Annotated in this window: 57 protein-coding genes and 1 tRNA gene (2 of these 58 cut by a window edge); 33 read left to right on the top strand and 25 right to left on the bottom strand. The window is 71.2% G+C overall.

Annotation, left to right across the window (positions count from 1 at the left end; genetic code table 11):
• The 3 genes from EBO15_RS45060 to EBO15_RS01020 form a co-directional block, all read left to right on the top strand.
• On the top strand, positions 1-165 hold the 3' portion of the coding sequence (locus EBO15_RS45060; RefSeq protein ID WP_122192341.1) for a DUF5318 family protein. 54 nt of this gene lie to the left of the window's left edge; 165 of the gene's 219 nt are visible here — the last part of the coding sequence; the start codon falls outside the window, past its left edge; the stop codon is at positions 163-165.
• A gap of 612 nt (positions 166-777) precedes the next feature.
• Complete coding sequence (locus EBO15_RS01030) at positions 778-3,249, top strand: transglycosylase domain-containing protein (protein WP_122192340.1); 2,472 nt, start codon at positions 778-780, stop codon at positions 3,247-3,249.
• 564 nt (positions 3,250-3,813) lie between these two features.
• Positions 3,814-6,438, top strand: a complete 2,625-nt coding sequence (locus EBO15_RS01020) for a transglycosylase domain-containing protein (protein WP_158628091.1) — start codon at positions 3,814-3,816, stop codon at positions 6,436-6,438.
• Positions 6,439-6,576: 138 nt separating this feature from the next.
• Here EBO15_RS01020 and EBO15_RS01015 read toward each other — a convergent pair whose 3' ends face one another.
• Positions 6,577-8,439, bottom strand: a complete 1,863-nt coding sequence (locus EBO15_RS01015; protein WP_122192338.1) for a serine/threonine protein kinase — start codon at positions 8,437-8,439, stop codon at positions 6,577-6,579.
• 167 nt (positions 8,440-8,606) lie between these two features.
• Between EBO15_RS01015 and EBO15_RS01010 the strand changes: the two genes are divergently transcribed.
• The 5 genes from EBO15_RS01010 to EBO15_RS00990 all read left to right on the top strand — a co-directional run bounded on the left by EBO15_RS01010 (position 8,607) and on the right by EBO15_RS00990 (position 12,697).
• Positions 8,607-9,893 carry a hypothetical protein gene (locus EBO15_RS01010; RefSeq protein WP_122192337.1) on the top strand — a complete coding sequence of 429 codons (1,287 nt, stop codon included), beginning with the start codon at positions 8,607-8,609 and terminating at the stop codon, positions 9,891-9,893.
• A gap of 107 nt (positions 9,894-10,000) precedes the next feature.
• A complete protein-coding gene (locus EBO15_RS01005) occupies positions 10,001-10,441 on the top strand; it encodes a hypothetical protein (RefSeq protein ID WP_147481335.1) in 441 nt (146 codons plus the stop codon).
• A 219-nt stretch (positions 10,442-10,660) separates the two neighbouring features.
• The gene (locus EBO15_RS01000; RefSeq protein ID WP_122192335.1) at positions 10,661-11,584 is read left to right on the top strand and encodes a D-alanyl-D-alanine carboxypeptidase family protein; all 924 of its coding nucleotides are present in this window, start codon (positions 10,661-10,663) and stop codon (positions 11,582-11,584) included.
• 131 nt (positions 11,585-11,715) lie between these two features.
• Positions 11,716-12,189: a ribonuclease domain-containing protein gene (locus tag EBO15_RS45690; protein ID WP_122192334.1), complete on the top strand. Its 474-nt coding sequence runs from the start codon at positions 11,716-11,718 to the stop codon at positions 12,187-12,189.
• 40 nt (positions 12,190-12,229) lie between these two features.
• Entirely contained in the window at positions 12,230-12,697 is a 468-nt protein-coding gene (locus tag EBO15_RS00990) for a barstar family protein (RefSeq protein ID WP_122192333.1), read from the top strand.
• A 12-nt stretch (positions 12,698-12,709) separates the two neighbouring features.
• On the opposite strand, the gene EBO15_RS00985 is transcribed toward EBO15_RS00990, so the two are convergent.
• From EBO15_RS00985 to EBO15_RS00975, 3 genes are all read right to left on the bottom strand, one after another.
• Positions 12,710-13,111 carry a DUF4190 domain-containing protein gene (locus EBO15_RS00985; RefSeq protein ID WP_122192332.1) on the bottom strand — a complete coding sequence of 134 codons (402 nt, stop codon included), beginning with the start codon at positions 13,109-13,111 and terminating at the stop codon, positions 12,710-12,712.
• Between the two features lie 281 nt (positions 13,112-13,392).
• Complete coding sequence (locus EBO15_RS00980) at positions 13,393-14,166, bottom strand: deoxyribonuclease IV (RefSeq protein WP_122192331.1); 774 nt, start codon at positions 14,164-14,166, stop codon at positions 13,393-13,395.
• A gap of 138 nt (positions 14,167-14,304) precedes the next feature.
• Positions 14,305-14,628, bottom strand: coding sequence for a hypothetical protein (locus tag EBO15_RS00975; protein ID WP_199744258.1), 324 nt, complete (start codon positions 14,626-14,628; stop codon positions 14,305-14,307).
• Positions 14,629-14,846: 218 nt separating this feature from the next.
• Between EBO15_RS00975 and EBO15_RS45050 the strand changes: the two genes are divergently transcribed.
• The 6 genes from EBO15_RS45050 (at position 14,847) to EBO15_RS00945 (ending at position 18,123) form a co-directional block, all read left to right on the top strand.
• Positions 14,847-15,017 carry a hypothetical protein gene (locus tag EBO15_RS45050; protein ID WP_199744257.1) on the top strand — a complete coding sequence of 57 codons (171 nt, stop codon included), beginning with the start codon at positions 14,847-14,849 and terminating at the stop codon, positions 15,015-15,017.
• 291 nt (positions 15,018-15,308) lie between these two features.
• On the top strand, positions 15,309-15,599 hold the full coding sequence (gene rpsF / locus EBO15_RS00965; RefSeq protein WP_122192329.1) for a 30S ribosomal protein S6: 291 nt from the start codon (positions 15,309-15,311) through the stop codon (positions 15,597-15,599).
• Between the two features lie 41 nt (positions 15,600-15,640).
• Positions 15,641-16,195, top strand: coding sequence for a single-stranded DNA-binding protein (locus EBO15_RS00960; RefSeq protein ID WP_122192328.1), 555 nt, complete (start codon positions 15,641-15,643; stop codon positions 16,193-16,195).
• A gap of 57 nt (positions 16,196-16,252) precedes the next feature.
• Positions 16,253-16,489 carry a 30S ribosomal protein S18 gene (gene rpsR / locus EBO15_RS00955; protein ID WP_026403973.1) on the top strand — a complete coding sequence of 79 codons (237 nt, stop codon included), beginning with the start codon at positions 16,253-16,255 and terminating at the stop codon, positions 16,487-16,489.
• Between the two features lie 19 nt (positions 16,490-16,508).
• On the top strand, positions 16,509-16,955 hold the full coding sequence (rplI, locus tag EBO15_RS00950; RefSeq protein ID WP_122192327.1) for a 50S ribosomal protein L9: 447 nt from the start codon (positions 16,509-16,511) through the stop codon (positions 16,953-16,955).
• Between the two features lie 256 nt (positions 16,956-17,211).
• Positions 17,212-18,123, top strand: a complete 912-nt coding sequence (locus EBO15_RS00945) for a peptidoglycan recognition protein family protein (RefSeq protein WP_233615843.1) — start codon at positions 17,212-17,214, stop codon at positions 18,121-18,123.
• Positions 18,124-18,230: 107 nt separating this feature from the next.
• Here EBO15_RS00945 and EBO15_RS00940 read toward each other — a convergent pair whose 3' ends face one another.
• Positions 18,231-18,650 carry a MarR family winged helix-turn-helix transcriptional regulator gene (locus EBO15_RS00940; protein ID WP_122192326.1) on the bottom strand — a complete coding sequence of 140 codons (420 nt, stop codon included), beginning with the start codon at positions 18,648-18,650 and terminating at the stop codon, positions 18,231-18,233.
• Positions 18,651-18,719: 69 nt separating this feature from the next.
• On the opposite strand from EBO15_RS00940, the gene EBO15_RS00935 reads away from it, so the two are divergent.
• Positions 18,720-19,136, top strand: a complete 417-nt coding sequence (locus EBO15_RS00935; protein ID WP_122192325.1) for a PaaI family thioesterase — start codon at positions 18,720-18,722, stop codon at positions 19,134-19,136.
• A gap of 6 nt (positions 19,137-19,142) precedes the next feature.
• On the opposite strand, the gene EBO15_RS00930 is transcribed toward EBO15_RS00935, so the two are convergent.
• Positions 19,143-19,337 carry a hypothetical protein gene (locus EBO15_RS00930; protein WP_122192324.1) on the bottom strand — a complete coding sequence of 65 codons (195 nt, stop codon included), beginning with the start codon at positions 19,335-19,337 and terminating at the stop codon, positions 19,143-19,145.
• A 70-nt stretch (positions 19,338-19,407) separates the two neighbouring features.
• A complete protein-coding gene (locus EBO15_RS00925) occupies positions 19,408-20,748 on the bottom strand; it encodes an MATE family efflux transporter (RefSeq protein WP_122192323.1) in 1,341 nt (446 codons plus the stop codon).
• A gap of 337 nt (positions 20,749-21,085) precedes the next feature.
• On the opposite strand from EBO15_RS00925, the gene dnaB reads away from it, so the two are divergent.
• Both dnaB and EBO15_RS00915 read left to right on the top strand, forming a co-directional pair.
• Positions 21,086-22,849 (top strand): replicative DNA helicase, encoded by a 1,764-nt coding sequence (dnaB, locus tag EBO15_RS00920; RefSeq protein WP_122192322.1) that lies wholly within the window; start codon positions 21,086-21,088, stop codon positions 22,847-22,849.
• 176 nt (positions 22,850-23,025) lie between these two features.
• Positions 23,026-23,463 carry a hypothetical protein gene (locus tag EBO15_RS00915; RefSeq protein WP_122192378.1) on the top strand — a complete coding sequence of 146 codons (438 nt, stop codon included), beginning with the start codon at positions 23,026-23,028 and terminating at the stop codon, positions 23,461-23,463.
• A gap of 254 nt (positions 23,464-23,717) precedes the next feature.
• Here the strand turns inward: EBO15_RS00915 and EBO15_RS00910 are convergent, their stop codons facing one another.
• Complete coding sequence (locus EBO15_RS00910) at positions 23,718-24,086, bottom strand: nuclear transport factor 2 family protein (protein ID WP_122192377.1); 369 nt, start codon at positions 24,084-24,086, stop codon at positions 23,718-23,720.
• Positions 24,087-24,223: 137 nt separating this feature from the next.
• On the opposite strand from EBO15_RS00910, the gene EBO15_RS00905 reads away from it, so the two are divergent.
• From EBO15_RS00905 to EBO15_RS00895, 3 genes are all read left to right on the top strand, one after another.
• Positions 24,224-25,279 carry a DMT family transporter gene (locus EBO15_RS00905; RefSeq protein ID WP_147481334.1) on the top strand — a complete coding sequence of 352 codons (1,056 nt, stop codon included), beginning with the start codon at positions 24,224-24,226 and terminating at the stop codon, positions 25,277-25,279.
• Positions 25,280-25,395: 116 nt separating this feature from the next.
• A complete protein-coding gene (locus EBO15_RS00900) occupies positions 25,396-26,865 on the top strand; it encodes an AlkA N-terminal domain-containing protein (protein WP_122192320.1) in 1,470 nt (489 codons plus the stop codon).
• A 52-nt stretch (positions 26,866-26,917) separates the two neighbouring features.
• The gene (locus tag EBO15_RS00895; RefSeq protein WP_122192319.1) at positions 26,918-27,430 is read left to right on the top strand and encodes a methylated-DNA--[protein]-cysteine S-methyltransferase; all 513 of its coding nucleotides are present in this window, start codon (positions 26,918-26,920) and stop codon (positions 27,428-27,430) included.
• Between the two features lie 10 nt (positions 27,431-27,440).
• Here the strand turns inward: EBO15_RS00895 and EBO15_RS00890 are convergent, their stop codons facing one another.
• The gene (locus EBO15_RS00890; protein WP_122192318.1) at positions 27,441-28,037 is read right to left on the bottom strand and encodes a DUF3995 domain-containing protein; all 597 of its coding nucleotides are present in this window, start codon (positions 28,035-28,037) and stop codon (positions 27,441-27,443) included.
• A 138-nt stretch (positions 28,038-28,175) separates the two neighbouring features.
• Here EBO15_RS00890 and dnaN point away from each other — a divergent pair, with 138 nt between their 5' ends.
• A complete protein-coding gene (dnaN, locus tag EBO15_RS00885; protein ID WP_122192317.1) occupies positions 28,176-29,324 on the top strand; it encodes a DNA polymerase III subunit beta in 1,149 nt (382 codons plus the stop codon).
• 27 nt (positions 29,325-29,351) lie between these two features.
• Here dnaN and EBO15_RS00880 read toward each other — a convergent pair whose 3' ends face one another.
• Positions 29,352-30,152 (bottom strand): beta propeller repeat protein, encoded by an 801-nt coding sequence (locus EBO15_RS00880; RefSeq protein WP_122192316.1) that lies wholly within the window; start codon positions 30,150-30,152, stop codon positions 29,352-29,354.
• A gap of 163 nt (positions 30,153-30,315) precedes the next feature.
• On the opposite strand from EBO15_RS00880, the gene EBO15_RS00875 reads away from it, so the two are divergent.
• The gene (locus EBO15_RS00875; protein ID WP_122192315.1) at positions 30,316-30,549 is read left to right on the top strand and encodes a hypothetical protein; all 234 of its coding nucleotides are present in this window, start codon (positions 30,316-30,318) and stop codon (positions 30,547-30,549) included.
• 116 nt (positions 30,550-30,665) lie between these two features.
• Here EBO15_RS00875 and EBO15_RS00870 read toward each other — a convergent pair whose 3' ends face one another.
• Positions 30,666-31,229 carry an XRE family transcriptional regulator gene (locus tag EBO15_RS00870; RefSeq protein WP_122192314.1) on the bottom strand — a complete coding sequence of 188 codons (564 nt, stop codon included), beginning with the start codon at positions 31,227-31,229 and terminating at the stop codon, positions 30,666-30,668.
• Positions 31,230-31,278: 49 nt separating this feature from the next.
• On the opposite strand from EBO15_RS00870, the gene EBO15_RS00865 reads away from it, so the two are divergent.
• Genes EBO15_RS00865 through EBO15_RS00850 form a run of 4 tightly spaced genes read left to right on the top strand, consistent with a single transcriptional unit; the run spans position 31,279 to position 34,047 of the window.
• Positions 31,279-31,959: a B3/B4 domain-containing protein gene (locus EBO15_RS00865; protein WP_233615842.1), complete on the top strand. Its 681-nt coding sequence runs from the start codon at positions 31,279-31,281 to the stop codon at positions 31,957-31,959.
• Positions 31,959-32,822: an EamA family transporter gene (locus tag EBO15_RS00860; protein ID WP_122192313.1), complete on the top strand. Its 864-nt coding sequence runs from the start codon at positions 31,959-31,961 to the stop codon at positions 32,820-32,822. Before EBO15_RS00865 ends, EBO15_RS00860 begins: the two co-directional genes overlap by 1 nt.
• A 51-nt stretch (positions 32,823-32,873) precedes the next feature.
• Positions 32,874-33,512 (top strand): class I SAM-dependent methyltransferase, encoded by a 639-nt coding sequence (locus EBO15_RS00855; RefSeq protein WP_233615841.1) that lies wholly within the window; start codon positions 32,874-32,876, stop codon positions 33,510-33,512.
• Between the two features lie 31 nt (positions 33,513-33,543).
• Positions 33,544-34,047, top strand: coding sequence for a hypothetical protein (locus EBO15_RS00850; RefSeq protein WP_122192311.1), 504 nt, complete (start codon positions 33,544-33,546; stop codon positions 34,045-34,047).
• A gap of 17 nt (positions 34,048-34,064) precedes the next feature.
• On the opposite strand, the gene EBO15_RS00845 is transcribed toward EBO15_RS00850, so the two are convergent.
• From EBO15_RS00845 to EBO15_RS00815, 7 genes are all read right to left on the bottom strand, one after another.
• Positions 34,065-34,598, bottom strand: a complete 534-nt coding sequence (locus tag EBO15_RS00845; protein WP_122192310.1) for a GNAT family N-acetyltransferase — start codon at positions 34,596-34,598, stop codon at positions 34,065-34,067.
• 13 nt (positions 34,599-34,611) lie between these two features.
• A complete protein-coding gene (locus EBO15_RS00840) occupies positions 34,612-35,961 on the bottom strand; it encodes a cytochrome P450 (RefSeq protein WP_147481333.1) in 1,350 nt (449 codons plus the stop codon).
• Between the two features lie 525 nt (positions 35,962-36,486).
• Positions 36,487-36,574 (bottom strand) — tRNA-Ser (locus tag EBO15_RS00835).
• Positions 36,575-36,584: 10 nt separating this feature from the next.
• Positions 36,585-37,022: a tRNA adenosine(34) deaminase TadA gene (tadA, locus tag EBO15_RS00830; protein WP_122192375.1), complete on the bottom strand. Its 438-nt coding sequence runs from the start codon at positions 37,020-37,022 to the stop codon at positions 36,585-36,587.
• A 79-nt stretch (positions 37,023-37,101) separates the two neighbouring features.
• Positions 37,102-37,539: a tRNA adenosine deaminase-associated protein gene (locus EBO15_RS00825; RefSeq protein WP_122192308.1), complete on the bottom strand. Its 438-nt coding sequence runs from the start codon at positions 37,537-37,539 to the stop codon at positions 37,102-37,104.
• A gap of 66 nt (positions 37,540-37,605) precedes the next feature.
• A complete protein-coding gene (locus tag EBO15_RS00820) occupies positions 37,606-38,091 on the bottom strand; it encodes a tRNA adenosine deaminase-associated protein (protein WP_122192374.1) in 486 nt (161 codons plus the stop codon).
• A 272-nt stretch (positions 38,092-38,363) separates the two neighbouring features.
• Positions 38,364-38,771 (bottom strand): hypothetical protein, encoded by a 408-nt coding sequence (locus EBO15_RS00815; protein ID WP_122192307.1) that lies wholly within the window; start codon positions 38,769-38,771, stop codon positions 38,364-38,366.
• 1,040 nt (positions 38,772-39,811) lie between these two features.
• Between EBO15_RS00815 and upp the strand changes: the two genes are divergently transcribed.
• The 7 genes from upp to EBO15_RS00785 all read left to right on the top strand — a co-directional run bounded on the left by upp (position 39,812) and on the right by EBO15_RS00785 (position 47,520).
• Positions 39,812-40,450, top strand: coding sequence for a uracil phosphoribosyltransferase (gene upp / locus EBO15_RS00810; RefSeq protein WP_026412343.1), 639 nt, complete (start codon positions 39,812-39,814; stop codon positions 40,448-40,450).
• 1,207 nt (positions 40,451-41,657) lie between these two features.
• The gene (locus EBO15_RS00805) at positions 41,658-41,915 is read left to right on the top strand and encodes a hypothetical protein (protein WP_122192306.1); all 258 of its coding nucleotides are present in this window, start codon (positions 41,658-41,660) and stop codon (positions 41,913-41,915) included.
• Positions 41,916-42,085: 170 nt separating this feature from the next.
• Positions 42,086-42,244 carry a hypothetical protein gene (locus tag EBO15_RS43975; protein ID WP_158628090.1) on the top strand — a complete coding sequence of 53 codons (159 nt, stop codon included), beginning with the start codon at positions 42,086-42,088 and terminating at the stop codon, positions 42,242-42,244.
• A gap of 8 nt (positions 42,245-42,252) precedes the next feature.
• Complete coding sequence (locus tag EBO15_RS00800; RefSeq protein ID WP_026412341.1) at positions 42,253-42,780, top strand: PH domain-containing protein; 528 nt, start codon at positions 42,253-42,255, stop codon at positions 42,778-42,780.
• A 345-nt stretch (positions 42,781-43,125) separates the two neighbouring features.
• Positions 43,126-44,562, top strand: a complete 1,437-nt coding sequence (locus tag EBO15_RS00795) for a helix-turn-helix domain-containing protein (RefSeq protein WP_122192305.1) — start codon at positions 43,126-43,128, stop codon at positions 44,560-44,562.
• A gap of 426 nt (positions 44,563-44,988) precedes the next feature.
• Positions 44,989-45,705: a FadR/GntR family transcriptional regulator gene (locus EBO15_RS00790; RefSeq protein ID WP_122192304.1), complete on the top strand. Its 717-nt coding sequence runs from the start codon at positions 44,989-44,991 to the stop codon at positions 45,703-45,705.
• Between the two features lie 510 nt (positions 45,706-46,215).
• Positions 46,216-47,520, top strand: coding sequence for a CynX/NimT family MFS transporter (locus EBO15_RS00785; RefSeq protein WP_122192303.1), 1,305 nt, complete (start codon positions 46,216-46,218; stop codon positions 47,518-47,520).
• A gap of 13 nt (positions 47,521-47,533) precedes the next feature.
• Here EBO15_RS00785 and EBO15_RS00780 read toward each other — a convergent pair whose 3' ends face one another.
• The 7 genes from EBO15_RS00780 to EBO15_RS00750 form a co-directional block, all read right to left on the bottom strand.
• Positions 47,534-47,914, bottom strand: a complete 381-nt coding sequence (locus EBO15_RS00780; protein ID WP_122192302.1) for a hypothetical protein — start codon at positions 47,912-47,914, stop codon at positions 47,534-47,536.
• Between the two features lie 250 nt (positions 47,915-48,164).
• Complete coding sequence (locus EBO15_RS00775; protein WP_122192301.1) at positions 48,165-48,482, bottom strand: type II toxin-antitoxin system VapB family antitoxin; 318 nt, start codon at positions 48,480-48,482, stop codon at positions 48,165-48,167.
• A gap of 220 nt (positions 48,483-48,702) precedes the next feature.
• Complete coding sequence (gene ypfJ / locus EBO15_RS00770; RefSeq protein ID WP_122192300.1) at positions 48,703-49,587, bottom strand: KPN_02809 family neutral zinc metallopeptidase; 885 nt, start codon at positions 49,585-49,587, stop codon at positions 48,703-48,705.
• Between the two features lie 144 nt (positions 49,588-49,731).
• Positions 49,732-50,397, bottom strand: a complete 666-nt coding sequence (locus tag EBO15_RS00765; RefSeq protein ID WP_122192299.1) for a GntR family transcriptional regulator — start codon at positions 50,395-50,397, stop codon at positions 49,732-49,734.
• A gap of 104 nt (positions 50,398-50,501) precedes the next feature.
• Positions 50,502-51,773, bottom strand: a complete 1,272-nt coding sequence (locus EBO15_RS00760; RefSeq protein ID WP_122192298.1) for an MFS transporter — start codon at positions 51,771-51,773, stop codon at positions 50,502-50,504.
• Between the two features lie 184 nt (positions 51,774-51,957).
• Positions 51,958-52,314 carry an EF-hand domain-containing protein gene (locus EBO15_RS00755; RefSeq protein WP_122192297.1) on the bottom strand — a complete coding sequence of 119 codons (357 nt, stop codon included), beginning with the start codon at positions 52,312-52,314 and terminating at the stop codon, positions 51,958-51,960.
• Positions 52,315-52,400: 86 nt separating this feature from the next.
• Positions 52,401-54,726: the 3' portion of a WD40 repeat domain-containing protein gene (locus EBO15_RS00750; protein ID WP_147481332.1), read on the bottom strand. The gene runs 320 nt beyond the window's last position; 2,326 of the gene's 2,646 nt are visible here — the last part of the coding sequence; its start codon lies off the right edge, out of view; the stop codon is at positions 52,401-52,403.

Here is a 54,726-nt window from a genome sequence, read left to right as displayed (position 1 = left end):
GGACGCCTTGACGGGCGGGTCGCCGCCCCCGCCGAGCCGGCCGAGATGGCGCGCCGGTACGGCGAGTTCCGGGTCTATGTGGTCGAGGTGTGCCAGAGTTGCGCCTGGAACCACCTGTCACGTTCCTACGTCCTCGGCCACGGGGATCCGCCGCCCGGACGATGAGCCCGTCCGTCCGCCGGGAACCTCCGCCGGACCTGCTCGTTCACCGCCTCCGGCCCGCGTGCGCGCCGCCGCGGACCGCGCCAGGGTCTCGCCCGCACCCGGCACGGGCCTCTCCCGTTCACCGGACGGCCCAGTACTCTTCCGACACCACACCTGTCGTAGTCCCCTGCCGAACGAGGTCACGTGAGCACTCCAGGCCAGCCCCGACCGGAACCCGGTCCGCTGCGGCCCGGCGGACGGCACGTCCCCGCGCCCGGCGGCAATCCGGACGCGTCGGCGAACAACCCCTCGACTCCCGGCCGCGACGCCTTCGGCGCGTTCGGCGGCCCCGGCGACAGCCCGCCTCCGGGCGGCTCGAGCCCTCCGGCCGGCCCGCCCGCCTTCGGCGGCGCGGGCGCCCCGGGCGGCCCGCAGGGGCCCGGAATTCCGAACGGCCCTGGCGGCCCTGGAAGTCCGAGCGGTCCAGGTGGACCCGGCGGGCCGAGTGGTTTCGGGATGCCCGGCCCCGGCCCCGGCCCCGGCCCCGGCCCCGGCGGTCCGGCGGGCCCTGGTGGCCCTGGTGGCCCTGGTGGTCCGGGGGGTGCTCCTCGTGGGTTGCCGGGTGAAGGGGCCGTGCCGGGCGTCTTCCACTTCGGGTACGGCGAGCCGGAAGGTCCGCGCGGGCCCGGAGGCCCTGGTGGTCCTGGCGGTCCCCGGGGGCCCGGCGGTCCTGGCGGCCCGGGTGGCGGGGGCCGGCGGCGGAAGCCGCAGGGGAACGGTCCGCGGCGCTGGTACGACCATCTGCGGTCCCGGTCGACGGGATGGCGGCGGTTCCTGCCGTCCTGGAAGCTGGTCGTCGGGTCCGGGCTGCTCGTCACGGCGGGCCTCGGCACGATGATCGGCATCGCGTACGCGCAGACGCCCGTCCCGGACGAGGGGAACGCGGACGCGACGAAGACCGCCGCGATCTTCTACTACGACGACGGCAAGACCGAGATCGGCCGGATCGGCAAGAACCGCATCACGGTCCCGATCAGCAAGGTGCCGATGGACGTCCGCTACGCGGTCGTCGCGGCCGAGAACCGGTCGTTCTACAGCGACAGCGGCTTCTCGGTCTCGGGCATCAGCCGCGCCGTGTGGACGAACGTGTCCGGCGGCGACACGCAGGGCGGCTCGACGATCACCCAGCAGCTCGCGAAGAACTACTACCTGAACGACAAGCGGACGATGAGCCGCAAGTTCCAGGAGCTGTTCATCTCGCTGAAGCTGGAGGACAAGCTCGGCAGCAAGGACAAGATCCTCGAGCTGTACCTCAACACGATCTACTTCGGCCGCAACTCCTACGGCATCGAGGCCGCGTCCAACACCTACTTCGGCAAGCACGTCAACGAGCTCAAGCCGGACCAGGGCGCGCTGCTCGCCGCGATCATCCAGCAGCCGGGCAAGTTCGACCCGCGCAGCGGCAACAAGCAGTGGCAGGCCGAGACCAAGGCGCGCTACCTGTACGTCCTGGACGGCATGCACAAGATGCATCACCTGTCCGACCAGCAGTTCGCGCAGTACAGCAAGCAGATGCCGCTCACGAAGGAGATCGGCGGGCCGTCCACGTTCGGCGGGCAGCGCGGGTACGTCATCAAGCGCGCGCTGAAGGAGCTGGACCGGCAGGGCATCGATGAGAAGACGGTCATCGAGAAGGGCCTGCGGATCACCACGACCTTCGACCAGGCGAAGATGACCGCCGCGCGGAAGGCCGTCGAGACGACCGTCCCGGGCGTCGACCCGGGCAAGCTGCTGAAGAAGCACATCCGGCTCGGGCTGGCGTCGGTCGACACGTCGAACGGCGAGGTCCAGGCCATCTACGGTGGCCCGAGCTACCTGAAGGACTCCTACGACAACGTCTGGATGGGCAGCGCGCAGGCCGGTTCGGCGATGAAGCCGTACGTCCTGGCGGCCGCGCTCGAGAAGGGCTACGGCCTGAAGAGCCTGGTCGAGGGACGTTCCGGACGGGGCTTCGACGGCCAGGGCAACTCGGTCGCGGGCGGCGCGGCGAACGACGTGACGCAGGGCGGACTGCCGAACTCCCACAGCGCCAAGGGCGGGATCACCCTCATCCAGGCGATGAAGGAGTCGACGAACACCGCGTTCGCCCAGCTGGCGCTGAAGACCGGCCCGTCGCAGATCGTCTCGATGGCCGAACAACTCGGCGTGAGTTCCGACATGGTCGGGAGCTACAAGGGCCAGTACGGCATCGCGCTGGGCATCAACAACATCCGGCCGATCGAGCAGGCGTCCGGGTACGCGGTGTTCGCGAACGGTGGCACCTGGTACCAGCCGCACGTGATCCGCAAGGTCGGCACGTCGGACGGCAAGGTCTTCAAGAAGCTGGACTGGGAGGTCAAGCGGGCCGCGCTGTCCAAGCCGATCACGCAGGACGTCACCTACGCGCTCCAGGGGCCGGTGAAGCCGGGCGGCACCGCGCCGTCGGCGGCACTGTCGGACCGTCCGGTGGCCGGTAAGACCGGTACGACCGACAAGAACATCGCGACGTGGTTCGTGGGGTACGTCCCGCAGATCTCGACGGCCGTGACGATGTACAACAACGACCGGAAGACGCTGGTCGTGCCGGGCATCGGCGAGGTCGTCGGCGGCAGCGTCCCGGCGAAGATCTGGCACGCCTACATGGCCGAGGCCACCAAGGGCCTGTCGGTGGAGCAGTTCCCGCCGCCCGCGTGGGTCGGCACCCCGCAGAAGTGGGTGGACGTCTACAAGGAGAAGAAGAAGGACAAGCGTCCAAAGTGGTGTGACAACAACCCGTGGGCGCAGTACGACCCGCGCTGCAAGGGCGGCGACGGCAACGGGGACGGCAATGGCAACGGGAACGGGAACGGCAAGCAGCCGTGCCAGTCGCCCTTCCCGGACGGCAACTGCGACCCGAACAAGCCGCCGTCCAACCCGCCGCCGAACTGGTGGTGCTCGATGCACGCCGGCGACCCACGCTGCAACGGCCACAAGAAGGGGCGGGGCGGTAACAACGGGCCTGCCTGGCCGTACTCCGTGACGGACGGTCCGAGGCTGCTGGTGACGCCACCGCGGGCGCGACCATGACCCCGGACTTGACCGGCTGACGATGAGCCCGGCCCGACACCCCGTCGGGCCGGGCTCGCGTCTTGTCGAGGGGTGCTGAGGCCCGTCATCGACCCTGGGTGTCCGTGACGGCACTCAGTGCAATCTCTCTCTTTCAATGACAAAACTGTAAAACCACTGCTGAAGTGGGATTTTTCGTGTCGTTCTCGCGTTGATCCGGCGTCCGGGACCGCCAGGGCCGCCCCCAGCGCCCCGTGGTGAGCAGTACTCTCGGACGACGCACAGCCGTACCCCCACCAATGAGGTCGTGTGAGTTACCGAAGCCAATACGGACCGGAAAACGGAGAGGGCCCGCCCCAGGGGCAGGGCCCCAACCGCCCCGGCGGTAGCGCCATGCCCCCCGGCCGGGGTACACCGAACGGTGACCCCGGCGCCCCCGCTCGCGGCCGCAGACCGGCCCGCGTCGGAGGCCGGGGCGCGCCGTCCCGCCAAGGGGGTGGAGGGCAGGCCGGCGGCCGCCGCGCCGCACCGCCTCAGAACGCACCACACCGCGCCGCCCCCGGCGGACCCGGCGTCGGCAGTCCCATGGGGCCGGGAGGCCCCGGACGTCCCGGTGGCGGCGGAGGCCGCGGCCCCGGTGGCGGTGGTCCTGGAGGCCCCGGCGGTCCCGGTGGTCCCAGAGGCCCTGGCGGTCCGGGCGGCCCCGGCGGACCTGGTGGTCCCGGTGGCCCGGGCGGCCCCGGAGACTTCTGGGGCGCGGAGGAGCGCGAGGACAAGCGCGGACGGCGCGGAGACGGCCGCCGCGGTAAGAAGGGCAAGCCGCGCAAGGAGGGCTGGCGCCGTTTCGCCCCCTCCTGGAAGATCGTCGCCGGTGTCACCGCGCTCGGCGTGCTGGCCTTCTCGACGCTGATCGTCGTCGGCTACATGCTCACCGACGTGCCCACGGACGCCCAGAAGGGCGTGAACGACCAGGGCATGTCGATCATGTACGCGAACGGCACGACCCCGATCGCCCGGGTCGGCACGCACCGGCAGAGCGTCTCGATCAAGGACATCCCGCCGGTCGCCCAGAAGGCGGTGCTCGCCGCCGAGGACCGCAACTTCTACAGCGAGACCTGGGGCGTCTCGCCCAAGGGCCTCGCCCGCGCCGTCTACAAGACGGCTAGCGGCGGCGACGTCCAGGGCGGTTCGACCATCACCCAGCAGCTCGCCCGGAACTACTACCAGGGCCTGAGCCGGGACAAGACGATGAGCCGGAAGGTGAAGGAGATCTTCATCTCCATCAAGCTCCGGCGGAAGATCGACCCGAACCAGATCCTGGAGATGTACCTGAACACGGTCCCGTTCGGGCGCAACGCCTACGGGATCCAGGCCGCGTCGCAGGCGTACTTCCACAAGGACGTCAAGAAGATCGACTACCAGCAGGCCGCGATGCTCGCCGCGATGATCCAGCGGCCGAGCTTCTTCGCCACGCAGGGCAAGACGATCAACCACACGCTGCTGGTCGAGCGCTGGCACTACGTCCTCAAGGGCATGACCAAGATGGGCGTCATCACCGCCGACCAGAACAGCAAGGCCGTGTTCCCCAAGACGACCAACGCGTGGAGCGACGTCAAGGGCAACGCCCAGGCCATCTACATCCAGCAGCGGGTCGACGCCGAGCTGAAGGGGTTCGGGCTCGACCCGAACTGGGCCAAGGACGGCGGGCGGATCACCACGACGCTCGAACCGAAGTGGATGGGGTACGCGGCGTCCGCGATGAAGGAAGCGGGCGTCAAGGCGTGGCCGAAGAGCGTCTACAGCGGGCTCATCGCCGTCGACCCGGCCAACGGTGAGATCAAGGCGTTCTACGGCGGCGACAAGAAGCACAACGGGGACTACGACACCGTCTTCAACCCCAGCGCCCAGGCCGGTTCGTCCTTCAAGCCGTACGTGCTGGCGACCGCGCTCAAGGCGGGCTTCAGTATCAAGTCCACGATCGACGGCCACTCGCCGCAGTGCTTCGACGGCGAAGGCGAGAACATCCCCGGCGCGACCGACCGGACGACCTGCATCAACAAGGGCGGATACCCCGTCCAGAACGACGCGGGCGACGGTCCGATGGGCACCATCGACCTGGTGAAGGCCACCGAGAAGTCGGTCAACACCGCCTACGTCAAGCTGGGCATCAAGCTGCACACCAGCGAGGTGGCGAAGACGGCCGAGGAGTTCGGCGTCCCGGACTCCTCCCTCAAGCCGCACGCGCTGGCGGGCGGCGGGTACAAGGCCGGTATCGCCCTCGGTATCGCCGACGTCCCCGCGGTCAACCAGGCGGCCGGCTACGCGGCCTTCGCCAACGGCGGCATGAAGGTCACCCCGCACCTGATCCAGCGGATCCAGCGCTACAACGCCACGAAGAAGGCGTGGGAGGACGTCAAGCTTCCCTCGGACAAGCTGAAGCCCAAGCGGATCCTGGACTCCGATCTCGCCGCCCAGGCCGACACCGCCATGCAGGCCGTGGTGCGCAGCGGTACCGCGACGGGAGCCCGCCTCGACGACGGACGGCAGGTGGCCGGCAAGACCGGTACCACCGAGCAGAACGTCGCCGCCTGGTTCGTCGGCTACATCCCGCAGCTGTCCGCGGCCGTGACGATGTTCGACAAGAACCACAAGACGATCCAGAACATCCCCGGCTTCCAGGGCAACAGCGTCTACGGTGGCACGATCCCCGCGAAGATCTGGAAGTCCTTCATGGAGAAGGTCATCCACGGGGAGAACATCCCGTCGAAGGACTTCCCGACCCCGACCTACTCGGGCACCCAGCCCAAGGCGTGGGACACGCCGACGCCGACGGACAGCCCGACCGACACGCCGACCGACACCCCGTCCTGCCCGCCCGGCCAGACTCCGGGCCCGGGCAAGGGGCGCAAGGCGTGCAAGCCGACCGGCCCGACCAGCCCGGTCACGACGCCGCCGACGACCAACACACCGCCACCGGGCAACCTTCCTCCCTGCATGGACAGGAATGGGGGGAAGCCGCTCTGCGACCCGAACAAGCCGCCGAACGGCCCAGGCATCCCGCAGCCGAAATGGTGGTGTGACAAGCACCCGGACAACGCGGACTGTGACACCACGGGCCCCGGGAACGGCGGCGGTGGCGGCGGCGGAGGGGGCGGAGGCAACAACGGCCTTTCGCCGCAGTACGCGGGAACGCCCCGCGAGTTCGACTAGAACCCGGCCGCCAGACCGTCGCGGGGTCGTCGTCCAGGAATGGGCGGCGGCCCCGCGCCCTTTGTGCCGACGAACAAGGCGCGCCCTCCCGAGCGGGAGCGGCGCGCCTTGTTCGCGCCCAGGGCTATTCGTGCGAGGTCACTGGAAGATGGTCCGCCAGGCGGTGCAGCGGCTGTAGGTGATCTGCGGGTAGGCGCCGCTCGTGTCGACGTTGCTCGCCAGGCACGTGCGGACGCGGAACATGCCGGTGCACTTGGACCCGAAGCTCGACGTGTGCGTCTCGCCCGGCTTGGCGAACTCGACGCCGTAGTCGCATTGAGGCCCGCCGTTGGAATGCTGGTGCTCGAAGACGGCCCAGCCCGTGGACGCGGACATGCGCAGGACCAGCGTCCCGACGAACCGCCCGCCCCTGGTGTCCCAGTTGCCGGAGGCGCTGATGCCGGGCGCGGCGGACGGAGCCGACCAGCTACCGGTGGTCTTCGGGGTCTTGTTCCCGTCCGGGGACGGCGACTTGCTGGGGCTGGGTGACTTGGACGGCGACTCGCTCGGGCTGCCGCCCTTCTTCGCCACCGCGGGAGTGCTGGCCCGCTTCGGGGACTTCGCCGGTGTCGTCGGCGAGGACGGCCCGGACCTGCCGGTCGCGGCGACGGGAGCGGAGGAGTGGCCGTCCGGCCAGAACGCGTACGCGGCCGTCCCGGCGACGATGAGTCCGGCCGCGACGCCCGCGGCGGCCCCGGCCATCGGATTGACGCGACGCTTGGGCGAGGGGGCGGGCGCGGGCGCGGGTGCGGGTGCGCCCGGCATCGTCTGCGGGGGCGAGAGCGGGCCCGCCGCCCCCATGCCGTGGGCCGCCGCCACGTGGGCGGGCGGCTGCGTCGCGGGAGAGTGCGCGGCGGCGGGATGCCCGGAGGAGGGGCCCTGACCTGGGAATCCAGGATGCCCAGGCACATGCGCGGCCGTCGCCGCGGGACTCCCGGGACCACCCGTGGGCACCATCGGGGCACCCTGCGCTGCACTCGGGGAGCCCTGAGCTGTGCCCGGGGAGCTCTGCGTCGCCGCCGGGGAGTTCCGCCTCGCGTCCGTGCGGGCGTTCTGGTCGCCGGACTGGAGGGGGCTCGCGGCGAGGTCGGCGCCCAGGCCGAGGATCTGGGACGCCGTGGGCTGCTGCGGGACGGTCCCGGAGGCGCGTCCGGTGAGCAGGCGCAGCAGGAGCTGGTCGGCGGCCGGACGGTGGGACGGGTCCTTGTCGAGACAGGCGGTGATCAGCGGCAGGAGGCGTTCGGGGACGCCGTCCAGCGCGGGCGGCTCGTGCAGGATGCGGTGGGTCGTCATGGCGTCCGCGCCGAACGGCGGACTACCGGTGGCGACGAAGACCAGGGTGGCGGCCCAGGCGAACACGTCGACGGCGCCGGTCGGGGACGTGCTGCTGATCTGCTCGGGGGCCATGTAGGCGGGGGTGCCGACGACGGCGGTGGTCGTGGCGGCCTCCGGCCCGGACGCGCGGGCGATGCCGAAGTCGATCACCCGCGGGCCGTCCGGGCCCATGATGACGTTGGCGGGCTTGAAGTCGCGGTGCACGATGCCGGCCTCGTGGATCGCGACGAGCGCGGTGGCGGTGGCGACGGCGATCCGGTCGAGGTCGGATCCGGTCCGCGGGCCGCGCTCGCCGACCAGCGCCTGCAGGGACGGTCCGGGCACGTACTCGCTGACCAGGAAGGGCCGTCCCTGGTCGCTGCCGACCGACAGGACGCGGGCGGTGCAGAACTGCGCGACGGCCATCGCCGCGTCCGCCTCGCGGGAGAACCGGCGGGCCACGTCGTCGGACACCGCGCCGGGCGCGTCGCCGCCGAGCAGTTTGATCGCGACCAGGCCGTGCTCGGCCGATTCGGCCAGATAGACGACGCCTTGCCCGCCGCGCCCCAGTCGGCGGCGGATATCGTACGAGCCCAGCGTCCTGGGATCCCACGGCCCCAGCGGTTCGCCTATCGCGACCGGATCCATGCGCCGGGCCCCCTTAGCTACGCGGACTATGGAATGAGACGAACGAGTATGCCGACCGAGCACCCGGACGATCAGGATTTGATGGCACAGTGAGGCTACCTACCGGCCGGCTCCGGCCGAGTGACCGCCGTGCGCTCGCCCTCTGGCTCGGGTCCTGGGTCGGCGTGATGTTCTTCGTCGCCGTCGTGCCCCGGGTGCTGCCGTCGATCTACGACGGCAAGCCGTACCTGGACCGCTGGGCCCAGTGGGACGCGGTGCGTTTCCTCAACATCGCGACCTACGGTTACGGGGGCGTCCCCGGCGAGAAGTTCGATCCAGGATGGCCCGCATTCTTCCCTGGTTATCCGCTCGCTCTCAAGTTCGTCGGGCTTTTCACGGGCGGTGACCACAAGTTCGCGGGGCTGCTGATCTCTTTCGTCGCCGGTGGTGTCGCGGCGCTCGCGCTCGGTCGCCTCGCCGAGGACGAACTGCGCGCCGCCCCGCGCCGCACCGGCATGATCCGGGCGCGGTTGTCCGGTTGGACGTCCCGTATCACCGCCGACGCCGAGGATTCGGAGAACGGCGGCGGGCGGACGGTCCGTCGCGGCGTCCACGCGACGGACGTGGCGGTGTCGCGGACGACCGTCCGCAGGTCGGCGGTATCGGCGAACGGCCATGCCGCAGCCGACACCGAGCACGAACCAACCGAGCGCGAACTGGAGGACGACGCCGGAACGGTAGGCGTCGGCGCGGTCGCGGCGATGCTGGCGGGCCCGGCGGCCGTGTTCCTGTTCGCGGGCTATTCGGAGTCGCTGTTCCTGGCGTTCGCGCTGCCCGCGTGGCTGATGGCGCGACGTGGCCGCTGGGCGTGGGCCGCGCTGCTCGCGACGCCCGCCTCGGCCGTCCGGATCACCGGGCTGTTCCTCGTCCTCGCGATGATCGTGGAGTACCTGGTCGGACGGCGCGGACGGCGTGAGCAGGGCTGGGCGCCGCTCGCCTGGCTGGTCCTGCCGTTCACCCCGCTCGCCGCGTACATGACGTACCAATGGCACCGGACCGGCGACTGGATGGCGTGGCAGCACGCGCAGGAGGCCGGCTGGCATCGCCAATTCACCATGCCTTGGGACGCGTTCTCCCTCACGTGGCGATCGGCGTTCGACACCAATTATGAATTCACGCTCGCGTTCCGTATCGAGATCTTCGCCGCGGCGGTCGGTGTTCTTCTCTCGCTTTATCTGCTTTATCGGCGGCGCTGGCCGGAGTTGGCCTATGTCGGGCTTCAGCTCGCGGCCCTGATGACCTCGTCCTTCTATCTGTCGATCGGGCGCGCGACGCTGCTGTGGTGGCCTTTGTGGCTTTGGTTCGGAATGCTGGCCCTTCGTCACCGTTGGCTGTTCGGGGCCATCATGGCGGCCGCCGTCCCGTTCGCGGTGCTTCAGTTGCTCACCTTTACCTCCGGTGGCTGGGCAGGGTAAACGCAACCTTCATCCCACGCGTGGGTTATTTCACCTGGGGACGCTTGCGTGTCGTCCGGAAAATCGGAAAAGTGGCGGATCGTCAAACCCCCTACCGAGGAGGACACATGCGGCGTACCGCTATGGCTCTGGGCACGATGGGACTCGTCGGCGCCCTGACCACTGGTACCGCTATGGCCGCGACGACCGACGCGAGCACCGCGAAGGCGCACGGCTGGAACCTGTCGGTGAAGGGTGGCAAGGCCAACGGGGCGTACACGATCTCCAAGAAGGGCTTCAAGTCCAGCCTGGACCTCAGGAAGACCGCCAAGAACGGCAAGTACCTGGTCTTCGAGCACTGGCAGGCGACCAAGGGCGGCAAGTGGGGCCGTCCGGGCGTCAACTGGACCAAGTCCAACGCGCTGTACAAGGCGACCTTCAGCGCCCCCGAGACCGGCTACCTCGGCGCCAAGCTGTGCTGGGCCGACAAGGTCACCGTGACGAAGCACGGCGTGACCTTCAAGAACCTGAAGTGCGGCAAGCTCCACACCTGGAAGCTCGCCCGCTAGTTCGGCGACCGCCACCGGCCGCAGGCCACACGTGAGAACGGCGGGACGCTCCCCAGGGCCCGGGGCGCGTCCCGCCGTTCGCGTTTCACCGCCGACCGGTCCTTCCTGAGCTCGTCCGGCCGCCCCGCCCCGGGGCATCTCGCCCGATTCCGGGCCGCCAAGGTCAAGATCTCGGAAGCGCCGAATGAATCCGCAGGTCGGAGGGGTACTCACCCGGTCATGCGGATCACGCTCCTCATGGTCGCCCCAGCCGGCCTGAGCCTCGCCCTCACCGCCCTCGCCCCGCCCGCGACCGCGGCATCACCCACCAGAACGCCCATGGGCGCCGACTTCTCCCAGCAGTCCTCCCAGCAGTCCTCTCCACAGTCCTCCTCGCACGGCGACGCCGGAGCCCCCCGCGGCGTCCACGCGCGGTCGGCCTTCCTCATGGACGACTCGTCCGGCCACGCGCTCTGGGCCCGCAACTCCCGGACGCGCCGCCCGATCGGCAGCATCACGAAGGTGATGACCGCACTGGTCGTCCTGCGCGAGGGGCACCTCGACCGGCGGATCCGCGTCCGCTCCTCCGACCTCGCGTACGCCACGGCGCGGCGCGGCTCGACCGCGCACCTGCGACCGGGCGAGCGGTTCACCGCCCGCGAGCTGCTCACCGCGATGCTGCTGCCGTCCGGATGCGACGCGGCCTCGGCCCTCGCCACCGCCTACGGCCCTGGGCGCGCCCGCTTCATCCGGAAGATGGACCGGACCGCCCGCCGCCTCCACCTGCGCGACACGTACTTCAACGACCCGTCCGGCCTTCCGCCGTCGCCCGGCTGGTCCACCGCCCGCGACCTGGTCACGCTCGGCCGGTACGCCATGCGCTTCCCGGAGCTCCGCGACATCGTCGACCGCGACCGGTACGCCGCCCACAGGACGCCCGCCCACGGACGGTACGTCTGGTACAGCACCGACACGCTCCTCGGCCGCTATCCCGGCCTGCTCGGCATCAAGAGCGGCTTCACCTCCCAGGCCGGCTACAGCTTCCTGTTCGCCGCGCGCCGCCACGGGCGCACGCTCTACGGATCCGTCCTCGACAGCTCCCGAACCCGCCCGGGCGTCCGCTTCCGCGACGCCACCCGCATGCTCAACTGGGCCTACCACTGAGCCCCGCGACCGTCACGGAGTCGGCACACCGCAGTGCCCGGCCACGATTTCGCAGGTCAGCGCGTCGGACGGGACGGGAGGCTCCGGCCGTGTGCGACGATCACCGGGTGCACAAGGAGGGTGGCGTACCGATGACGGTCGGCCGAAGGCTTCGACGGACACTGCCGGCGCTGGTCCTCGCGCCGCTGCTGGCGCTGACCGGGCTCACGGCCTGCGGCGGGACGTCGGGCGACGAGGCGGGCGCGTCCGGGCCGTCCTCGCGGAACGGCGTCCGGCAGACGGCCGGCGTGCCCAGGACCGGTCGCACGTCGGCGCCGTCCGGCGGGATGCGCGAGGTCCCGGCGTCGAGCCTGCCCGCCGAGGCGCAGCGCACCCTGAGGCTGATCGCCGCCGGCGGCCCGTTCCCCTACCGCAGGGACGGGATCACCTTCGCGAACCGCGAGCGGCGGCTGCCGTCCGAGCCGACCGGGTACTACAAGGAGTACACCGTCCCGACGCCGGGCGCGGGCGACCGCGGGGCGCGCCGCCTCATCGGCGGGCGGGCCGGTGAGCGTTACTACACCCAGGACCACTACCGCAGTTTCGTCCGGGTCACCGGGGGATGATCCGTCCGCCACGGGACGGACACGGATTTCGGGAGTTGACGTGGACGCGAACCAAGCACTCGACGAGCTGCTGACCGGACGGCTCAAGCCGGGCGTCTACCAGTGGCGGGCGGCCCCGGGACGCGCCGCCTCCCACGATCTCGGCTGGATGGAGCGCGCCGCGGAACAGGGCTGGCGCCCCTTCCACCTCGACGGCCGCCGCGCCCGCGACAAGGACGCGTTCCTGCGCCTGTGCGCCGAGGCGTTCGACCTGCCCGACTACTTCGGGAACAACTGGGACGCCCTGGAGGACTGCCTCACCGATCTCTCCTGGGCCCCGGCCGAGCAGGGCTACGTGGTGCTCTACGAGTCCTGGGCCGAACTCGCCGACGCCGACCAGGCGTCCTTCCGGACGGCCCTGGACGTCTTCGCCGAGGCCGTCGCGTCGTGGCGCGACACCCCGACCCCGATGACCGTGATGCTGTCCAGCGTCGGTGTCGAGGTCGCGGGTGTCCCCCGTCTCACCTGAGAATCGTCGTGATCAGTACGTGGTTCCCGTGCTGGACGACCCGACCATCGCCGCCCAGAGCCCGATGTAGAAGATCCAGAAGATGATCCACCCGATGGAGACGATGTAGCCGAGGATCAGGCCGGCCGTGGCCATCCCGGCGCCGCCCTCGCCGGTGCGCTTGATCTGGCTCTGCGCGATGTGCCCGAAGATGATCGCGAGCACGGCCGTGAAACCGCAGAAGAAGATCCCGATCAGGCCCAGGACCATCGACGTGGTCGCCATGCCGTTGTTGCGCGGCGCGGCGACATGGCCGCCGTAGTAGTTGTGCTGGACAGGGGCGGGCATCGGCGCGGGCTGGTACGGCGGGGGCTGCTGGGCGGCGTAGGGGTCCTGCCCGTAACCGCCGTACGGGTCGTAGGGGGGCTGTGCCATGAAGTTCCCGATCGGGTCGCGCGCCCGCTGTCGCAGCTGCTCCGCGCGTGCGCTGATGGTAGGGGGTATCCGGATTATGCCAGTGTGACCTGACATCGGGTCTGCGCGATATTAGATGGTTTGCACCCTGACCCGGTTCCCACCGCGCGCCACGAGTTCCCACTCTCCACGGCCGACACCGGCCAGCTCACGTGCGCACCGAGGCTCCGGACGGCCATGACGGCCGCCCGGAAGCGGGCGTGCGAGGGGAGTTCCGGGCCGGACGAGAAGGCGCGGAACGGTCAGGAGAGGTGGTCGCGGAGGAAGGCGATGTCGGCGGCCTGGCCGTCCGACGGCGTCTCGACGACGACCGGCGCGCCCGCGGCGCGGACCACGCCGAGGATCAGCTCCGGGTCGATCGTGCCGCCGCCCAGGTTGGCGTGCCGGTCCGCGCCGGAGTCGAAGGCGTCCCGGCTGTCGTTGCAGTGCACCAGGTCGATCCGCCCGGTGATCGCCTTGATCCGGTCGACGGCGTCCGCGAGGTCCTCGCCGCCCGCGTGCGCGTGGCAGGTGTCCAGGCAGAACCCGATCTTGGAGTCCAGGCCGGGGACGCCCGCCAGAACCTCCCAGAGCCGGGCGATCCGGTCGAACTTGCGGGCCATCGCGTTGCCGCCGCCCGCGGTGTTCTCGATCAGCACTGGCACGGGGACGTCGTCCAGCCGCTCGAACACCTTGCGCCAGTTCTCGAACCCGGTCTCCGGGTCGTCGTCCTTCAGCACGTGCCCGCCGTGCACGATCAGGCCCTTCGCGCCGACCGACGCGGCGCCCTCCAGGTGCTGCGCGAGCAGCTTGCGGCTCGGGATCCGGATCCGGTTGTTGGACGTGGCGACGTTGATGACGTACGGCGCGTGGATGAAGACGTCCACGCCGGAGCCCGCCAGGTCGGCCGCGCCCTCGGGGATGACCGGCTTCTTCCAGCCCTGCGGGTCGCCCAGGAAGAACTGGACGACGTCCGCGTTCCGGGCGCGGGCGCTGTCGAGCGGGTTGGTCTGGTCGACGTGGGCTCCGATGCGCATGGTGACGAGCCTATCCGCCTGCCGGCCCCCCGCCCCCTGAAGCGCAGGACACCCGATCTCGCGGTCTCGGCCGCCGAACCCCTGGGCCCGCGGCCTCCGGGCTCGGGTGCCCCAGGTGGCTCGGGTGGCTCAGATGCCTCAGATGCCGAAACCGCCGTGGCGCAGCGCGAAGCCGAACCCGACGAACGAGGCGACCAGGCCGATGATGTTCAGCCAGCGCTCACCCGTCGTCCTGGACGTCATCTGGGAGTACAGCGCCAGGGGGAAGCCGATCACGCCGGCCAGCGCGCCGAAGAAGTGGGTCGCCGGGATCCAGCCGAGGACCAGGGCGATCAGCCCGACCGTGATCGCGGCGCCGGCGAGCCCGTCCTGGAGCGCGTGCCGTTCACCACCCGCGCGCGCGGGCGCGCGTGCGCCGACGGCCTCGCTCTTGCCGCTGCCCCCCGCTACCTCCTGTGGCATCGGGACACCCCCTCGCTCGGTGCGGTGTGTGGTTCGGGGTCCGTTGCGTGCCCGTGCCGTGCCCGCCGTCCGCCCGAGGCGGGACGAGCCGTGCACCTCCCAGAGATTCCCGGACGGGGCGGGGATCAATCCGGAGCGCGTGCGCGGAAATGTCGGCGGCACCCGGTAACGTCGAACAGGAATTCGACCGGACGCGTCCGGCCGGGGAGGGACTGATCATGAGGGAGAGCGAACTGGCGGTCATCGGCGACGCCGAGCTCGTCGAGGAACTGTCCATGCTGACGACCCAGACCGCCCGCATGCGGGCGCGGATGGTCGACATCATGACCGAGCTCGAACGCCGCCGCTGCGCCCGTCCGGCACAGCACGCCGCGTCCGTCCGGAACTGACGGTCCGTCCGGAACCGACGGCGTGTCCGAGCCGGGGTACAGGCGTCTGGTGACCGCCGCGAGCGGGGCATGCCCCACAGGCGCGGCCGGGTCGCTCGCGGTCGAGGCGGTACGGCGGGGTGGGAGCCGGGGAATGGCTCACACGCTGCCGAGTCTTGATAGCCTGTATCGGTCTCGCGGCCGGTCCACCAGTGTGGACGGGCGCCGGAAGGCGCGGCCGCGATGGACGCAAGAGCCCTCCTGTCACGGAGAGACCGTGACCGCATCAGTCCAGAGGAGGTAGGGACAAGCATGCGTCGCTACGAAGTCATGACCATTCTCGACCCCGCGGTCGACGAGCGCACCGCCGGTGCCGCCCTCGACCCGTTCCTGAAGGTCGTCAAGGACGACGGCGGAAGTGTCGAGAAGGTCGATGTCTGGGGCCGCCGTCGGCTGTCCTACGACATCCAGAAGAAGTCCGAAGGCATCTACGCGGTGATCGACCTCACGGCTGAGCCCGCGACGGTCAAGGAACTCGACCGCCAGCTCAACCTGAGCGAGACGATCCTGCGTACCAAGGTCATCCGCCCCGAGGTCCACTGAGCCGGAGCGGTCCAGCCCAACACCAGCCGGAGCGAAGCCCCATGGCAGGCGACACCGTAATCACGATCGTCGGGAACCTCGTCGAGGACCCGAATCTGCGCTTCACCCCGAGCGGCCAGGCGGTCGCCTCCTTCCGCATCGCCTCGACCCCGCGGTCCTTCGACCGCCAGTCGAACGAGTGGAAGGACGGCGAGTCGCTGTTCCTGACCTGCAACGTCTGGCGGCAGGCGGCGGAGAACTGCGCCGAGAGCCTGCAGCGAGGCATGCGGGTGATCGTGCAGGGCCGGCTCAAGCAGCGCTCGTACGAGACGCGCGAGGGTGAGAAGCGCACCGTGTTCGAGGTCGAGGTCGACGAGGTCGGCCCGTCCCTGCGCAGCGCCACCGCGAAGGTCAACAAGACCCAGCGGCAGGGCGGCGGCGGAGGGGGCTTCGGCGGCGGTGGCGGCTTCGGCGGCCAGCAGGGCGGCGGCCAGTCCGGCGGCGGCGGTTTCGGCGGCGGCGGTCAGGGAGGCCCCGGCGGGGCCCCGGCCGACGACCCCTGGGCCACCGGCGGCGGCGGCGGGGGCGGCGGGTTCACCGACGACCCCCCCTTCTAACCATTCACACCACGTCCATTCCCGCGTGAGCGGGGCTCTCCCCAAAGGAGCACCACGATGGCGAAGCCACCTCCGCGCAAGCCGAAGAAGAAGGTTTGCGTGTTCTGCCAGGAGAAGATCTCCTACGTCGACTACAAGGACACGGTCCTGCTGCGGAAGTTCATTTCCGACCGCGGCAAGATCCGCGCCCGTCGCGTAACCGGCAACTGCACCCAGCACCAGCGGGACGTCGCCACGGCGATCAAGAACGCCCGTGAGATGGCGCTGCTGCCCTACACCAGCACCGCGCGCTGAGTCAGGGGGACGTAACACCATGAAGCTCATCCTGACCCAGCAGGTCACCGGCCTCGGCGAGCCCGGCGACGTCATCGAGGTCCGTGACGGCTACGGCCGCAACTACCTCGTCCCGCGCGGCTTCGCGATCCAGTGGACCCGCGGAGCCGAGAAGCAGATCGACTCGATCAAGAAGGCGCGTTCGGCCCGCGAGATCGCGACCGTCGAGCACGCCAAGGAGATCGCCGGGCGCCTGCAGGCGCTCAAGGTCAACCTGCGCACCCGTACCGGCGCCAACGGCCGCCTCTTCGGCGCTGTGACCGCCGCCGACATCGCCGCCGCGGTCCAGGCCGCCGACGGCCCCGAGCTGGACAAGCGCCGGATCGAGATCGGCAACCCGATCAAGACCGTCGGCACCCACCGGGTCAGCGTCCGGCTGCACCCGGAGGTCAGCGCCTCGATCGACGTCGACGTCCTCGAGGGCTGAGTCCGCCCCGGTATCGGACGACCGGATCCCCGCTTCGGGGGTCCGGTCGTTTCCGTTTCATGTGAAACGTCAGTGAACCGCCGGGTGCTTGGGGTGGGACCCGCCTGCGAGCTACTTTCCGTAACCACACCGTTGGTTCGAAAGGGTCGGCATGCAGGGTCTTTCGTCGGACGTGCCCGAACACGCGGATCAGCCGGATCGGCCGGATCGGCCGGAACGGGCCCATCCGCGGAACTCTCCGGGACGGCTCGAAGCGGTGACCCGGCGGAGCGTGCTCGGCGGCGTCCTGGGGCTCTGGACGGCGGACGCCCTGTGCGGCCCGCAGAATACGGCCATGGCGGAGAACGTTCCGGGGCCCCGCCCCACACCCGACGGCCATGGCGACGGCACGTACGACGGCACTGGGGGCGGTGACGGCTCGTCCCTCGGCGACCCGCCGCCCGGAGACGCGTATCCGGACGAGGCCGGTCACGTGCCGGACGACGTGCCGCCGCGGGCGGAGGGAAGGCCGCGACCGGTCGTCCATCCGCGTCGTGAGTGGAAGGCGCGGCCGCCGCTGCGTCCGGCCAAGATCCTGGACCGGGCGCCGGACCGGATCATCGTGCACCACACGTCGACCCCGAACTCGCCCGACATGTCCCTCGAGCACGCCTACCAGCTGTCGCGCGATGTCCAGCGCTTCCACATGCAGGGACGCGGCTGGGCCGACAGCGGGCAGCAGCTCACCATCAGCCGCGGGGGCGTCGTCATGGAGGGCCGCAACCGCAGCCTGGACGCCATCCGCGCGGGCAAGCACGTCGTCGGCGCGCAGGCCCTGCGCAACAACTCCCACACGATCGGGATCGAGAACGAGGGCACCTACAAGACCGAGGACGTCCCCGACGCACTCTGGGGCTCCTTGATCGAGGTCTGCGCCTGGCTGTGCGTCCGGTACAAGCTCACGCCGTCCCTCGCGATCATCGGGCACCGCGACCTGAACGACACCGACTGCCCGGGCGACCGCCTCTACGCGCGGCTCCCCGACCTGCGCGACGCCGTCGCGCTGCGCCTGGGCCCGCAGGCCCTGCTCTCGTCACCGGTCCCGGGCGTCCCGGACATGCCGGATGGCGTAGGTCTGCCTTCGCCCGGCGACGCCAGCTCCCTGCCGCAGCCATTCCGGCGCAGATAGGGCTCTGGGACGCGGCGCTGTACGCGGCCCCTGGACGGGGGTTGTTGGGCGTCCTTGTCGAGCGTGGCGAGCTGTGGATGCCGTGGATCGGCTGGCAGGGCGCGCGGTCAGTCGGCGGCGAGTCTGCTGAGGGCGGCGGCCGTATCGGTGAACGCGGTGTCGCCCAGGACGGCGCGCAGCTCGGCGTTGAACCGGTCGAGCGCGGGGCGTGCGGCGCGCAGGGCGTCCTCCCCGGCGGAGGAGAGGCGCAGCACGACGGCCCGGTGCTCGTCCGGGTGCGGTTCGCGGACGACCAGGTCCGCCGAGGTCAGCCGGGCGACGAGCGCGGTGACGGCGGACTCGCGCAGGCCCAGCGTCCGGGCGAGCTCCCGCTGGGTGAGTCCGGGCCGCTCCTGGACGGCGAACAGCGCGCCGAGCTGGGCCGTGGTGATCCCGGCGGCGGCCTGGCAGCGCCGGTCGGCCACGATCCGCTGCCGGTGCGCGGCGCGTTGCAGCAGGAAGAAGAGGCGCTCCTCGGGTTCGGCCATGCGTCGATCTTGACAGGGTCGGCCGCTCCGGACCATCCTCACTTCACCAGTGAAGTGAGGATGTGGCCCATGGAACTCGATCTGGACCTCGCGCGGAAGGTCCTGGACGCGCAGCCGTTCAGCCGCCTGCTGGAAGCGCGGATCACGGCCTTCGCCGACGGCGTGGCCACGCTCGAAATCGACATCCGCGACGAGTTGCGGCAGCAGAACGGTCTCGTGCACGGCGGCGTCCTCGCCTACGCGGCCGACAACACGCTGACCTTCGCCGCGGGTACGGTGGCGGGCGCGAACCTGGTCACGGCGGGATTCAGCATCGACTATCTGAAGCCCGCCCTTGGCGAGACCCTGCGCGCACGCGCCGAGGTCGTCCGGGCCGGGCGCACGCGCGTCGTCTGCCGCTGCGACATCTCGACCGTGGACGGCGACGGCGTCGAGACGCTGTGCGCGGTCGCCCAGGGCTCGATCGCCGTCGCGTCCGGCGGCTGAGGGCCGTCAGCCGGAGGGCCGGGGCCGGTCGTAGAGGGAGCGGCGGCGGGCGATCTCGGGGTCGAGGTCTTCGACGAGGGACCACAGGCCCGCGATGCGGGCCGCGAGCTCCTCGGGGCCGAGCGCGTCGGGACCGGCGTCGGCGAGATCGTCGATCGCGTCGGCGAGCCGGTCGATGCCCTCGCCCTCAGGGGAACACATGTTCGAATAGTAGCGACTGGGACGCCCGGGACGGGCGAGGCTGACGCTATGTCCGTGAAGGTCGGCCTCGTCACGTGGTGGCGACGTCCTCCCTCGGATGCCGGACGGCGCCGGTCACCAGCCAGGCATCGCCTCGTGCGCGCGCGCCGAGGGTGACCATCCGGGTGAGCATCCACAGGCCGATCGCGCACCACAGGCCGGTCAGGCCCCAGCCCGCCCAGTAGGAGGTCAGGGCGGCGGGCAGGAAGACCACCGTGGCGATGAGCGTCGTCCACGCGAGGTACCGGCCGTCGCCCGCCCCGATGAGGATGCCGTCCAGGACGAACACCACGCCCGCGATCGGCTGGAGCACGGCCACGATCAGCAGCGACGCCAGGAGCAGGTGCCGGACGTCCGGATCCGAGGTGAAGAGCGAGGGCAGCCAGGGGCGGATCGCCAGGATCGCCAGGCCGAACACCACGCCGCAGCCCACGCCCCAGACGACCATCCGCCGCGTAACCGCGCGCACACGAGCGGCGTCCGATGCGCCGAGGTATCGGCCGGTGATGGCCTGGCCGGCGATGGCGAGCGCGTCCAGGGCGAACGCCAACAGCGTCCACACCTGGAAACCGACCTGGTAGGCCGCGATCTGGGCGTCTCCCATGCGTGCGGCCACGGACGTCCCGACGATCAGCACGAGGCGTAGCGCGGCCGTCCGCACGAACAGGGACGCCCCTGCGGACGCGGCCGTCCGCAGGCCCGCCAGGTCCGGGCGCATGCTCGCCCCGTGCCGTTGTGCCGCGCGTACGACCACGGCCACGTACACCGCCGCGCTGGCCGTCTGTGCGATGACCGTCCCCCAGGCCGATCCGGCGATGCCCCAGTCGAGCCCGAGGACGAAGACGGCGTTCAGCGCCAGGTTCAGTGAGAAGCCGCCTAGGGAGACGAGGAGCGGGGTGCGTGTGTCTTGCAGTCCGCGTAGTACGCCCGTCCCGGCGAGCACGACCAGCATGGACGGCACCCCGAGCAGGCTGATCGCCAGATACGTGCGCGCGTAGGGGTCCACCTCGGGGGACGCCCCGAAGATGTCCACCAGCCACGGGACCATAGGCAGCCCCACGGCGACCACGCCCGCGCCGATGGCGAGGGCGAGCCACATGCCGTCCACGCCCTGCCTGATGCCGGCGCGCACGTTTCCTGCGCCGACCTGGCGCGCGACGCCTGCGGTCGTTCCGTACGCGAGGAAGACCGACAGGTAGACCAGGGTGGTCAGGAGCTGGCTCGCCACCCCGAGGCCGCCGAGGGGCGCGGTGCCGAGCGTCCCGACGATGGCCGAGTCCGAGAGGAGGAAGAGGGGCTCGGCGACCAGCGCGCCGAAGGCCGGCACGGCCAGCCGCAGGATCTCGCGGTCCTGCCTGCGGGATGCGCTCATGGCCCTCGTCACGCCGATGTCAGGTAATCGGCGTTCATCGTACTCCCCTTACTCGGGGCGACTTGCCCGACTTTCTTTCCCACACAGGCGGTGGATGACGTTTTTGCAGGTCAGAGCCTCAACGTGGAAAACCTGCCGAAGATTTCCCCAGGGTTGTCCACAGGTCGTGCACAACCTTCCCGGCGTGTCTGCACAGGGACTCCACAGCCCTGTCCACAGATCCTTTTGGCCCCGGCACGGCGGACGGGGAGAATGTCACAGCCCTGGGATAGATGTGGCTGGACGGCGGCGAGGCGGACGGGGCCGCCGACGCCCGAGGTGAGGGGGTGTGCCCGGGATGAGCGTTTCCGAACTCGAACCCGGTGATCGGGAGTTCGAGCGGACACCGCCGCACGACATCCCGGCCGAACAGGGCGTTCTCGGCGGCATGCTGCTGTCCCAGGACGCGATCGCCGAGGTGATCGAGGTCCTGCGGACCGCCGACTTCTACCGTCCCGCGCACCAGATCATCTACGACGCGGTCCTCGACCTCTACGGCCGCGGCGACCCCGCCGACGCCGTCACCATCGCGGGCGAGCTCACCAAGCGCGGCGAGATCGCCCGCGTCGGCGGCGCCCCCTACCTGCACACCCTCATCTCGTCGGTGCCCACCGCGGCGAACGCCGGCTACTACGCCCGGATCGTCCGCGAGCGCTCCGTCCTGCGCAAGCTGGTCGAGACCGGCACCCGCATCGTCCAGATGGGCTACAACGCCGACGGCGCCGACGCCGACGAGATCCTCGACCGCGCCCAGGCCGAGGTCTTCGCCATCGCCGAGAAGCGCTCCGGTGAGGACTACGTCCCGCTGTCGGAGATCATGCCCGGCGCGCTCGACGAGATCGAGGCCATCGGCAGCCGCGGCGGCCAGATGGTCGGCGTCCCCACCGGCTTCGCCGACCTCGACGCCCTCACCAACGGCCTCCACCCCGGCCAGATGATCGTCGTGGCCGCCCGTCCCGCGATGGGCAAGGCCCTGGGCCTGTCCACGCTCGTCCCCACCCCCGAGGGCTGGACGACCATGGGCGCCCTCGAGGTCGGCGACGAGGTCCTCGACGCGGACGGACGACCCACCCGGGTCGTGGCCGCCACCGAGGTCATGCACGGCCGCCCCTGCCACGAGGTCGAGTTCTCCGACGGCGAGATCGTCGTGGCCGACGCCCTGCACCAGTGGCGCACGTCCGTCGCGGGCGTCACCGCCGTCCGCACCACTGAAGAGATCGCCGCGACCCTCGACGAGGTCCACGTCATCGACGGCCCGGACGGCCGGGTCACCAAGATCGTGGACGTGCGGCCGGTGGCGAGCGTGCCGGTCCGGTGCATCCAGGTCGACAACACCGACCACCTGTACCTGGTCGGACGGTCGCGCGTGCCCACGCACAACTCGACCCTGGCGCTCGACTTCGCCCGGGCCGCGTCCATCAGGCACGGGCTGACCTCGGCGTTCTTCAGCCTGGAAATGGGACGCAACGAGATCACGATGCGCCTGCTGTCCGCCGAGGCGCGGGTCGCGCTGCACGCGATGCGCTCCGGCACCATGCAGGACGAGGACTGGACGCGCCTGGCCCGCCGGATGAGCGAGGTCGCCGAGGCCCCGCTGTTCATCGACGACTCGCCGAACATGTCGATGATGGAGATCCGCGCGAAGGCCCGGCGGCTGAAACAGCAGCACGACCTGCGCCTGGTCGTCATCGACTACCTGCAGCTGATGACGTCCGGAAAGCGCGTGGAGAGCCGTCAGGTCGAGGTCTCGGAGTTCTCCCGGTCGCTGAAGCTGCTGGCCAAGGAGCTCCAGGTCCCCGTGATCGCGCTCTCCCAGCTGAACCGTGGTCCCGAGCAGCGCACCGACAAGAAGCCGATGGTCTCCGACCTCCGTGAGAGTGGTTCCATCGAGCAGGACGCCGACATGGTCATCCTGCTGCATCGCGAGGACGCCTACGAGAAGGAGTCCCCTCGCGCGGGTGAGGCCGACCTGATCGTGGCCAAGCACCGAAACGGCCCCACGGCCACGGTCACCGTGGCCTTCCAGGGGCACTACAGCAGGTTCGTCGACATGGCCCAGTAGATCCCCCGGCGGGCGCGGTCGCTTTGTCGGGAGGCGGGTGCGTCGGGGCAAAGGGTGGGCAAGATCTGGCCATCGTGCGATTCCGCCCGTGTGGGGCGGGAATGGGGAGCCCCAGCGGGCCCGGACCGTCGCCGCCCGGGGCCGAGGTGCTCCTGTCGCGCGATCGGAAGGCCGTCATGTCGATTCTGGCTCGTCCGCACCAGATGCCGGTGCGGATCGTCACCGGAGCGTTCATCCTGAACTCCGGGCTGGGGAAGCTCCGCAACACCGAGGAGATGGCGGACGGCATCCACGGCACCGCCGCGACCGCGTACCCGTTCCTGAAGGAGTGGGAGCCGCAGAAGTTCACCCGGACGCTCGGCACCGCCGAGGTCGCCATCGGTGCGACGCTGCTGCTCCCGTTCGTCCCGTCGCTGCTGGCCGGGACGGCGCTGACCGGGTTCGCGTCCGGCCTGCTCGGGCTCTACCTGAAGATCCCGGGGATGCGCGAGGAGGGCAGCCTGCGCCCGACCCAGCAGGGCCTTCCGCTGGCCAAGGACTCCTGGATGCTGGGCATCGGGCTCAGCCTGGTCCTCGAGGCGCTCGGCGGGAAGAGGCGCTGCCGCACTGACTGATCATCCGCTTCGGGTCCCGGCCGCTCAGGGCGGCCGTCCCGGGGCGGGCGGCGGGGAGGGGCGGACATCCGCCGCCGCCCCGCCGTCGTCCCCTGTCCGATCACGCGGTTCTCGCCTGGTCACGCTGCCGTTCGGGTCACGCGATCGTTCGGACCACCCAGCCGTTCGGACCATCCAGTCGTTCGGACCACGCTGCCGTTCGGGTCGCAGGGTCGTTCGCACCGCGCTGCCGTTCGGGTCAAGCCGCGTGCGGGTCAGGCGGCCGCGGGGACCTTGTCCAGGAAGCCGTGGACCTTGGCGATCCGGCCGTCCGCGTCGAGCACCGCGACGTCGAAGCCGACGACCGGGGCCTCGGCGCCCTCGGGGCCGAGCTCCCAGGTGAAGCGGACGATGTCGTGGTGCGTGTCGACCGGGCCGAGCAGGCGGAACACCAGGCCGGGGAACTGGCCCTGGGCGCCGGCGATCAGGGCGTCGATCGCGTCGCGGCCCTCGACCGCCGCGAGCGGGTCGGTGTAGGCGGCGCCCTCGGCGAAGACCTCGTCGATCGCGGCGCGGCGCGCGGCGGCGTCCGTCTCGTTCCAGGTGGCGATGTAGCGCTCGATCTGCTGCTGCACGTTGTTCATGATCTTCCCTTCGTGCCGGGCCCGTCCCGACGTGTTCAACTCTGTCGCGGTCCGTGCGGAAGATCGATTACCTCCCGGGTCATGACGTTCGATGGTTTTCGCTCCGGATAGGGTCGGGCCTCCGGGAAGGGGGCGCGGTGAGCGCTGGAACGATGACCATGGCGGACGCGCGGGCCTGGGGGCGTCCCGCGGGACGACGGCGGCGGCTGGGCGCGACGTGGCCGGGCGGCGGAGCGACGGCCTCGATCGGCCTGGGCGTGCTCGGCGCTCTGTTCTTCTCCTCGTCGTTCATCGCGAACCGCCTGATGGCGGTCGGCGGCGGCGCGTGGGAGTGGACGGCGTCGCTGCGCTTCCTCTACTCGCTGCCGATCTTCCTGGCGATCGTCGCCGTGCGCGGCGCACGCGCGTCCCGGGCGAGCGCGGAGTCCGCTCCGGAGCTCGGGCTGGGGCCGGTCCTCGGCGCGCTGCGGGCGGCCCCCGGACGCTGGATGCTGTGGAGCACGGTCTGCTTCGGCCTGTTCTACGCGCCGCTGTGCTTCGCGGCGACGACCTCTCCCGGCTGGATGGTCGCCGCGACGTGGCAGGTCACGATCGTGTGCGGGGTCGTCCTGGCGCCGCTGCTGTACGGGCGGGGCGACGAGCGCGGCCGGGTGCCGATGCGGGGTCTGGCGCTGTCCGGGCTGATCCTGGCCGGGGTGTTCGTGACCCAGCTGGGCGGCGGGCAGTCCGCGCTGACCTGGAAGGCCGCGCTGGGCGTCGGGGCCGTGCTGTTCGGCGCGGTCGCCTACCCGGTCGGCAACCGGCGCGCGATGGACCTCGCCGGGGACGGCCTGGACACCTTCCAGCGGCTCGCCGCGATGTCCCTGGCCAGCCTGCCGTTCTGGCTGGTCATCGCGGTGATCGGCGGTCTCCGGGCGGGGCTGCCGACGAGCGGGCAGCTCAGCGCGACCGCGGTCGTCGCGGTCTTCTCCGGCGTGATCGCGACCACGCTCTTCTTCGCCGCGACCAACCGTGAGCGCTCCCACCCGATGCGCCTGGCCGCCGTCGAGGCCACCCAGGCCGCCGAGGTCGTTTTCGTGGCGATGCTGGAACCGGTCATCCTGCACTCGTCCGCGCCCGGTGGGGTCGGCTGGGCGGGGATCGGCGCGATCACGGTGGGCGTCATGCTCTACGCTCTCGCCGGAAAGCGCTGAACTGCGGCTTTTTGGCGTCCTGGCGAGGGTGAACGCGGGCGCCGCGGGCGTCCGGCGGTGATGTTGATGTCGTTTTTCCGCTAGTGAAAGCCCCGGTCCTCGGTGATGCTGGAGGCATGCATGAGGACACGGAACGGTGCGTGCGGGCCGTCCAGGCGAAGGACGCCCGGTTCGACGGGTGGTTCTTCACCGCGGTGGTGACGACGGGGATCTACTGCCGTCCGAGCTGCCCGGCCGTCCCGCCGAAGCCGCAGAACATGCGCTTCTACCCGAGCGCGGCGGCCGCTCAGCAGGCCGGATTCCGGGCCTGCAAGCGCTGCCGTCCCGACACCAGCCCCGGCTCGCCGGAGTGGAACCACCGCGCGGACGTCGTCGGCCGCGCGATGCGCCTGGTCGCGGACGGCGTCGTCGACCGCGAGGGCGTTCCCGGCCTGGCGACCCGGCTCGGCTACAGCACCCGGCAGATCGAGCGGCAGCTGCGCGCCGAACTCGGCGCCGGCCCGCTCGCGCTCGCCCGGGCCCAGCGCGCGCAGACCGCGCGGCTGCTGATCGAGACGAGCGCCCTGCCGATGTCGGACGTGGCGTTCGCTTCCGGATTCGCTTCGATCAGGGCGTTCAACGAAACGATTCGTGAGGTTTTCGCCCAGACGCCGACCGAATTGCGTGATCGAGTGGCCCGTGGCCATCCGGTCGCCGCGAACGGGACGCTGTCGCTGCGACTGCCGTTCCGCCAGCCGTTCTATCCGGACAACCTGTTCGGGCACCTCGCCGCCACGGCCGTCCCGGGCGTGGAGGAGTGGCGGGACGGCGCGTACCGGCGCACGCTGAGGCTTCCGCACGGCCCCGGCATCGTCGCGCTCAAGCCGACCCCGACGTACGTGGCCTGCACGCTCACCCTCAACGACCTGCGCGATCTCACGATCGCGATCAGCCGGTGCCGGTGGATGCTGGACCTGGACGCCGACCCGGAGGCCGTGGACGAGCTGCTGTCCGCCGACGAGGTGCTCGAGCCGCTCGTCCGCAAGGCCCCCGGACGACGCGTGCCGCGGACGGCGTGCGGCGCGGAGTTCGGGATCCGGGCCGTTCTGGGGCAGCAGGTGTCCACCGCCGCCGCGCGCACCCACGCGGCGCGGCTCGTGCGCGCGCACGGGGAGCCGGTGGAAGATCCCGGCGGCGGCCTCACCCACCTGTTCCCGATGCCCGGGGCGCTCGTGGACGTGGACGAGGAGAACCTCGCGTTCCCCGAATCCCGCCGGACGACCCTGAAGTCCCTGGTCACGGCCCTCGCGTCCGGAGACCTGGACCTCAGCGTCGGCGCCGACTGGGACGAGGCCCGTGCGAAACTGGCGGAACTGCCCGGTATCGGACCCTGGACGACCGAGACCATCGCGATGCGCTCGCTCGGCGACCCGGACGCGTTCATCGCCTCCGACCTGGGCATCCGCTATGCCGCGCGGGCCCTCGACCTGCCCGTCACCCCGGCCGCCCTGACCCGGCGCGCGGCGGCCTGGCGCCCTTGGCGCTCGTACGCCGTCCAGCATCTGTGGGCGACGGGCGACCACGCCATCAACACCATTCCCGCATGACCGACCCGCATGACCGACCTACACGACCAATCCGCATGAATCGAGATCTGCTGTGAACACCCACGTCGTGATCGACAGCCCGGTCGGGCCGCTGACGCTGGTCGCGGACGGTCCGGAACTGGTCGGGCTCTACATGGCCCAGCAGCGGCACCGTCCGGAGGAGGAGACCTTCGGCACGCCCGGAGACCCCGGGGACGAGCCGTTCGTGTCCGTCGCGTCCCAGCTCAGGGACTACTTCGCCGGTGACCTGCACGAGTTCGAGCTGCCGCTCAAGCTGAAGGGCACCGAGTTCCAGCGGAGCGTCTGGGACGCCCTGACCCGGATCCCGTACGGCGAGACCGTGAGCTACGGCGAGCTGGCCGTCGAGCTGGGCAACCCCGCCGCTTCCCGCGCGGTCGGCCTCGCCAACGGCCGCAACCCGATCGGGATCATCGTCCCGTGCCACCGGGTCGTCGGCTCGACCGGCAGCCTCACCGGCTACGGAGGCGGCATCGAGCGCAAGCGGTTCCTGCTCGACTTCGAGCGCTCGCACCAGTCCGCCGAGGAGTCCGCCGTTCTGTTCTGAGCGATGGCCGTCAGGCCCCGTGCACCGCGTGCGCGGGGCTTTGGCGACGCCGCATGAGCCCGGTGGCAAGGCCGAACAGCACGCCACCGGCCATGAACCAGGGCTCGTAGAGGAATGTGACGAACCGGTCCTCCGCGCTTAGGGTCGCCGCATCGCGCGCGCCCGTAGAGAGGGCGATCCAGTCGGGCACGCTGGGCAGCGCGTGCACGATGAGCAGTGCCGTCGTCCCCCAGAGGGCGGTGTTGAGCATCCGCTGCGGCAGGCGTTCACCCCAGGAGCGGAGGAGCGCGAGCGCCATCCCGGCCGCGACCAGCGACGCGGGGACGGCGATCACGTCGATGACCAGGAGCGCGGGCGTCCCGTAGATGCTGCGTCCGTGGGGGAGCCCGAGCCGTCCGTCCGCCAGCCAGTAGACGTGGACGGCCGAGAACAGCACACCCCAGAGCGCGGCCGCGTGAACGGCGACGCGTCCGAAGGCGGTCCGCCGCCGGGCCGGCGTGTGACCGGCGGTGGGGGCCGAAGGCCGGACGCTCGCGGCGGGGTTCGCGGGACGGACGGGAGCGGCGGGGGCCGGGGCGACCTGGGTGCGGACTGGGCTGATCTGCATGGATCCGATCTTGCCGACGCGCCCCTGACCTGCGCTTCCCCCGTGCCGGTCGACCGGCTCCCCCGCGCGGGGGAGTTCTGTCGGTGGCGGACGTTAGGTTCGGGACGCCGCCGGTTCCCGACCAGTGAAGGGGAGATCATGGAGTTCCGGGTCGATCGTGGGGCGCTCGCCGACGCCGTGGCCTGGGCCGCCCGCACCCTTCCCGCACGCCCGGCGCAGCCCGTCCTCGCGGGTCTGCGCCTGGTCGCCGACGACGGCGGAGGCCTGGAGCTGGCCGGGTTCGACTACGAGGTGTCCGCCCAGGCCCGCGTGGACGCCGATGTCGCCGAGCCCGGCCGCGTCCTGGTCCCCGGCCGGCTGCTCGCCGAGATCGTCCGCAGCCTGCCCGCGCGGCCGGTCGAGTTCCTGACCAAGGACGCCGAGCTCGTGCTGCGCTGCGGCAGCGCCGAGTTCGGCCTCCAGACCATGCCCGTCGAGGACTACCCCACCCTCCCCGAGCCGCCCGCCCGCGCCGGAACGGTCGCGGGCGACGCGTTCGCCGCGGCGGTCGCGCAGGTCACCCCGGCCGCCGGGCGCGACGACACGCTGCCGATGCTCACCGGCGTCCGCCTCGATCTCGAGGGCGACACCATGTGGCTGGCCTGCACCGACCGGTACCGCATCGCCGCCCGCGAGCTCACCTGGTCCCCGGACGCCGGCGACTTCCGCGCGGGCGTCGTCGTGCCCGCCCGCACCCTCGCCGACACGGCCAAGGCCATCCGGCCGGGCGCGACGGTCTCGCTGGGCCTGTCCGGCGTGGACGACACCCTGATCGGGGTGTCCGGCGGCGACCGCAGCATGACCACGCGCCTGCTCGACGACCAGTACATCGACTACCGCAAGCGGATCACCGGCGAGTGGACGTCGGTGGCCCGCGTCCGCACGGCGGCGTTCGCGGAGGCGATCAAGCGCGTCGCGCTGGTCACCGAGCGCAACACGCCCGTCCGGCTGGCGTTCACCGGGAGCGAGGTCAGCATCCGCGCGGCCTCCGGCGACGCCGCGCGCGCGAACGAGTCGATGTCCGCCGAGCTCGACGGCGACGCCATCGACATCGCCTTCAGCCCGCAGTACCTGCTGGACGGGCTCGCCGGCATCCGTTCCGAGTTCGCCCGTCTCGAATGCGCCGGTCCGACCAAGGCCGCCCTGCTCACCGGCATCCCCGACTCCCAGAAGGAGGACGAACAGTCCGACCTGGACGCGGACACCGGTTTCCGCTACCTCGCCATGCCCGTTCGCCTGACCTCCTAGCGTCGCTGTTCGCGCCGGGCAGGGGCGTCACGCGTCCTTGGGCTGCGCGGTGACGGCCGTGGAGGCGGACGTGTCGGAGGCCGCCTCACCGGAGCGGGTGCCCGCGAGCCAGACCGTGCGGTCGGGCGCGGCCGCCGAGGCCAGCCAGACGGCCGGCTCCGCGCCTGGCGGGACGGTCCAGCGGCGGCCGTCGAAGCGCGCCGCCTCGCCGTCGCCACCGGCGATCCAGACATCGTCGGACGCGATGGCCGTGACGGTGTTCGCCGAGGTCAGCGGGGTTTTGACACGAGACCAGCGGCGGCCGTTCCAGTGCAGTACGCCGTGATGGCCGACAGCCCAGACGTCATCCGGTGCCGCTGCCGAGACACCCGTCAGCGGTCCCTTGGCCGGGCTGGGGACGCGTGTCCAGGTGCGTCCGTCGAAGTGGAGGACGAGGCCGTCGCGGTCGACCGCTCCGACCGCCCAGACGTCGTCGGGAGCGACGGCCGTGGCGGCGACGAGCCGTCCGTGCGGGATGTCCGGGATGTCGGAGGGCTTCCAGGACGTGCCGTCCCAGTGGAAGGCCCGCGGGCCGTGCGGGCCGGCATTCCCGACCGCCCAGGCGCGGCCGGGCCCGGCCGGGGCCACGGCGTTGAGGACGAGGCCGCGCAGCAGGTCAGGGGCGTCCCAGGACGTCCATGCCGAGCCGTTCCAGTGCCGGATCAGCGCGATGTCGACGTGCTCCAGGCGGTCGTAGGCGCCTCCAACGGCGATCACCGTCCCGCCATCGGAGATCACGCCCGCGCCGAAGGGCCGTCCGGACTCGGTCGTCTTGGCGCTGACCTGCACGGACGCAGACTCCGCCTCAGGCGGCCCAGGGCCGCTCGACGTCGCTGTGTCCGGACCGAAGCGGGACGACCCGGGCACGCATGCCACGGCCCTCAGGCGCGCTCCCAGGAGTGCCGCCGACGCCAGGGACGAATCGGACGGATCCGGAACGACCGTCCATGACGTGCCGTCCCAGCGCGCCGCGAGCGGCTTCTGGCCGGCCGACCCCACCACCCAGACCGAGGACGGCCCCACGGCGATGCCGGACAGCAGACCTCCCGACACCGGAAGCGGTCCCGGCACAGAGGCCACGGACGGGGAGGGGGACGCGGTGCCGGGGGAGAGCGCCCTCACCACGCCGGTCAGTCCGGCGCGGGCTCGGGTCGCGTTCCGGTTCACCGTGTGCAGCCCCTCGTGAAGGTGACAACGAGATCCCCGTCGAAGGATCATCAACGGTCCGGGGGCGTCTTGACAAGCGTCCCCCACCTCGTCAACGTGTGAGCCGCTTTGGCCCGTTCCAGCGGATCCGGACGGTTACAAGTCCTGTACCGCGAGGATGAAGCGCACTGTCTCGGAGGTGTCGTTTCCGTAGCCGTGCGTGCGGTCGCCGGGGAAGAGCGCGGCGAATCCTGTGGGGACGGGCTCGGCGAAGCCGTCCACGTAGAGGGTGAGCGTGCCGGTCTCGACGTGCACGATCTCCTTCGTGCCGGGCTTGTGCGGCTCGCTTTCGCGCAGTTCGCCGGGCCGCAGCTCCCAGCGCCACAGTTCCAGGGTCGGGCCGGGGTCGGTGCCCGCGAGCAGCGTTCCGGTGCCGCCCGACTCGCCCTCCCACAGGACGACCTGCCGTCCGGGCGAGACCAGCCGGATCGGCGGTTCCTCGGCCACCTGCACCAGCCGGACGAGCGGGACGCCGAGCGCGTCCGAGACCCGGATGAGCGTGCCCAGGTTGGGGTTGCCGCGCGCCTGTTCCAGGTTGACCAGCACGCCCTTGCTGACACCCGCGCGTTCGGCGAGCTCGTCCAGGCTCCAGCCGTGTCCGGCGCGCAGCGTCCTGACGGTCCGCGCGACGGCGCCGCCGACCGCCTCCTGTTCGCTCATCGCGTCACCCTACCGTCGGTCGTTCTAGTGATATACATGGTTCACTGAAATGACCGAAGGGGTGCTCGTCATGCTGGAACGGATCGTCGTCGACACCGCGGTACGCGAGCTGCGTCCCGACTTCGCGGTGCTCCTCATGTCCGCGGAAGGCCTGGTCAACGGCCCCTCGGGCGCCGCGTCCGAGGGATGGCTCAAGACCGCCGGGGCCGTCGCCGACCCGTCCGACCCGCATGTCGGGGCATGGCACGAGGCGTACACCGCGTTCGGCGCCAAGCCCAAGCGCACCCGCCCGTCCGTGGACGCCCTGCTCCGCCGTGCCGACTCCCTGCCCGCCATCAACCAGGTCGTGGACGCCTACAACGCCGTCAGCGTCGAGTACGCCCTGCCCATCGGCGGCGAGGACCTCGACACCTACGAAGGCCCGGCCCGCCTCGTGCGCGCGCGTGGAGACGAGCCCTTCGACGTCATCGCCAACGGCGAACCGGCCGTCGAGCACCCGTCCGAGGGCGAGGTCATCTGGCGGGACGACAAGGGCGTGACGTGCCGCCGCTGGAACTGGCGTCAGTGCGTCCGCACCCGCATCACCGAGAACACCAAGAACGCCCTGTTCCTGTTCGAACGCCTCGAGCCGTATCCGATCGACCGCCTCCGCGCGGCGGGCGACGCCCTCGCCGACCACCTCCGCGCGATCTCCCCGGAGGTCCGGATCGCCACCCGGCTGCTCGACTGATGGTGACGATCCTCGCGCTGGGGGCCGCGCTGGCCTACGGCGTCGCCGACTTCCTCGGCGGCACGGTCACCCGGCACTCCAGCACGCTCAAGACGCTGCTCTGGTGCGTCCCGGCCGGACTCACCGTCCTGTTCGTGTCCGCGCTGCTCACCGGCCGCGCCCCCACGTCCGCCTCACTGGCCTGGGGATTCACGGCGGGGGTCGCGGGCGGAGCGGGCCTGATGACCTTCTACAGGGCGCTCGCCCGGGGCCCGATGTCGGTGGTCGCGCCCGTCTCCGCCCTCGCGTCCGCGCTCCTGCCGATCGCGGTCGGCGTCGCGCGCGGCGAACGCCTCGACGCGACCGTCCTCACCGGCGTGCTGATCTGCCTCATCGCGATCGGCCTGGTCAGCATGGAGAAATCGGACGCCCGGTCCGAGCGGTCCGGCGGCCGCCTCGACAACGGACCGCTCATGGCGCTCGTCTCCGGCGTCTGCTTCGGCCTCTTCTTCACCCTGATCAAGTCCGCCGGGACCGGCGGCGGGCTCTGGCCCCTCGTCGCGGCCCGCGCCGGCAACCTCGCCATCGTCGCGGTCGCCCTCGCCGTGGTCGTCGCGCGCGGCGGAACCCCCGGGACGAGCGTCTCAGGCCGCCGCCTCATCGGCCTCGCGCTCCTCTCCGGCAGCCTCGACGCGGCCGCGAACGCCCTGTACTACCTCGCGGTGAACAGCGGTCTCCTCAGCCTCGCGGCCGTCCTGACCTCGCTCTACCCGGCGATCACCGTCCTGCTCGCACGCATCGCCTTCAGCGAGCGCCTCCGCACCGTCCAGCGCCTCGGCCTCGCCCTGGCCGCGACCGGTGTGACCCTGGTCACCATCGGCTGACTTCGCGACGGCCGGGCGGTCATGATCGTCCGGCCCCTAGAGTGGACGGCCGTGCCCGATTCTTCCTCTTATGTCAGCGCCACCGCGGACGCCTACGACGCGGTCGCCACCCTGTACACCGAGTTCGTCCAGGGCGCCCTCGACGACCAGCCGCTCGACCGGGCGGCGCTCGCCGCCTTCGCCGACCTCGTCCGCGCGTCCGGCAACACGGCCGCCGCCGAGGTCGGCTGCGGCCCCGGCCACATGACCGCCCACCTGCGCGACCTCGGCCTCTCCGCCTTCGGCCTCGACATCGCCCCCGCGATGATCGACATCGCCCGCGCCGCCCACCCCGGCCTGCGCTTCGACCTCGCCTCCATGGACGCCGTCGACGCCCCCGACGCGTCCCTCGGCGGCGTCCTGTCCTGGTACTCGGCGATCCACACGCCCCCGGCGGAGCTCCGGCCCTACCTGGACGAGTTCCACCGCGTCCTGGCCCCCGGCGGCCACCTCCTGCTCGGCTTCTTCGAGGCCGAGGGCCCGGACGTCCTCCCGTTCGACCACAGGGTCGCCCCCGCCTACCGCTGGCCCCTCGACGTCCTCGCCGCGCGAGCCGCCGAGGCCGGGTTCACCGAGGTGGGCCGCATGCGCCGCGAACCGGCGTCCAACGAGCGCCACCGCCAGGGCCGCCTCATCCTCCGCCGCTCCTGATCAGCGCGGGCACCGACCGGAAGGCGGACGCATGTCCCTGACGACCCAGGCCGCGCTCACCGTGCTGCCCGTGACGGCCGGTGCCCTCATCGGATTCGTCCCCGCCTACCTGATGGAGCGGCGCCGCGAACGCGAAGCCCTCAGGAAAAGGTGGGACGAGCCGATGCACCAGCTCTGCTCCGAAACCGTGGTGCGCGTCAGAAAGATCCTCCACGGACGCAACAGGGTCAAGCACGCGGGAGCCGACCGCGACGCCGTCCTCCACGAAATGGAGGACGAATACCACGAGCTCCGCCTGCTCGTGGAACAGATCAGGCTTCTGGGAACTAGGGACCTCCAGGTCGCGGCACGCATGATGCTCCGCCACTCCTATGCCGTCCTGGCCGAGACCCGCGAAGAACCCGACCCGAGAGCCGACGAATACGCGGAGCCTCCCTACGAACGCCTCGTGGACGCCGTCCAGCGATTCCGCATCGAAGCCCGAAAGCAGCTCAGTGTGGAAACCCCCGAAGAGATCGCCCCGGAAGACCCTTGATTCAACGGCCCTGCCCGTCAATCCGGCTGCGCGGAAGTCCATTGATAAAGCCGCATCAGCTTTCCGTCCTCGAACAACGGGGAAACCCTGACGAAGGTGAACCCATTGGGGATCAGCAAGGTCCGTTCGACATGGTCGATGGCCGGATGCGTCGTCTCCATGCGCACCATGATGATGGGGAATCGCGGGTCATCCTGGACGGCCCCCAAGAGGGCCTCGGTCGCTTCGAGGCCGTAGTTCTCACCCCACCATTGGCGGATCATGAGGCCACTGAGTTCGGGATCGCCGTCCTCGTTGGGTGTCATGCCGCTCAGCCCGACGATCCGGCCGTCGCTGCGTCGTACGACGGTCGCCATCGAGTAGCCGAGCCGGCGGTGCTGATCAGCCCAGCGGTCCAGACGGTCGGCGGTGAGATCGCGGTTCCAGTTGGCCTGGGTGCCCACGTGCTCCAGCGCGATCGGATCCTCGTACAAGTCCCGTAGATGATCCAGATCGTCGGCTTGGGGCACGCGCAGCACCAGCCGCCGGGTGGTGATCGGAAAGGTCAGCATCGCGGGCCTCCGCTCAGGCGCGGTGGCTGAACACCAGGCGCAGGTCACTGGGGGTCAACGCGCCGGCGGTGGTGAGCCGGAAGGGTTCGGGGGACGGGCACGACAGGCGCAGGGCGCGGGCCGTCAGCGCCACGAGCAGGGTCAACTCGACGCCGGCCAGCGCGGCCCCCGGGCACAGCCGCGGTCCGGCTCCGAAAGGCACATAGCCCCCGGTCGCGGCGGCATCACCGCCGGACGCGGCGTCAGGACACAGCCAACGATCAGGGTCGAACCGCTCCGGATCGGCGTGGTAGCGCTCATCGTGATGGATCAGATAGGGCGAGAGCATGAGCCGGTCACCGGAATCCAGCCGATGCTCGCCCACACGGGTGGACGTCGTCGCGAGTCTCGTGCTCAGCCAGATGGGCGGATAGTGCCGCAGGGTCTCGCGGACGAAGGCGTCGGCGTGGGTCAGCCGGGCCAGATCGGCGGCGGTGATCTTCCTCGGATCGTCGGGGAGCAGGGCGGCCTCGTCGGCGATGCGGTCCGCCAGGTCAGGATGCCGGGCCAGACCCAGCAGGTGCCAACCGCCGGCCCGGGTCGGCTGCTCCTGCGAGGCCAGGAGGATCACCGCCAGCGGAAAGGTGATGTTGACGCCCGGGGGCGTGCCGTGCCGCAGGGACGATTCGATCATGACGCCGAGCAGGTCGGGCTCGGCCGTGCGCCCCTGTCTCAGGCGCTCCTCCATGAGCGCGCCGATCCGCCCGGCCAGGGCGCCAAGCCGGCGCTGAAGCCGCCGGCGGGTCGGGGTCGGCAGGTAGAGGGTGCGGGGCGGAGCGGATTCGCGAGCACGGGCGAGGGCCGCCTCCACGTGCATCAGCGGGGCGGCGTCGACGCCGAAGCAGTAATGCGCGCCCATCCTGGAGAACATCCGCCTGAGCGCGGGCAGCACCGGGACCGCCTGGTCCGTGGGCCAGAGGTCGGCGGTCCGGGCCGCCTCCGTGGCCAGCACCCCGACGGATCGGCTGACGGCACTGTGCCCGAAATGGCTGCGGGCGGGGGCGATGCTGTTGGGCAGGAATGCCCCCGCGGGCAGAGCACGGCGCACTTGGTCGGGGAGCCGGAACATTCCGTCCGGGACCTTGAAGTCCTTTCCGGTGCGCCGGTAGGCCTCCTTCGCCAGTTCGGCACTCGCCGCCACGTACACGTGCGAGGCGAACCGCCAGAAGTCACCATGGCGCGCCGTGCCTTCCGTCAGAAACGCGATCCTGTCGGCCTGGCGTGAGGGGCTTTCCGGTGCACTGACCCGCCGATGAGGACGCATGCCGTCATCCTTGTCGTTCTCTCGACTGAAGCAGCGGCCGCGACCGGCCGCCTTCGCCACGTCGGACTGAAGAATCTCGTTCCCCGGACATCCTTATCCGTAGTAGAACAGGTAGGCGCCGGACTTGATGGCCCGGACCTTGCTCATGAATTTCATCATGATCGGCTGACCTCCCTTCGTTCGTGTCGAGGGACATGTGGGCACCTTTCCGAATACCCGGGATGTGACCTCGATAACTGGCCGAATCAGTGACGCCTTACTCACTCGCGAGGCCCATAAAATAAGGATCGGCGAAGTAATTCCCGCTAAAGGATGACGAAGGCCGTGATACTGCGTTCGCGCATGGCCGCCACCATGGTGGAGAAAGCCGCGCGATCGGTCCCGGCGGCGAGGACGAGGACCCGCGCAGGGGTCGGAACCGCCGCCGCGTCCGCAGGGGCCCGCGACAACGGGACCCCCGACCGAAGCGCAGCCCCAGCCGCCCCTGACCATCCGATCCCCGGGACGACCGAGCCCAGAAAAACGCCGAGGGCGGCACCCGTAGGTGCCGCCCTCGGCGTTTGGCCAGGTCAGGGGCCATCTAGATGGCGGTGGCGGTGGGATTCGAACCCACGGAAGCTTGCACTTCACACGCTTTCGAGGCGTGCGCCCTCGTCCACTAGGCGACGCCACCGCAGGAGAGCCTACCGGACTCTGCGCGATGCGAAGAACTCGATAAGCGGGACGGCGCACTCGTCGGCCAGAACGCCGACGATCACCTCGGGGCGGTGGTTGAGGCGGCGGTCGCGGACGACGTCCCACAGCGAGCCGACGGCGCCGGCCTTCTCGTCGATCGCGCCGTACACGACGCGGTCGAGACGGGCCTGGACGGCCGCGCCCGCGCACATCGTGCACGGCTCCAGGGTCACCACCAGCGTGCAGCCGGACAGCCGCCACGAGCCGAGCGCCGACGCGGCCTCCCGCATCGCGACGATCTCGGCGTGCCCGGTCGGATCGCAGGTCCGCTCACGGTCGTTGTGGCCGCGTCCCAGGACGTCCCCGTCCGGGCTGAGGACCACCGCGCCCACCGGGACGTCTCCGGCCTCCGCCGCGAGACGCGCCTCGTCCAGCGCGAGACGCATGGTCGGCTCGTATTCGCGCGCTGCGTCGTCGGTCGCCGGGATGCCGTACTTCGCGGCCGCGCGCGGCGGCACGGCGTCGTCAGTCACGGAGCCGGTCGAACTCCTCGCCGAAGCCCACCCGCTCGGCGATCGTCAGCAGCGCGTCCCCGGGCAGGGCACGTTCGCCCAGCTCGGCGATCTGCCCCGCGTCCACGCCGAGATCGGTGAGCAGGGACGCGTCGCCGGACGGATCACCGTCAGGCGCGTCCCCGACGAGCGGCAGGAACAGGCCCGCGAGCGGGTCGTCGCGGACGGCGGACACGTACGCGCGCGGCTCGTCGTCACCGTCCAGCCGGACGATCGCGAACCAGTCGTCCTCCTGCTCGACCAGCAGGACCACCGCGTCCCCGTAGGACTCGACGGCGGCCTCGCGCATCTGGTCGGCGATGTCGTCGACGCTCTCGGCCTCGGCGAGGGCGGCCTCGGTCCCCAGCCAGCCCTGGGGTGTCCGGGCGAACACGGCGGCGAAATACGACACCCGTTCATTGTGGACCACGAGGTTCGGCCGGGCACACCCCCGCCCGCCCCCTGGCCCGGGGCGGGGTCAGGCGACGGTGTCGAGGGCGCGTTCGAAGGCGGCGGCGAAGCCCAGGCGCCCGGCGATGCTGAGCAGCATCTCGTCCGGGTACAGCTCGAGGTCGCCGGAGATCGCGCCGATCTCCATCTCGTCCAGGCCCAGGTCGGCGAAGATCGACATGTCGCCGACCGGGAGGACCTGGTCCAGCTCCTCGTCCTCGGGGACGGGGATGTCGAGGTACTCCAGGACCTGCTGGGCGAGCGGCCAGTCCACCGAGGCCGTGACGTCCGACAGGAAGACCATGTCCTCGTCGCCGAGCAGCCGGATCGCCACGAAGAAGTCGTCGCCGACCGAGACCAGCCCGATGGTGCCGCCGAGACTCGGCTGCTGGCGCAGGGCGTGGATCAGCCCGTCCAGGTCCTCGGTCAACGCGACCGGAAGGACCTCGGCCTCCCAGCGTGCGTCCTCGCGGTACACCACGACGGCGAAGTCCGCCGCGTCCACATCCGTCATGTCCACCCCACCGGCGCGCGTGTCCTGCGAGGACGGAACACGGACGTGCCCCTGCTCCTCGCGAACCCCGCCGCCGTGCCGGGCGGGGTGCCTCGGCGCCCGTCCGGGCACCGCGCCGTCCGAATCTACTCGATCCGGCCCCGCCGGGAGTCTCGGATGGCCACCAGGCTCCTGTACCGGGGAGGTTCGAGCGCTCGGCGGGGACGCCAGGACCCCGCCGAGCCTCGATATCCACCGTTTTGATCAGGGACGACGCCGCGAGGGCGGCGAGGTCAGCCGAAGAACCGGAAGGTCTTGCGGCGGAGCGCCGCGTGGATCTGCTTCCGCCTCGCCCGGTGCGGTGTGACCCGTTCGCGCAGCTCGCGGGCCTCGGCGAGCTCCCGCAGGAACCGCGCGCGCCGGCGCAGCCGCTCCCGCGACTCCTCCGGGGTGAGATTCAGCACCCCCGCCTCCTGGGCATCGGCGGCCGCCGACCGCGACGCACCGTCCCCGTCCTCCCCGTTCTCCCCGTCGTCCGGACAGGGCGATGAGGACGCGATGTCCAGATCATCCTCGTCCGCGTACTCGTCTCCTGCCGACGCCGAGCGCGCCCCGTTACGCCAGACGACGCGCTTGCTCTCCGAACGTCTCCTGCGCTCGGCGCCGAGTTCCAGATCCAGATGGGCGACTTTCCTGGCCATGACCCCAGGATCACCGATACTGGACAGTGCACCTGTGCGCCCTGACTCATCCCAGGCCGCCGAAGCACCCCGCCCGGCCCCGTTCCCCGAGGCGCGCCTCGTCCCGCCGGACACAGAGGTCCCCGACCCCCAAGCGTCCCGACCAGCATCGGAATCACCTTCGGCAAGGCCACCGCCACTCACCACAGCCCCCAACCGGCCGCCCGTGCGGATCTCCACCGGGGCGCCCGTCGAGCCTCTCGATCGGCCGCCCGCTCCGGCCTCCTGCCGCGCGTACGCGCCGACCTCCGACCACGCGTTCGTCCCGGACTCAGCCAGATCACCCGCCTCGGCTTCCGGCGGGTCGGTTACTCCGACCCCAGGTCGGCCCTCTGTTCCACCCTCCGACTGGTCGTCGGCTCCAGTCCTCGACAGGCCGCCCGCTACGAAACCTGATCGGGCGGCCCTTCCAGGCTCAGGTGGTTTGTTGGCTTCAGCCTCGCATCGGCTGCCGATGTGGGGCTCCGAGCGGGCACTCGGCCGAGCCTCCAGCGGGGCGCGGACGTCGGCCCCTGGCCGGTCGGTCGCGTCGGGGGCATGGCGCGCGCCTGGTGTGACCTGCGAACGGACGGTGGTCTCGGTGGCGCGGCGAGGGGCCGGCCCGATCTCGGGCCGTGGGGGATGATGCGGCGGCGTGGTCGCCGCTCCGGTGCTCGGGGGGTTCCGATCCGTCTTCGGGGTCCGCGTGCCTCCGGTCGCCAGTTCGCGTTCCGGACGGCCCGACTCGGCACGCGCCGAGCCACGATGCGCTCCGACAGGCGCTCCCGAACTCTCCGTGACGGCCGGGTCCTTCGCGTTCCCGGTGATCACTCCGACACGCGCCCGCGGGCTCTCCTTCCCCTCGGGCGGGTCCGGGGCGGGCTCCCGGACGGGCCGGGGGCCTCCTCTCGGGCGGACTTCACGATCGCTGTCCATATCGGCATGGTGCCCAGCGGTTCGAAGTCCTATCCGCAGGCCGGGCGCGATCTGATCGGCCATCCGGGGTCGGCTACCGTGAGTACATGCAGACCCTCGCCGTCGACCACCCGCTCGTCGCCCACAAGCTGACCACGCTTCGGGACGTGCGCACCGACTCGCCCACCTTCCGCCGTCTGGCGGACGAGCTGGTGACCCTTCTCGCCTACGAGGCGACCCGGGACGTGCGGGTGACCGACGTCACCGTCCAGACCCCCGTGGCCGAGGCCCACGGCGTCCAGCTGGCCAGCCCGAAGCCGCTGGTCGTGCCGATCCTGCGCGCCGGTCTCGGCATGCTCGACGGCATGACCCGCCTCCTGCCCACCGCCGAGGTCGGTTTCCTCGGGATGATCCGGGACGAGGGCTCGCTCCAGGCGCAGACCTACGCCACCCGCCTCCCGGACGACCTGTCCGGCCGCCAGTGCTACGTCCTCGACCCGATGCTGGCCACCGGGGGCACCCTCGCCGCCGCCATCAAGCTCCTGCTCGACCGCGGCGCCCGCGACGTCACCGCGCTCTGCCTGCTCGCGGCCCCGGAGGGCCTGAAGCACCTCGAGGAGGCCGTGGGCAGCATCGACGCCCCGATCCGCGTCGTCACCGCCGCGATCGACGACCACCTCAACGAGCACGGATTCATCATTCCCGGCCTCGGCGACGCCGGCGACCGCCTCTACGGCGTCGTCTGACCCGCCACCACCGAGCACGCGCCGTCCCCGAGCGGCCACGACATACCCCGTGGCCCCAGGGGACGGCCGGCTCCCACCCCGGGGCAACCCACCCCACCCCCCAGCACCACCACCCGCCTCCCCGCTGCTCCCCCGCACCCTCACCTCGCCCGCCCTTGCCGACCCGCGCCGCACAACACGTCGTCCACCGTGGTCAGCGCATGATTGCCGCCGTGAGCGCGACGTAAGACCGCGCGCTTCGCCTCCCGAGCTTGCGGGCTCTGCATACAGGGCGTTCCTGCCCGGAGGCCGTCTCCCTGGGGCTCATCCACAGAAGCCGCGTCGCTCGGTCATGGGCTGGCCCCGATGCCACCAATGTCGGCGCGCTTGTATTGGTCCCGTGGGCGTAACCGCCTCTGCCTCGCTGCCTCCGCGTAGCGCGGTCTGGCTGGGTGGACGTGTTTCGATTTCGCGTGCCGCTTGTGCGTTGGCAGCATCGGCGCGGCGATGAGTCCGGGGTGCCGCCGCCTGGCGTGATAGCGCTGCGTGCGCGAGTGGATGCGGAATGCGCCTGCTCTTGGACTGTGGGGCTGAGGGCCTTGGTGGCCTGCTTTTCGCGTTGGTCGGAACCCGAAGGCAGGGGCGCGATGCGCTCGATTCAGGGCCTTGTCTGCCAGGGCGTGACCTGGATATGGACGGCCTGCCGGGTGCCGGCCTTCCGGCAAGGTATTCAGGTTCGGGCAGGTCGGGGGTCGATATCCGCTGGGCTTGTCGTCGCCTGGGAGTGGTCTGAGGGCGCGGGGGTTTGGGTGCGGCCGAGGCGGGTCGTTGCTGGTGGGGCGGGGTTTGGGGTGGCCATGTGGTTTGCCGGGCCTGGGGTTGTGCGTTGCCTTCTCATGGGCGGTGGTTGGCTGCTGGGCGGGTGAGGCCTGGGGTGTTGTCCGGCGGCCTCGGCGGGTGTGCATTCGCGCGGATCCTTCTTTCGGTGTCTTGGTGTGCATGACGGCTTGGGGTCGGCTATTCATGGCGTGCTCTGGGCCGTGGGGTTGTGTTTGGGCAGGTGGGCGGGGTGGGGCTTCCTGGGGATGGTGATCTTGGTGGTTCGGGGGATGGTCACCATGGGTAGTAATGGATTTACGGAACGTCGAAGGGCGTTCCGCTCCGCCGCTTCGGCATAACGGGGACGGTTCAGGATCGGGGCGGGGGGAGCGAGCTTGGGGGATGCGTCATGGCTCAGCGTCCGGACTCCGAAGCGCCATTCGGCGAGATCGGCGAGCGGCTCGCCCGCGAGTTCTCAGGTGTGCACGATGGACGGACCGTGGAGCGGTGCGTGACCGCCGCGCGGTTCGGGGCGCTCGAGGTGACCGGCGCGGCGTCGCCGGATTTGGTGGAACGCGTCGCGCGTAAGCACCTTCAGGTGCTCGCCGTCGTTGCCGCCGAGAAGAAGCGCCGTTCACCGCGCACCTCACTGGGCAACACCCCCTGACCCTTCCGTCTCCGTCGTCGCTCACCCCACAGAACGAGCGGGCGCCCCGAAACGTTGGGGTCATGTTCTGGTGACACGGCGGTGGAGGCGTCGCGCGAATGCTTTGCCGTGCCTGAACGCTGTGCGAAACTGGCCGAGGGTCTGTGGGTCGTCCGCTCAGGGAGGCATGAGTGCCCGCCAAGAAGTACATCGCCTGGGCAGCCGCCGCGGTCGCGGTGGTCTATCTCGTCCAACAGCCCGACGGTGCGGCGCGCGCGGTCGCCCGCATCGCGGACGGGCTCACGTCCGCCGCGAACTCCGTGGCCACCTTCCTCGACGCGCTCGGCTGAGGTCTCCCATGCGCCTGGTCACGCCCGGTGACTCCGCTCCGGCTTCGGTCAACAAGTACCTGCTCCCGCACGAGACCCAGGTCATCACGGTCCGGCGCCATCCCGCCGTGCTGATGCTGCCGGTCGGGCTCGTCCTCGGCGGCCTGATCCTCGCCGGGGTGCTCAGCAACACGCTGGCCAGCGATGCCGGCACGGTCATCAGCTGGATCTGGTGGGGCTGGCTGATCCTGCTCGCCTGGTTCGTCTGGCGGGTGGCCGAGTGGTCCGTGGACTACTTCGTGATCACCAATCAGCGGATGCTGCTGACCACCGGCCTGATCACGCGCAAGGTCGCGATGATGCCGCTGGCGAAGGTCACGGACATGAGCTTCAAGCGGACCGTCGCGGGCCGGATGCTCGGGTACGGGGAGTTCGTCCTGGAGTCGGCCGGTCAGGACCAGGCCCTCTCGGCCGTCCCCTACCTGCCGTACCCGGAGCAGCTGTACCTGGAGGTCTGCGAGATGATCTTCCCCAACAAGAACGCCTCCGACGACTGATCCCACAGGTGTGATCTACATCACGTACTGACTCGGGTGAGTGCGGCCGTGGTCCCGGGCGGACGGGGCGACACGCCTTGTGGCGTGCGTTTTCTCGGTGACGGGCCCGCGGATCCCCGGAGCGGACGGCGGATCCGGAGGGTCGCGGTCGGGTCTCGCGGGCGTGGTACGGCTTCCGTCCAGGGCGTCCGTCGAGCATGATCTACTGGGTTGAACCGTTATCACCGCCAAAGCCGTATCTAGGGACGACTGGGACCGCTTCGTTACTCTCGACGTGCGATAACCGACGATGTGCAATTATGTCGGAACCCCAGCCGCCTGTTTACTTCCGCTAAGTGAGTTCTCATGCCGGGTCCAGGCAACGTCGGGGAGCGCGTCCGCAACCTGCGGCTGACCAGACGCTTGTCGCAGGCGCAGCTCGCCGGACACGACCTCTCCGACAGTTACATCTCGTTGATCGAGTCCGGCAAGCGGACTCCCACCCCGACCGTCCTGCGGATGCTGGCCGAGCGGCTCGGATGCACGCCCGAGTACCTCGCCGAGGGCGTGGAGCCCGAGCAGCGCGCGCACCTGGAGGTCCGCGAACGGCACGCGCATCTGGCCCTGCTCGCCGGTGACCCGCGCGGCGCGGCGTCCGTCTTCGAGGACGTCATCAAGCGCAGCGACGACCCGGACCTCACCGCGCGGGCGCGTGAGGGACAGGCCCGCGCGCTCGAACGGCTCGGCCGGATCGATGACGCCATCGCCCTCTTCGAGGAGCTCCGCGAGCAGGCCGAACGCGACCCCGGACGGACCAGCTGGCTCCCGCCCGTGATCTCGCTCGCCCGCTGCTACCACGCGGTCGGCGACCTCGGCCAGGCCATCGCACTGGGGGAACGCACCCTCACGCGCCTGGACGAACTCGGCCTCACACGCGGGCACGAGCGCATCGAGGTGGGCCGCATGCTGCTGCTCGCCTACGTCGACCGCTCCGAGTTCGAACGCGCGCACGCGCTCGGACGGACGCTGCTCGCCGCCGAAGAGGCCGGACGCTCCGGCGACGGCGACACGTTGAGCGCCTGCTACCAGCGGGCCAGCGTCACGGCCCTCGACCAGAACGCGATCGGCGACTCGCTCTACTTCGCCGACCAGGCGCTCGCCGTGCGCGGGGAGGGCACCCGTCCTCGTGCGCTCGCGCGTCTGGACCTCGCCGCCGCGAAGGCCCTGCTCCGTGGCGTCCCGGCGTTCACCGCCGAGACGCCGGTGCGGGAGAGCATGCCGCTCGGAGCGTCCCCGGCCGCCGCGGAGGAGGCGCTGCGCCTCCTCAAGGGCGCCGAGGACCTGGAAGGCGCCGAGATCACCGAGCGCACCGTGGAGACGGCACGCGCACTGGTGATCCTTGGTCAGCCCGCGCAGGCGATCTCCCACCTGGAGGAGTTCCTCGAGACCGGCATGGCCCTGGCCGTGCCCGACGAGGACGTCCTCACCGCCCTGGGGCCCCTGCCGGACACCGACTCTGTCGCCCGCACGCACAAGGTGGCGCAGGCCCGGCTCGTCCTGGCGCGCGCACGAGTGGCGCAGCGCGACCCGAAGGCCGCGCTCGTGGTGCTCCGCGCGGCGTCCACGCAGCTGACCTCGCTCCCGGCGAGCCGGGCGTCCGCCCGTCTGCTTCACGAGCTGGGCGATCTCTTCCAGTTCGCGGGTGACACGCACGCCGCCACCACCGCCTACCGGCGCGCCCTCGAAGCCGTGGGCCTCCGTGCTGCCCGTCCGCACAACGCCCCCTGCGACGTCGGAGTCTGACCCGCTACGACCGACACGCGCGTCCGTCCGCCCGCCCATCCGGCTTTCCGCTGATGGGCGGGCGTGGTCGTTTTGCGGGGCTGTCGGGTTCTGACGGGCCGTGCTTGTGGATGAGGTGAGCTGTGCGCCGACTCCGTTGTGATCGAGACGGGCTGTGCGCGGGCCGAGCTGGGCGAAGTGAGCGAAGGCACACGTCCGGGGTGGATGGGTTCGGGCGCGATGACGCTTGATCGGTGTGGTGGGGCGAATTCGCAGGTCACCGTGGTTGCGGCGTTCGTTCTTACGGCCTGAGCGGGCGTGGCGGTGGGCGGTCGCGGCCTTGGGGGCGGGAATGACGGAGCCTGCGCGGACGTCCTAACATGGAGACATGGGATGATTGGCCCATTGGGGGTCAGGTTCGTCCTGGACGGCTTGTGAGGAGGGAACGTGACGCTGCGGACAGCTCGCCGCTCGTCCCTGGTGGAGCAGGTGATCGACCAGCTCAAGGGCGAGATCGTCGCGGGCACGTGGCCGGTCGGCGGCCGGATCCCTCCCGAGCCGGTCCTGTCGGAGAGCCTCGGCGTCGGCCGGAACACCGTGCGCGAGGCCGTCCGGGCCCTGACGCACGCCGGGATCCTGGAGAGCCTCCAGGGGGACGGCACGTACGTGCGCGCGACCAGCGAGATGTCCGGCGTCATGCGGCGCCGGCTCGAGCGGGCCGAACTCGTCGAGACCCTGGAGATCCGGCGCGGCCTGGAGGTCGAGGCGGCCCGCCTCGCCGCCGCCCGCCGTACCCCGGCCGACCTCGCGGCGATCGGGGCGGCTCTGGCGCTGCGCGACGCGGCGTGGGCGGCCCGCGAGCACCCCGAGTTCGTCGAGGCCGACCTCACGTTCCACACCGCCGTCGTGGAGGCCACCCACAACGGCATGCTGATCGAGCTGTACCGCGACTTCAGCGCCGCCCTGCGCGCGAGCATCGGCGCGGCGGGCGCGGTCGTCGAACACGCCGACATCCCGCACGGCCCCATCGCCGCCGCCATCGCCGCGAGTGACGGGGAAGCCGCGGCGGCCGCCGCCCGCCGATGTCTCGACCAGATCATGGACGAGGCGGACGACCACAACACCGACGACGAGGTCGAACGGTCCGTCCCCGACGTCCCCTGAGCTTGATCTGGGCCCGCGACGATTCGCGGCGGCCGTGATGCGTTCCGGGGCTGGAACCGTGCTCGCTTTTGGGTGAGGCGTGCGATTCTGCGCCGTCCCCTTGGCTGCGTTCATTCCAGCTCAGTACAGGTGCCGCGCCGGTAGGTGAAGCTGCATCGGCAGTGGAGACCGGGTGCGTGGACGAGTCCTTGAGCTGGATGACCTAGCGGTGCGCACCGGGTTCGAGTGTTCGGGCCTGCCCTCACCGGTGCTTGGTCGAGGGGGGCTCGTGCGGTGCGTCTGGTGGGGCGCAGGCTCCTGAACAGGTTCCGCGCGGCTTTGCAGTGAGTGGTGCCCAGCACAGCGCGGTGCGGATTCGCTCTGGGGTCAGCGGTACGTGGCGGCCCGGTGTGCACGGCGCACTGGTCAGGCTCGCACGGCGCTTCGGCTTCCTGGCCGCGGGCCGAGATTCACCGGACAGAACATTCACGACGATGGTGCTGCTCAGGCGGCGCCCGGGACCGAAGGATCATGAACACCAAGGCTTCGACCACTGCCCCGGCCATTTCTCGGCTGACGACTCTCTGGACTCTTGCCGGACTCATTCTGCTGACCGTCAACCTGCGGGCCGCGATCACCGGTGTGGCGCCGGTGCTCAGCGACCTGCAGGGGTCGTTGGGGCTGAGCGGCGTCGAGGTCAGTGTGCTGACGACGCTGCCCGTGCTGTGCCTCGGGGTGTTCGCCTCGATCGCTCCCGTGCTGGCGCGGCGTGTCGGGCCCGAGGCCGCGATCACCGTGGCGCTCTCCCTGATCACGGCCGGGATCGTGCTGCGGGTCGTTCCCGCGCAGGTGGCGTTGTTCGGGGGGACGGTGCTCGCGGGGGCGGGCATCGCGATGGGCAACGTGCTGATGCCCGCGGTGATCAAGAGCGCGTTCCCGAGCCGGGTGGGGTCGCTGACCGGGCTCATGATGATGCTGATGGCGGGCAGCGGCGCGATCGCCGCGGGGCTGGCCGTGCCGCTGGACAACGCGGGCGGGTGGCGGATGGCGCTCGCCGTGTGGGCCGTTCCGTCGCTGATCGGAGCCCTGGCCTGGGGGCCGCTGGCGCTTCGTTCGCGCCGTGACCGGCGGTCCGCGCCCGCCGAGGAGTCCGACGCGGCACGTCCCGCCGGTGTGGAGGGCTCGCTGCTGCGGTCGCCGCTGGCCTGGTCCGTGGCGGGCTTCATGGGGCTGGCGTCGCTGATGTTCTACGTCCTGATGTCGTGGCTGCCGCAGATCATGCGGGACCACGGGTTCGCGGCGGGGGAGGCCGGGGCGATGGTCTCGGTGATGATGCTGATCGGCATTCCGCTGGGCTTCGCGACCCCGGTCACCGCGGCGCGGATGCGCCGTCAGGGCGCCCTGGTGATCGCGGTCGCCGCGACGATGGTCCTGGGCATCGGCGGTCTGCTCGTCGCGCCGTCCGCCGGATGGCTGTGGGTGGGCTTCCTCGGGCTCGGGACGGGCAGCGCGTTCCCGCTGGCGTTCACCCTGCTCAACCTGCGGTCGCCGAGCCCGATGGTCGCCGCGCGGCTGTCCGGGATGGCGCAGACCGCGGGATATCTGCTCGCCGGTGTGGGGCCGCTGGCCGTCGGTCTGCTGCATGACCTGACCGGGGGCTGGACGGTGTCGCTCGGGCTGCTGTTCGTCCTGATCGTGCCCGAGGTGATCCTCGGTGTCATGGCGTCCCGGCCGGGGTTCGTGCGTCCGAGCATGACGACCGCCGAGTCCGAGCTGGAGCAGCTGATCGAGTCCGAGGCCGCCCTGCCGGTTCCGGAGCCCGCTCGCGCCCGCTGACCCGGGCGCGGGGTCAGCGGCCTCGTTTGGTGCGGCGCCAGGCCTGGTAGAGCTCTTCGACGTCGTCGTAGAACCACTGGGGGAGTTCTCCGGTGGCGCGGAGGTGGTCGATTTCTGACCTGGTCAGGCGTTCGGACGCGTCGTCCACGGCCACCGCGTAGTCGGAGAGCCGGTCATCGCTGGTCTCCTGGGTGTAGGAGTGGGCGGTCGGGGGCAGGGCGTTGCTGTTGAAAGGTGTGCGTCCTTGGCCCGCCATCAGGATGCGCAGCGGGACCGACCACCAGGACCGGGAGCGGCGGGCCAGGACCGGGCGGGCCGCCTGCCAGGCCAGCGCCGACACTGCGAGGTTTCGGCCGGGTACCCAGTCGCGCCGTTTCTTCCCGGTCTTCGTCATGGCTCGTCCCCCGGCCCCGAAGCGTGTTCATCCTCAGCCTGCGCCGGTCTCAGGACGTGTTCAAGGTCCGGTTCGGGATATCGCCTCGTGGAGTGTGCGTGAGGTGTCTTCGGGCGACGGGCAGCCGTTCGGGGGACGGCGAGGTTCGGCCCCCGAGGTCCGGCCTGGGCTGCACGCGGCTGCCGAGACTGTGCGGGGGCGCCGGGGCGTCCGGGAGACGGATGGCTTCCCGGCGATGGTGCCGGTGGGATCAGGTGGGGGTGCCCAGGTCCACGACGTCCAGGTCGAGGATCCGGGCGTGCAGGACGAGGCGCTGCTGGAGGGCGGCGCGGAGGGCCCGGTGCAGGCCGTCCTCGAGGTAGAGATCGCCCTTCCACAGGACGACGTGCGGGAACAGGTCGCCGTAGAAGGTGGAGTCCTTCGCGAGGAGGGACTGCAGGTCGAGCTCGCGCTTGGTGCTGATGAGCTGGTCGAGCCGGACCTGGCGCGGCGGGATCCTGGCCCAGTCGCCAGAGGACAGGCCGTGCTCCGGGTAGGGCTTTCCGTTGCCGACCGCCTTGAAGATCACGGTTTCGAGTCTACGGTCTCGGGAGCCGTGGACGGCATGCTCGCCGCCGGGGCCCGGCCGGTGTCGGATCGGAGCGGGGGTGTGACGCCCCTGTATCCGGCAGATGTGGCGTATTCGGCTGTGGCCTGCGCGGACGCGGAGGAGGCGGAGGACGCCGGGTGGCGGAGGCCGATCTCGCGGGGCGTGGTCATGGGCGTCCCCCGGGGGGTGGCGGGGCGGCTCAGAGGGAGCCGGAGAAGGTGTCGCATCGGCGGGGATCTCCTGTCTGGTAGCCGGTCGAGAACCACCGCTGACGCTGGGCGGCGGTTCCGTGGGTGAAGCCCTCGGGGTCGACGCGTCCCCTTGCACGCTGCTGGATGCGGTCGTCGCCGACGGCTCCGGCGGCGTCGAGGGCCTCGTTGATGTCGTCGCGGGTGAGGCGGGTCAGGAAGCCCGTGGAGACGGCGTGGTTGGCCCAGGTGCCCGCGTAGCAGTCGGCCTGGAGCTCGAGGCGGACGGAGCCGCCCGTCGCGCCCTTGGCGTTCGCCTTGACCTTGCTCATCGTGCCGAGCAGGTTCTGGATGTGGTGGCCGTACTCGTGGCCGACCACGTACGCCTGAGCGAACGGGCCGCCCTTCGCGCCGAAGTCGCGCTGGAGGTCGTCGAAGAAGGACAGGTCGAGGTAGACGCGGTGGTCGGCCGGGCAGTAGAACGGGCCGACCTGGGAGGTGGCGCTGCCGCAGCCGGTCTGGGTGGCGTCGCTGAACAGCCGCGTCTTGGCCGGTGAGTAGCGCCGGCCCTGGTCGGCGAACTCTCCCGACCAGTACTTCTGGACGCTGTTGACGGTGCCGACGATGCGGCAGTCGGCGGACTGGTCGGCGTCCGCGCCCGTGCGGCACTTGGCCGACAGGTTCGTGCCGGAGCCGATCCGGCCCTGGCCGCCGCTCGGGTGGGAGCCGGACCCGGAGCCGCCGGTGAGGTCGAGGCCGAACACCAGCGCGACGACCGTGACGATGACGCCGACGGCGCCACCGCCGATGATCATGCCGCCCGGCATGCCACCGCCGCCGCCGCGCGCGTCCTCGACCTGGGAGGCGTCGAGCTCCGCGTCGTCTCTGAAGTCCATCCCGACCCATCTCTCCGGTGCCCTCGGGGGTCGAAGGCGTCCGCACCAGGGTGGCACGGACGCCCGCAGCACCGCGCCGTCCGCTCGGAGTTGTGGACAACTCCGCGGTCGGGACGGCTGAGCAGGGGAGACGAGGGGGACGGGTCAGTTCGCGGGGGGAGGCAGGCGGATGTCCTGCCCGCCGAGGCCCAGCCGCCGGAGGATCCCGCCGGCGTGCTCCTGGAGCAGTCTTCGCGCGCGCGGTGCGTCGGCGTCGCGGAGCGCGGCCGCGATCTGGCCGTGCTCGGTGACGTCCTCGGCCGCGTTGTCCGGGTCGGCGACGGAGCCCGCCGTCAGCCGGAGCTGCTTGTTCCACAGGCGCGCGTACATGTCCTGGACGACGGAGTTCCCGGCCGCCGCCAGGAGCCGGTTGTGGAAGGACGCGCCCATGTCGACGAAGTCGTCGTCCCGGACGGGACGGCTGGGGTCGGCGTCCGGGGCGAGCCCGCGTCCCAGTTCCCGGAGCTCGTCCGGGCCCATGGCGGCGACGCGGTCGAGCGCGTAGAGCTCCAGGAGCAGGCGGGCCTCCATCGTCTCCCGGCCCTCGGCCAAGGTCACGGGGACGACCAGCCAGCCGCGCTTCGGGTAGAGCCGGAGGAACCCCTCGGCTTCCAGCCGGTGCAGCGCCTCGCGCACCGGCGTCCTGGAGATGTCCAGCTGGTCGGCCAGCGCGCCCTCGGACAACAGCGTGCCGCCCGGATGCGTGCCGTCCAGGAGGCTTCGCCTCACGTGCGAGTACGCGCGTTCGGCGGCGGGGGTGCGCATGGTCATGGCGTCATCGTCCCGCAGATCGCGCGTCGCTTTCGGCGTCCGGCCGTTCTGGGGGCGCGTGCGCACGTCCTTCTGGCTATGGCGTGTGCCTGCATGGCCCTGGCTCATGCCTGCGCGTCTGCCCGGTCCATGGCCCGCGTGCCCTGGGGGGCACCCGCGAACGCGGCCTTGGGGAGATGGCGGCGCGAGTTGGTCGCCACGACGGCCAGGCAGGCGAGCACGACGGCCGTCACCAGGAGAAGGAGAACCGTGTAGGAGACGGTAGAAGAAAGAAGTGCCAGCGTGGCGGGCAGGAGGAAGCCCGTGTAGGCGAGGGCGTAGAAGACGCCTGTGAGTCCGGCCAGGTCTCGTCCTGTGGCGATGCGCTGGATCTCCAGGAGCCCGTTCACGAGCCCGATGCTGTAGCCCGCACCTAGGACGACCGCCACGGCCAGCCCCGCCCACGGCGAACGGGGCCCTGCGTTAAGCGCGGCCATGAGCGCGCCCAGACCGACAAGACCCAGGGAAGCCATCGCGCCCCGCGCTGTGGAAAGCGAGTCGAGACGCTTGGCGATGGGCTGCACCGCCACACCCGTCCCCAGCGTGAGGACGGTCAGCGCCGTCGCGTAGACGAGCTGCCAGGTGCCCATGCGGTCGGCTTCGAGCTGAGGGGTGATGGCGTAGGCGATACCGGCCGCGCCGAAGACCCAGGGGGCCGTGGGGAGCACGACCTTGACGAAGCGCCGGTGCCCCGCGGCCGGGACGCGCAGGTCACGCCAGAGCGGCCCTTCAATTCGGCCGGGCGACAGTTGCGGGACCTTCGGCAACAGCATCAGCACCGCGAGGGAGAGGACGATGGGCGGCAGGTAGGGGAGCACCATGGGCCACGGAGCCCACTGGGCGAGGAGGCCCGCGACACCCGCGCCCATGCCGAACCCGGCCGTGAGCGCCAGGGAGGCGCGCCGCGCGCCCGCGCCCGGCGACGCGTCCGGATCGAAGGGCGCCCCGGAGAGCTCCTTGACCCAGCTCGTCCCGACCGCCATCGCGACGCCGACCGCCACACCGGTCAGCATCCTGCCCAGGAAGATCGGGCCGACGCCCAGGGGACCGGCCGCGAGGACCGCGCACGCGATCGCCGACAGGGCCGTCCCGGCGAGCATCAGCGGCCTGCGGCCATAACGGTCCGAGGCCGGGCCGCCGACCAGGAGCCCGGGGACCAGGCCGAGGACGTAGGCGCCGAGCATCGCGTCCACGGTGAGCGGCGAGTACCCGCCCAGCCGCCGGTACATGACCAGCAGGGGCGTGAACTGGTTGCCCGCCCAGCCGCAGCAGAACATCGCGGCGGCGACGGGCCGCCAGGCGGACGCGGCGGTACGGGATGGGGCGATCTCGGGCATGGCGGCGGGAATCTCTCGTTCCGGGGGACTTGCATCCATAGAGTATGCGACTTGTATACAAGTTGCACGCATGGAGGTGCGGCGGCCCCGAGCGCGCCCGCCGCGCCACTCGATCTCGTCTGGCGAGGACGTGAGAAAGGGCGGCGTCCGGTGGACGCCGCCCTGGGTGTGCCTGTCGCCTCCGTCAGTCGGTCGCCGACGGGACCGGGGCGGCCTGGTCGACCGAACGCAGCCATTCTTCGAGGTCGATGCGGCCGTCGCCGTCGGTGTCGGCGCTCATGAGGTGGTCCAGGGCCGCCTCGGGGAGGTCCAGGCCGAAGTTCTTGTAGGACGTCCGCAGCTCGTCGCGGGTGACGAAGCCGTCCGCGTCGCTGTCGAGGGCCTTGAACGTCGCCTCGGCCTGCCCCAGCAGGGAGTCGGGGCCGCCCGCGCCTGCCTGGCCGTCGGCGCCTGCCTGGCCGCCCGTGCCTGCCTGGGCGCCCGCGCCAGCCTGGCCGTCAGCCGCCGCTTCGGTGTCGGTGATGGTCTCTTCGTCCGCCATGTCGTCCTCTTGTCAGGGGGAGCCGGGCAGCATTCTGTCGCATGTCTCCGACGGTCACCGCTTGTTCACTGAGAGGAAGGAACTTGTCACCACGGGGCTCGGTCGTGGCCCGTGCTCACGATCCACAGGGCGGAGAAGGCGGCCGCCGCGCGGTCGTTGAAGTCGTCCGTGGGGAGTTCGCCCAGCAGGTCGAGGACGGCGCTGAGATGTCCGAGGTCAGCGGCCTTCTGGACGAGGTCCCTGACCGGGATCTTCCGGCGGGCGCGAGGTGTCTTGAGCCATGCGACGTGGGCTTCGGTGAGGTCCGCGACGTCCGCTTCGGTGGGTGTCGGCGGCAGGGAACGGCTTGGCGCGCCGTCGGCGACCGCCTGGGCTCGCTCGTAGGTCTCGTCCGGGATGTACCAGCAGCCGTCGAGCCACGAGCGGAGCAGGTCGGGGCGTCCGAGCTCGGTCAGCGGCCTGATCAGGCTCGACGGCCGGTCCATGCCGGGCGGGACCCAGGCTTCGAGGAACTCCTCGGCCAGGTCGAGCCGACCGGTGCCCACCAGGTAGAGCAGCCAGGGTTCGGTGTCACGGTCGAGGGATGACTGGTCGCCGACCTCGTCGGGAGCCCAGAGCTCGCGGGCTTCGTCGACGCGTCCGCATTCGGTGAGCGCCCAGATGACTCTGAGTCGCTTGTTCCAGGGGTTGGAGTCCGTCGCGATTCCCGCACGCGCGCGTGTGAACCACGCGTCGGCGGCGGCCTGGTCGCCCAGCGCCTGATGGGCACCGGCCATCGCGGACGTGATGTCGACGCTGTCATGCGGGGTGAGGGACGCCTCCGCGTGCGCCTCGGCATAGGCGAAAATTGGTCGCGCCTGCTCGGGCAGTCCCGCGCGAGCAAGGATCATCGCCACCTCTGCCGACGCCATGACGCGCTGGTCCGCGTCGGGGATCGCGTCGAGCAACTCGACGGCGCCCTCGGGCTCTCCTCGCCGCGCCCGCAGCCGCGCGGCCCCGCGGAGCTCCTCGTTCACGGCGAAGTTCCAGTTGCCGCCGAGGACGGACGCCGCCTCCTTCGCCGCCGCGAACAGGTCGTCCGTCGTCGCGGTGTTGGGCGGCGGCCAGATGCCGTCCTTGGCGGGAGAGACGGTGGTACCGGCGGCGTCGAGTTCCTGGACGATCTCCCGGACGTAGTGGCCGGGGCCCGTCTCGTTCAGCAGTTCGGCGGCGGTCCGGACGTCCGGGACGATCTCCAGCCCGCCCCACCGCACCGGCCAGGCGAAACGCCGGTCCACCGACCAGGCCAGCACCGCCTCCAGGTCCTCCCTGCGGTCCGGTGGCCCGATGACCAGGCCTTCCTCGAAGGCCGCGCACCACGTGCCGTCGTCCAGCGCGAAGTTGATCCCCTCGAAGGCGTAGGGGTGTTCCAGGAGCGGGTCGGACGGTGGTTCACGCAGGAAGGTGAAGTCGCCCAGGACCTCCCCGGTGCCGGGACGGCGGAAGGTCACGCGCGTCCCGTCCACGGACACCGCCACGGACGGCTCGCCGGACGTGTCGCCGGACGTGTCGCCGGACAGGGCGCCGGACAGTTCGCCGGACGCGGCGTGTGAAGCAGCCTCGTTCTCGGGTGCCCAGGTGACCTCCTTGGTGGCCAGGTCGATGGCGAGGTCCCGTTTGGTCCGGGCGTCGTAGGCGTGCAGGCGGGCGCCGTCGGGCGACCAGCCGAGCACCGACAGGTCGTCCTCCGCGACCCCGTCGGGAAGGGTTCCGTTGAGCAGATACGGGTGCGTGGACGGCGCGTAGTTCGGCAGCCAGAACAGGTCGCCCGCCTCGAGCGGGACGACGCATCCCCTGATCGCGCACGGGGACCCGGATGCGACGTAAGCGCTCCGCCCGTCGGGTGCCAGCGCCCAGTGCGGCGGGCGGCTCGACCCGTCCGTCACGTCCGCGCTGGCCAGCGGATACGTGGTGCCGGTGCCGACCGCGAACGGGTCGAACACCCCGACCTGGTTGGTGTTGTAGGCGAGCCCGACGCGGGTGCCGTCGTCCGACCACTGGATCGCGCCGTCGTAGTCGGGCCAGCCGACTCCTCCCGGGACGCCGTGCAGCACGTTCACGCAGCGTCCGGTGGCTGTTTCCCAGATTTGCAGCACACCGCCGCGGTGGTATTCGTCGCCGACCCAGCTTCCGGTGGCCAGATAGCGGCCGCACGGACTGGCCGCGGACGACTCGATTTCGGTGACATGGCCGAACGGCTGCTGCAAACGCGTGTCGGCGAGGTCGCGGATCCGCCTGGTGGCGAAATGATGGGCATCGGTGATTCCGTGGTCCTGCTCGAGTTTCCACAGGCGCGCGCGAAGCGGCGGCAGATCCCGCTCGGCGGCGAAGGACGTCCAGTCGGCGTCATAGAGGACGTCCAGCAGCGCGTCC

The sequence above is a fragment of the Actinomadura harenae genome (assembly GCF_003696215.1).
GTDB lineage: Bacteria > Actinomycetota > Actinomycetes > Streptosporangiales > Streptosporangiaceae > Spirillospora > Spirillospora harenae.
This window is presented reverse-complemented; position numbering and strand designations above follow the sequence as displayed.

Excerpts from the sequence above, each read along its gene's own strand:
- EBO15_RS00915 (WP_122192378.1), top strand. The coding sequence starts at position 23,026 with ATGTCGATTCTGGCTCGTCCGCACCAGATGCCGGTGCGGATCGTCACC.
- EBO15_RS45050 (WP_199744257.1), top strand. The coding sequence starts at position 14,847 with ATGAGGGAGAGCGAACTGGCGGTCATCGGCGACGCCGAGCTCGTCGAG.
- ypfJ (WP_122192300.1), bottom strand. The coding sequence starts at position 49,587 with ATGGACTTCAGAGACGACGCGGAGCTCGACGCCTCCCAGGTCGAGGAC.
- EBO15_RS00815 (WP_122192307.1), bottom strand. The coding sequence starts at position 38,771 with ATGGCCAGGAAAGTCGCCCATCTGGATCTGGAACTCGGCGCCGAGCGC.
- upp (WP_026412343.1), top strand. The coding sequence starts at position 39,812 with ATGCAGACCCTCGCCGTCGACCACCCGCTCGTCGCCCACAAGCTGACC.
- tadA (WP_122192375.1), bottom strand. The coding sequence starts at position 37,022 with ATGCGTCTCGCGCTGGACGAGGCGCGTCTCGCGGCGGAGGCCGGAGAC.
- EBO15_RS01010 (WP_122192337.1), top strand. The coding sequence starts at position 8,607 with ATGTTCTTCGTCGCCGTCGTGCCCCGGGTGCTGCCGTCGATCTACGAC.
- EBO15_RS01000 (WP_122192335.1), top strand. The coding sequence starts at position 10,661 with ATGCGGATCACGCTCCTCATGGTCGCCCCAGCCGGCCTGAGCCTCGCC.
- EBO15_RS00900 (WP_122192320.1), top strand. The coding sequence starts at position 25,396 with ATGCATGAGGACACGGAACGGTGCGTGCGGGCCGTCCAGGCGAAGGAC.
- EBO15_RS00765 (WP_122192299.1), bottom strand. The coding sequence starts at position 50,397 with ATGACCATGCGCACCCCCGCCGCCGAACGCGCGTACTCGCACGTGAGG.
- EBO15_RS00795 (WP_122192305.1), top strand. The coding sequence starts at position 43,126 with ATGCCGGGTCCAGGCAACGTCGGGGAGCGCGTCCGCAACCTGCGGCTG.
- EBO15_RS01005 (WP_147481335.1), top strand. The coding sequence starts at position 10,001 with ATGCGGCGTACCGCTATGGCTCTGGGCACGATGGGACTCGTCGGCGCC.
- EBO15_RS01015 (WP_122192338.1), bottom strand. The coding sequence starts at position 8,439 with ATGGATCCGGTCGCGATAGGCGAACCGCTGGGGCCGTGGGATCCCAGG.
- EBO15_RS00805 (WP_122192306.1), top strand. The coding sequence starts at position 41,658 with ATGGCTCAGCGTCCGGACTCCGAAGCGCCATTCGGCGAGATCGGCGAG.
- dnaN (WP_122192317.1), top strand. The coding sequence starts at position 28,176 with ATGGAGTTCCGGGTCGATCGTGGGGCGCTCGCCGACGCCGTGGCCTGG.
- EBO15_RS00910 (WP_122192377.1), bottom strand. The coding sequence starts at position 24,086 with ATGAACAACGTGCAGCAGCAGATCGAGCGCTACATCGCCACCTGGAAC.
- EBO15_RS00975 (WP_199744258.1), bottom strand. The coding sequence starts at position 14,628 with ATGCCACAGGAGGTAGCGGGGGGCAGCGGCAAGAGCGAGGCCGTCGGC.
- EBO15_RS00940 (WP_122192326.1), bottom strand. The coding sequence starts at position 18,650 with ATGGCCGAACCCGAGGAGCGCCTCTTCTTCCTGCTGCAACGCGCCGCG.
- EBO15_RS00845 (WP_122192310.1), bottom strand. The coding sequence starts at position 34,598 with ATGCTGACCTTTCCGATCACCACCCGGCGGCTGGTGCTGCGCGTGCCC.
- EBO15_RS00935 (WP_122192325.1), top strand. The coding sequence starts at position 18,720 with ATGGAACTCGATCTGGACCTCGCGCGGAAGGTCCTGGACGCGCAGCCG.
- EBO15_RS00760 (WP_122192298.1), bottom strand. The coding sequence starts at position 51,773 with ATGCCCGAGATCGCCCCATCCCGTACCGCCGCGTCCGCCTGGCGGCCC.
- EBO15_RS00780 (WP_122192302.1), bottom strand. The coding sequence starts at position 47,914 with ATGACGAAGACCGGGAAGAAACGGCGCGACTGGGTACCCGGCCGAAAC.
- EBO15_RS00860 (WP_122192313.1), top strand. The coding sequence starts at position 31,959 with ATGGTGACGATCCTCGCGCTGGGGGCCGCGCTGGCCTACGGCGTCGCC.
- EBO15_RS00890 (WP_122192318.1), bottom strand. The coding sequence starts at position 28,037 with ATGCAGATCAGCCCAGTCCGCACCCAGGTCGCCCCGGCCCCCGCCGCT.
- EBO15_RS00930 (WP_122192324.1), bottom strand. The coding sequence starts at position 19,337 with ATGTGTTCCCCTGAGGGCGAGGGCATCGACCGGCTCGCCGACGCGATC.
- dnaB (WP_122192322.1), top strand. The coding sequence starts at position 21,086 with ATGAGCGTTTCCGAACTCGAACCCGGTGATCGGGAGTTCGAGCGGACA.
- EBO15_RS00870 (WP_122192314.1), bottom strand. The coding sequence starts at position 31,229 with ATGAGCGAACAGGAGGCGGTCGGCGGCGCCGTCGCGCGGACCGTCAGG.
- rplI (WP_122192327.1), top strand. The coding sequence starts at position 16,509 with ATGAAGCTCATCCTGACCCAGCAGGTCACCGGCCTCGGCGAGCCCGGC.
- EBO15_RS00960 (WP_122192328.1), top strand. The coding sequence starts at position 15,641 with ATGGCAGGCGACACCGTAATCACGATCGTCGGGAACCTCGTCGAGGAC.
- EBO15_RS00865 (WP_233615842.1), top strand. The coding sequence starts at position 31,279 with ATGACCGAAGGGGTGCTCGTCATGCTGGAACGGATCGTCGTCGACACC.
- EBO15_RS00785 (WP_122192303.1), top strand. The coding sequence starts at position 46,216 with ATGAACACCAAGGCTTCGACCACTGCCCCGGCCATTTCTCGGCTGACG.
- EBO15_RS01020 (WP_158628091.1), top strand. The coding sequence starts at position 3,814 with ATGGGGCCGGGAGGCCCCGGACGTCCCGGTGGCGGCGGAGGCCGCGGC.
- EBO15_RS45690 (WP_122192334.1), top strand. The coding sequence starts at position 11,716 with ATGACGGTCGGCCGAAGGCTTCGACGGACACTGCCGGCGCTGGTCCTC.
- EBO15_RS00980 (WP_122192331.1), bottom strand. The coding sequence starts at position 14,166 with ATGCGCATCGGAGCCCACGTCGACCAGACCAACCCGCTCGACAGCGCC.
- rpsF (WP_122192329.1), top strand. The coding sequence starts at position 15,309 with ATGCGTCGCTACGAAGTCATGACCATTCTCGACCCCGCGGTCGACGAG.
- EBO15_RS00820 (WP_122192374.1), bottom strand. The coding sequence starts at position 38,091 with ATGACGGATGTGGACGCGGCGGACTTCGCCGTCGTGGTGTACCGCGAG.
- EBO15_RS00800 (WP_026412341.1), top strand. The coding sequence starts at position 42,253 with ATGCGCCTGGTCACGCCCGGTGACTCCGCTCCGGCTTCGGTCAACAAG.
- EBO15_RS00925 (WP_122192323.1), bottom strand. The coding sequence starts at position 20,748 with ATGAGCGCATCCCGCAGGCAGGACCGCGAGATCCTGCGGCTGGCCGTG.
- EBO15_RS00985 (WP_122192332.1), bottom strand. The coding sequence starts at position 13,111 with ATGGCACAGCCCCCCTACGACCCGTACGGCGGTTACGGGCAGGACCCC.
- EBO15_RS00755 (WP_122192297.1), bottom strand. The coding sequence starts at position 52,314 with ATGGCGGACGAAGAGACCATCACCGACACCGAAGCGGCGGCTGACGGC.
- rpsR (WP_026403973.1), top strand. The coding sequence starts at position 16,253 with ATGGCGAAGCCACCTCCGCGCAAGCCGAAGAAGAAGGTTTGCGTGTTC.
- EBO15_RS00850 (WP_122192311.1), top strand. The coding sequence starts at position 33,544 with ATGTCCCTGACGACCCAGGCCGCGCTCACCGTGCTGCCCGTGACGGCC.